The organism is Gordonia paraffinivorans, assembly GCF_900683595.1.
Lineage (GTDB): Bacteria > Actinomycetota > Actinomycetes > Mycobacteriales > Mycobacteriaceae > Gordonia > Gordonia paraffinivorans.
Genome location: NZ_CAACYD010000003.1, coordinates 173,015 through 229,011, shown reverse-complemented (window position 1 = coordinate 229,011; position 55,997 = coordinate 173,015). Strand labels below are relative to the sequence as shown.

At 69.8% G+C, this 55,997-nt stretch carries 55 protein-coding genes and 1 pseudogene (2 of these 56 running past the window's edge); 30 read left to right on the top strand and 26 right to left on the bottom strand.

The features are described from left to right. Positions 1-424, bottom strand: partial view of a hypothetical protein gene (locus E1P53_RS01860; protein ID WP_006898700.1) — the 5' portion only. Its footprint begins 386 nt before the window's first position; 424 of the gene's 810 nt are visible here — the first part of the coding sequence; its start codon is at positions 422-424; its stop codon lies beyond the left edge, outside the window. A gap of 106 nt (positions 425-530) precedes the next feature. On the opposite strand from E1P53_RS01860, the gene trhO reads away from it, so the two are divergent. From trhO to E1P53_RS01830, 6 genes are all read left to right on the top strand, one after another. Next, positions 531-1,376, top strand: a complete 846-nt coding sequence (gene trhO, locus E1P53_RS01855) for an oxygen-dependent tRNA uridine(34) hydroxylase TrhO (protein WP_131733286.1) — start codon at positions 531-533, stop codon at positions 1,374-1,376. Continuing rightward, on the top strand, positions 1,364-2,479 hold the full coding sequence (locus tag E1P53_RS01850; RefSeq protein WP_131733285.1) for a CobW family GTP-binding protein: 1,116 nt from the start codon (positions 1,364-1,366) through the stop codon (positions 2,477-2,479). Before trhO ends, E1P53_RS01850 begins: the two co-directional genes overlap by 13 nt. Before the next feature lie 153 nt (positions 2,480-2,632). Next, positions 2,633-3,658, top strand: coding sequence for an N-acetylmuramoyl-L-alanine amidase (locus E1P53_RS01845; RefSeq protein ID WP_109237468.1), 1,026 nt, complete (start codon positions 2,633-2,635; stop codon positions 3,656-3,658). A 33-nt stretch (positions 3,659-3,691) separates the two neighbouring features. After that, complete coding sequence (locus E1P53_RS01840) at positions 3,692-4,615, top strand: SDR family oxidoreductase (protein WP_040526179.1); 924 nt, start codon at positions 3,692-3,694, stop codon at positions 4,613-4,615. Continuing rightward, positions 4,612-5,394, top strand: coding sequence for a fructosamine kinase family protein (locus E1P53_RS01835; protein WP_006898695.1), 783 nt, complete (start codon positions 4,612-4,614; stop codon positions 5,392-5,394). Before E1P53_RS01840 ends, E1P53_RS01835 begins: the two co-directional genes overlap by 4 nt. A gap of 104 nt (positions 5,395-5,498) precedes the next feature. After that, a complete protein-coding gene (locus E1P53_RS01830; RefSeq protein WP_109237527.1) occupies positions 5,499-6,062 on the top strand; it encodes a nucleosidase in 564 nt (187 codons plus the stop codon). Positions 6,063-6,152: 90 nt separating this feature from the next. Here E1P53_RS01830 and E1P53_RS01825 read toward each other — a convergent pair whose 3' ends face one another. From E1P53_RS01825 to E1P53_RS01810, 4 genes are all read right to left on the bottom strand, one after another. Then, positions 6,153-7,118 carry a DUF6542 domain-containing protein gene (locus E1P53_RS01825; RefSeq protein ID WP_165484385.1) on the bottom strand — a complete coding sequence of 322 codons (966 nt, stop codon included), beginning with the start codon at positions 7,116-7,118 and terminating at the stop codon, positions 6,153-6,155. A gap of 4 nt (positions 7,119-7,122) precedes the next feature. After that, positions 7,123-8,349: a DNA recombination protein RmuC gene (locus E1P53_RS01820; RefSeq protein WP_131733284.1), complete on the bottom strand. Its 1,227-nt coding sequence runs from the start codon at positions 8,347-8,349 to the stop codon at positions 7,123-7,125. Positions 8,350-8,462: 113 nt separating this feature from the next. Beyond that, complete coding sequence (locus E1P53_RS01815) at positions 8,463-9,044, bottom strand: methylated-DNA--[protein]-cysteine S-methyltransferase (protein ID WP_131733283.1); 582 nt, start codon at positions 9,042-9,044, stop codon at positions 8,463-8,465. A gap of 155 nt (positions 9,045-9,199) precedes the next feature. After that, on the bottom strand, positions 9,200-10,753 hold the full coding sequence (locus E1P53_RS01810; RefSeq protein ID WP_131733282.1) for a DNA-3-methyladenine glycosylase 2 family protein: 1,554 nt from the start codon (positions 10,751-10,753) through the stop codon (positions 9,200-9,202). Between the two features lie 105 nt (positions 10,754-10,858). On the opposite strand from E1P53_RS01810, the gene E1P53_RS01805 reads away from it, so the two are divergent. The 3 genes from E1P53_RS01805 (at position 10,859) to ychF (ending at position 13,734) form a co-directional block, all read left to right on the top strand. Beyond that, positions 10,859-11,194 (top strand): hypothetical protein, encoded by a 336-nt coding sequence (locus tag E1P53_RS01805; RefSeq protein ID WP_006898689.1) that lies wholly within the window; start codon positions 10,859-10,861, stop codon positions 11,192-11,194. A 95-nt stretch (positions 11,195-11,289) separates the two neighbouring features. Then, positions 11,290-12,585 carry an AI-2E family transporter gene (locus E1P53_RS01800; protein ID WP_109237525.1) on the top strand — a complete coding sequence of 432 codons (1,296 nt, stop codon included), beginning with the start codon at positions 11,290-11,292 and terminating at the stop codon, positions 12,583-12,585. A gap of 69 nt (positions 12,586-12,654) precedes the next feature. Next, positions 12,655-13,734 (top strand): redox-regulated ATPase YchF, encoded by a 1,080-nt coding sequence (ychF, locus tag E1P53_RS01795; protein WP_006898687.1) that lies wholly within the window; start codon positions 12,655-12,657, stop codon positions 13,732-13,734. Between the two features lie 36 nt (positions 13,735-13,770). Here the strand turns inward: ychF and E1P53_RS01790 are convergent, their stop codons facing one another. Both E1P53_RS01790 and E1P53_RS01785 read right to left on the bottom strand, forming a co-directional pair. Beyond that, positions 13,771-14,355, bottom strand: a complete 585-nt coding sequence (locus tag E1P53_RS01790) for a hypothetical protein (RefSeq protein ID WP_016697626.1) — start codon at positions 14,353-14,355, stop codon at positions 13,771-13,773. Continuing rightward, positions 14,352-14,948, bottom strand: a complete 597-nt coding sequence (locus E1P53_RS01785) for a TetR/AcrR family transcriptional regulator (RefSeq protein ID WP_131733281.1) — start codon at positions 14,946-14,948, stop codon at positions 14,352-14,354. Before E1P53_RS01785 ends, E1P53_RS01790 begins: the two co-directional genes overlap by 4 nt. A 91-nt stretch (positions 14,949-15,039) precedes the next feature. Between E1P53_RS01785 and E1P53_RS01780 the strand changes: the two genes are divergently transcribed. The 4 genes and pseudogenes from E1P53_RS01780 to E1P53_RS01765 all read left to right on the top strand — a co-directional run bounded on the left by E1P53_RS01780 (position 15,040) and on the right by E1P53_RS01765 (position 18,070). Then, complete coding sequence (locus E1P53_RS01780; RefSeq protein WP_131733280.1) at positions 15,040-15,396, top strand: zinc ribbon domain-containing protein YjdM; 357 nt, start codon at positions 15,040-15,042, stop codon at positions 15,394-15,396. Between the two features lie 161 nt (positions 15,397-15,557). Then, positions 15,558-16,016, top strand: a complete 459-nt coding sequence (locus E1P53_RS01775) for a VOC family protein (RefSeq protein ID WP_131733279.1) — start codon at positions 15,558-15,560, stop codon at positions 16,014-16,016. Positions 16,017-16,087: 71 nt separating this feature from the next. After that, positions 16,088-16,552: an acetyltransferase gene (locus E1P53_RS01770; protein WP_131733278.1), complete on the top strand. Its 465-nt coding sequence runs from the start codon at positions 16,088-16,090 to the stop codon at positions 16,550-16,552. Positions 16,553-16,727: 175 nt separating this feature from the next. Continuing rightward, a pseudogene (locus E1P53_RS01765) lies at positions 16,728-18,070 on the top strand (amino acid permease). A 40-nt stretch (positions 18,071-18,110) separates the two neighbouring features. Here the strand turns inward: E1P53_RS01765 and E1P53_RS01760 are convergent. Further along, entirely contained in the window at positions 18,111-18,788 is a 678-nt protein-coding gene (locus E1P53_RS01760; protein WP_131733277.1) for a response regulator transcription factor, read from the bottom strand. Between the two features lie 591 nt (positions 18,789-19,379). Between E1P53_RS01760 and E1P53_RS01755 the strand changes: the two genes are divergently transcribed. Beyond that, complete coding sequence (locus E1P53_RS01755) at positions 19,380-20,711, top strand: hypothetical protein (protein ID WP_131733276.1); 1,332 nt, start codon at positions 19,380-19,382, stop codon at positions 20,709-20,711. An 18-nt stretch (positions 20,712-20,729) separates the two neighbouring features. Here the strand turns inward: E1P53_RS01755 and E1P53_RS01750 are convergent, their stop codons facing one another. The 3 genes from E1P53_RS01750 to E1P53_RS01740 all read right to left on the bottom strand — a co-directional run bounded on the left by E1P53_RS01750 (position 20,730) and on the right by E1P53_RS01740 (position 24,913). Beyond that, positions 20,730-21,224, bottom strand: a complete 495-nt coding sequence (locus tag E1P53_RS01750; RefSeq protein WP_131733275.1) for a nucleoside deaminase — start codon at positions 21,222-21,224, stop codon at positions 20,730-20,732. A 77-nt stretch (positions 21,225-21,301) separates the two neighbouring features. Next, positions 21,302-22,534, bottom strand: coding sequence for an MFS transporter (locus tag E1P53_RS01745; RefSeq protein WP_131733274.1), 1,233 nt, complete (start codon positions 22,532-22,534; stop codon positions 21,302-21,304). 141 nt (positions 22,535-22,675) lie between these two features. Beyond that, a complete protein-coding gene (locus E1P53_RS01740) occupies positions 22,676-24,913 on the bottom strand; it encodes a DUF2339 domain-containing protein (protein WP_244941090.1) in 2,238 nt (745 codons plus the stop codon). 140 nt (positions 24,914-25,053) lie between these two features. Here E1P53_RS01740 and E1P53_RS01735 point away from each other — a divergent pair, with 140 nt between their 5' ends. Further along, entirely contained in the window at positions 25,054-25,386 is a 333-nt protein-coding gene (locus tag E1P53_RS01735; protein ID WP_040526177.1) for a hypothetical protein, read from the top strand. 100 nt (positions 25,387-25,486) lie between these two features. Further along, complete coding sequence (locus E1P53_RS01730; RefSeq protein WP_131733272.1) at positions 25,487-26,764, top strand: MFS transporter; 1,278 nt, start codon at positions 25,487-25,489, stop codon at positions 26,762-26,764. A 4-nt stretch (positions 26,765-26,768) separates the two neighbouring features. Here E1P53_RS01730 and E1P53_RS01725 read toward each other — a convergent pair whose 3' ends face one another. Beyond that, positions 26,769-27,380 carry a TetR/AcrR family transcriptional regulator gene (locus E1P53_RS01725; RefSeq protein ID WP_131733271.1) on the bottom strand — a complete coding sequence of 204 codons (612 nt, stop codon included), beginning with the start codon at positions 27,378-27,380 and terminating at the stop codon, positions 26,769-26,771. Between the two features lie 154 nt (positions 27,381-27,534). On the opposite strand from E1P53_RS01725, the gene E1P53_RS01720 reads away from it, so the two are divergent. The 6 genes from E1P53_RS01720 to urtE all read left to right on the top strand — a co-directional run bounded on the left by E1P53_RS01720 (position 27,535) and on the right by urtE (position 33,849). Then, positions 27,535-28,608: an oxygenase MpaB family protein gene (locus E1P53_RS01720; RefSeq protein ID WP_006898670.1), complete on the top strand. Its 1,074-nt coding sequence runs from the start codon at positions 27,535-27,537 to the stop codon at positions 28,606-28,608. Between the two features lie 292 nt (positions 28,609-28,900). Next, positions 28,901-30,184: an urea ABC transporter substrate-binding protein gene (gene urtA, locus E1P53_RS01715; protein WP_006898669.1), complete on the top strand. Its 1,284-nt coding sequence runs from the start codon at positions 28,901-28,903 to the stop codon at positions 30,182-30,184. 98 nt (positions 30,185-30,282) lie between these two features. Continuing rightward, positions 30,283-31,170, top strand: coding sequence for an urea ABC transporter permease subunit UrtB (gene urtB / locus E1P53_RS01710; protein ID WP_006898668.1), 888 nt, complete (start codon positions 30,283-30,285; stop codon positions 31,168-31,170). Further along, positions 31,167-32,279: an urea ABC transporter permease subunit UrtC gene (gene urtC / locus E1P53_RS01705; protein ID WP_131733270.1), complete on the top strand. Its 1,113-nt coding sequence runs from the start codon at positions 31,167-31,169 to the stop codon at positions 32,277-32,279. The genes urtB and urtC overlap by 4 nt, the downstream gene beginning before the upstream one ends. Then, positions 32,276-33,151: an urea ABC transporter ATP-binding protein UrtD gene (urtD, locus tag E1P53_RS01700; RefSeq protein WP_006898666.1), complete on the top strand. Its 876-nt coding sequence runs from the start codon at positions 32,276-32,278 to the stop codon at positions 33,149-33,151. Before urtC ends, urtD begins: the two co-directional genes overlap by 4 nt. A gap of 5 nt (positions 33,152-33,156) precedes the next feature. Continuing rightward, a complete protein-coding gene (gene urtE, locus E1P53_RS01695) occupies positions 33,157-33,849 on the top strand; it encodes an urea ABC transporter ATP-binding subunit UrtE (protein ID WP_006898665.1) in 693 nt (230 codons plus the stop codon). 14 nt (positions 33,850-33,863) lie between these two features. Here the strand turns inward: urtE and E1P53_RS01690 are convergent, their stop codons facing one another. Continuing rightward, positions 33,864-35,066, bottom strand: a complete 1,203-nt coding sequence (locus tag E1P53_RS01690; RefSeq protein ID WP_131733269.1) for an RtcB family protein — start codon at positions 35,064-35,066, stop codon at positions 33,864-33,866. Between the two features lie 122 nt (positions 35,067-35,188). Beyond that, on the bottom strand, positions 35,189-35,932 hold the full coding sequence (locus E1P53_RS01685; protein WP_006898663.1) for a hypothetical protein: 744 nt from the start codon (positions 35,930-35,932) through the stop codon (positions 35,189-35,191). Between the two features lie 65 nt (positions 35,933-35,997). Here E1P53_RS01685 and E1P53_RS01680 point away from each other — a divergent pair, with 65 nt between their 5' ends. Further along, a complete protein-coding gene (locus E1P53_RS01680; RefSeq protein WP_006898662.1) occupies positions 35,998-36,177 on the top strand; it encodes a hypothetical protein in 180 nt (59 codons plus the stop codon). Between the two features lie 97 nt (positions 36,178-36,274). Then, entirely contained in the window at positions 36,275-36,712 is a 438-nt protein-coding gene (locus tag E1P53_RS01675) for an Rv0313 family protein (protein ID WP_006898661.1), read from the top strand. Between the two features lie 101 nt (positions 36,713-36,813). Here E1P53_RS01675 and E1P53_RS01670 read toward each other — a convergent pair whose 3' ends face one another. After that, positions 36,814-37,149, bottom strand: a complete 336-nt coding sequence (locus E1P53_RS01670) for a transglycosylase family protein (RefSeq protein ID WP_006898660.1) — start codon at positions 37,147-37,149, stop codon at positions 36,814-36,816. 271 nt (positions 37,150-37,420) lie between these two features. Next, positions 37,421-38,731 (bottom strand): cytochrome P450, encoded by a 1,311-nt coding sequence (locus tag E1P53_RS01665; RefSeq protein WP_131733268.1) that lies wholly within the window; start codon positions 38,729-38,731, stop codon positions 37,421-37,423. Positions 38,732-38,822: 91 nt separating this feature from the next. On the opposite strand from E1P53_RS01665, the gene E1P53_RS01660 reads away from it, so the two are divergent. Further along, complete coding sequence (locus E1P53_RS01660) at positions 38,823-39,416, top strand: TetR/AcrR family transcriptional regulator (RefSeq protein WP_244941089.1); 594 nt, start codon at positions 38,823-38,825, stop codon at positions 39,414-39,416. Positions 39,417-39,500: 84 nt separating this feature from the next. Here the strand turns inward: E1P53_RS01660 and E1P53_RS01655 are convergent, their stop codons facing one another. After that, complete coding sequence (locus E1P53_RS01655; RefSeq protein ID WP_040526200.1) at positions 39,501-40,586, bottom strand: NADH:flavin oxidoreductase/NADH oxidase; 1,086 nt, start codon at positions 40,584-40,586, stop codon at positions 39,501-39,503. 56 nt (positions 40,587-40,642) lie between these two features. Here E1P53_RS01655 and E1P53_RS01650 point away from each other — a divergent pair, with 56 nt between their 5' ends. Then, positions 40,643-41,176: a hypothetical protein gene (locus tag E1P53_RS01650; RefSeq protein ID WP_131733267.1), complete on the top strand. Its 534-nt coding sequence runs from the start codon at positions 40,643-40,645 to the stop codon at positions 41,174-41,176. A 24-nt stretch (positions 41,177-41,200) separates the two neighbouring features. Beyond that, positions 41,201-41,992 carry an enoyl-CoA hydratase gene (locus E1P53_RS01645; RefSeq protein WP_006898655.1) on the top strand — a complete coding sequence of 264 codons (792 nt, stop codon included), beginning with the start codon at positions 41,201-41,203 and terminating at the stop codon, positions 41,990-41,992. A gap of 146 nt (positions 41,993-42,138) precedes the next feature. Here E1P53_RS01645 and E1P53_RS01640 read toward each other — a convergent pair whose 3' ends face one another. The 3 genes from E1P53_RS01640 to E1P53_RS01630 all read right to left on the bottom strand — a co-directional run bounded on the left by E1P53_RS01640 (position 42,139) and on the right by E1P53_RS01630 (position 47,261). Next, on the bottom strand, positions 42,139-43,302 hold the full coding sequence (locus E1P53_RS01640) for an acyl-CoA dehydrogenase family protein (RefSeq protein ID WP_131733266.1): 1,164 nt from the start codon (positions 43,300-43,302) through the stop codon (positions 42,139-42,141). A 21-nt stretch (positions 43,303-43,323) separates the two neighbouring features. Next, positions 43,324-44,556 carry an acyl-CoA dehydrogenase family protein gene (locus tag E1P53_RS01635; RefSeq protein WP_131733265.1) on the bottom strand — a complete coding sequence of 411 codons (1,233 nt, stop codon included), beginning with the start codon at positions 44,554-44,556 and terminating at the stop codon, positions 43,324-43,326. A gap of 305 nt (positions 44,557-44,861) precedes the next feature. After that, a complete protein-coding gene (locus tag E1P53_RS01630; protein WP_131733264.1) occupies positions 44,862-47,261 on the bottom strand; it encodes an acetyl-CoA acetyltransferase in 2,400 nt (799 codons plus the stop codon). 197 nt (positions 47,262-47,458) lie between these two features. On the opposite strand from E1P53_RS01630, the gene E1P53_RS01625 reads away from it, so the two are divergent. Both E1P53_RS01625 and E1P53_RS01620 read left to right on the top strand, forming a co-directional pair. After that, the gene (locus E1P53_RS01625; RefSeq protein ID WP_131733263.1) at positions 47,459-48,673 is read left to right on the top strand and encodes an acyl-CoA dehydrogenase family protein; all 1,215 of its coding nucleotides are present in this window, start codon (positions 47,459-47,461) and stop codon (positions 48,671-48,673) included. A gap of 40 nt (positions 48,674-48,713) precedes the next feature. Then, positions 48,714-50,015 carry a WS/DGAT domain-containing protein gene (locus E1P53_RS01620; RefSeq protein ID WP_131733262.1) on the top strand — a complete coding sequence of 434 codons (1,302 nt, stop codon included), beginning with the start codon at positions 48,714-48,716 and terminating at the stop codon, positions 50,013-50,015. On the opposite strand, the gene E1P53_RS01615 is transcribed toward E1P53_RS01620, so the two are convergent. Together E1P53_RS01615 and E1P53_RS01610 are read right to left on the bottom strand one after the other, a co-directional pair. Continuing rightward, on the bottom strand, positions 49,970-50,926 hold the full coding sequence (locus tag E1P53_RS01615) for a hypothetical protein (protein ID WP_131733261.1): 957 nt from the start codon (positions 50,924-50,926) through the stop codon (positions 49,970-49,972). The genes E1P53_RS01620 and E1P53_RS01615 overlap by 46 nt on opposite strands. Positions 50,927-51,023: 97 nt before the next feature. Further along, positions 51,024-51,596, bottom strand: coding sequence for an HhH-GPD-type base excision DNA repair protein (locus tag E1P53_RS01610; RefSeq protein WP_131733260.1), 573 nt, complete (start codon positions 51,594-51,596; stop codon positions 51,024-51,026). A 148-nt stretch (positions 51,597-51,744) separates the two neighbouring features. On the opposite strand from E1P53_RS01610, the gene E1P53_RS01605 reads away from it, so the two are divergent. After that, positions 51,745-52,191: a hypothetical protein gene (locus tag E1P53_RS01605; protein WP_131733328.1), complete on the top strand. Its 447-nt coding sequence runs from the start codon at positions 51,745-51,747 to the stop codon at positions 52,189-52,191. Between the two features lie 41 nt (positions 52,192-52,232). Here E1P53_RS01605 and E1P53_RS01600 read toward each other — a convergent pair whose 3' ends face one another. The 4 genes from E1P53_RS01600 to E1P53_RS01585 form a co-directional block, all read right to left on the bottom strand. Next, positions 52,233-52,922 (bottom strand): lysoplasmalogenase, encoded by a 690-nt coding sequence (locus E1P53_RS01600; RefSeq protein ID WP_131733259.1) that lies wholly within the window; start codon positions 52,920-52,922, stop codon positions 52,233-52,235. A gap of 5 nt (positions 52,923-52,927) precedes the next feature. Beyond that, entirely contained in the window at positions 52,928-54,187 is a 1,260-nt protein-coding gene (locus E1P53_RS01595) for an alpha/beta hydrolase family protein (protein ID WP_131733258.1), read from the bottom strand. Positions 54,188-54,244: 57 nt separating this feature from the next. Continuing rightward, positions 54,245-55,120, bottom strand: coding sequence for a hypothetical protein (locus tag E1P53_RS01590; RefSeq protein ID WP_131733257.1), 876 nt, complete (start codon positions 55,118-55,120; stop codon positions 54,245-54,247). A 295-nt stretch (positions 55,121-55,415) separates the two neighbouring features. Beyond that, positions 55,416-55,997 carry the 3' portion of an Rv1157c family protein gene (locus E1P53_RS01585; protein ID WP_131733256.1) on the bottom strand. It continues 246 nt past the right edge of the window, so the window shows 582 of its 828 coding nt (coding positions 247-828); its start codon lies beyond the right edge, outside the window — the gene reads right to left on this strand; its stop codon occupies positions 55,416-55,418.

Here is a 55,997-nt window from a genome sequence, read left to right as displayed (position 1 = left end):
CCCACTCACATGCGCCGGAGGTCGCGGTGGGCCGGTTGGCCCGCGAGGAGCGGCCCGCGCCGGCGTCGTCATTGATCCGGCACGCGAGCGCGCCCGTGCCGCTGGTCCCGGTCGAGCAATTGACCGACCGGTCCGGGGTGGAGAAATGGAAGCCCGACGACTCCTGTATCGGCGAATCCGGGGTCACCGCCCCCTGGTGAAAACGGGAATTGTCCACCCGCGGGGCCAGGGCGACGACCCGCCCGATGGTCCAATCCGGGAGATTCTCGGCGCGGTCCTCGCGCGTCGTGCTGCTCGTCGCGGTCGCCGACTCCACCTCGGTGATCGTCGACAACGGGTCGGTCGTCGGGATGACGATTCGCGAAGGCGCGGTGTCGGTGGGCAGGGAACAACCCGCCACGGTCACGAGGGTCGCGGCCGCCACGGTCGCGAACCCGCCGAGAATCCGACCGAAATGGGCAGGCCGCCACGAGCCGGCGGGGAGGGGGAGGCGTACGGGTGGTCTCTGCCGATTTCCGTACCCTTGCATTGTGTCGACCCCCAAGATCGTTCTGTTCTACGTCTTCGTCCCGCTTCCCGATCCAGAAGCCATTCGATTGTGGCAGCAGTCGGTCTGCGAGTCACTAGGGCTGCGGGGCAGGATCATCGTGTCACGGCAGGGGATCAATGCCACGGTCGGCGGCGACATCAGGGACGTCAAGCGCTACGTCCGGGCCACCAAGTCGTATCCGGGCTTTGCCGACGCCGACATCAAATGGTCCGACGGCACGGGTGACGATTTCCCCCGATTGAGCGTCCGGACGCGCCCCGAGATCGTCACCTTCGGCGTCCCGGACGAGATCGAGGTCGACGAGAACGGCGTGGTCGGCGGCGGGGTGCGTCTCGCGCCCGACGACGTGCACCGGCTCGTCGAGGAGCGCGGCGACGAGGTCGTCTTCTTCGACGGCCGCAACGAGATCGAGGCCCAGGTCGGACGCTTCGAGGGTGCCGTCGTCACCAAGGCGCGGACCACGCGCGACTTCGTCCCGCTGATCGAGAGCGGGGCCTACGACCATCTCAAGGACCGTCCGGTCGTCACCTACTGCACCGGCGGGGTGCGTTGCGAGGTGCTGACCGCGGTCATGCGCAAGCGGGGTTTCAACGAGGTCTACCAGCTCGACGGCGGCATCGTCCGCTACGGAGAGCGATTCCGGGACAAGGGTCTCTGGCGCGGATCGCTCTTCGTCTTCGACAACCGGATGAGCATGACGTTCTCCGACGAGGCCGAGGACATCGGTACCTGCGTCGAGTGCGGCGCGTCCACCAGCAATGTGGCCAACCACCCCGACCGGGAGGGTCGGGACCTCGCCGTGATCTGCCCGGCATGCCTGGGCTGAGCGGAGCCCGCCCGTCCCGGCCGCCGGTGCCGGTGATCGTGGTCGCCGGCTTCCTCGGGTCGGGCAAGACGACCCTGCTCAACCATCTGCTCCGCACGGCCGGCGCATCCGGGACCCGGCTCGGCGTGCTCGTGAACGACTTCGGGGCGGTGAATATCGACGCCCTGCTGGTGTCCGCGCAGGCCGACGGCGCCGTCAGCCTCGGCAACGGGTGCATGTGCTGCACCGTCGACGCCGACGGCCTCGAGGACGCGCTGGTGTCGTTGGTGCGGCCGGGCGCGGGGATCGACGCGATCGTCATCGAGGCGAGCGGCATCGCCGAGCCGAAGGCGCTCATCCGCATGGTGGCCGCCCTCGCCGACCCCCGCCTGCGCTACGGCGGGCTGGTCTACGTCGTCGACGCCGCGAACATCGACGCCGTGCGCGCCGAACACCCCGAGATCGACTCGCACATCGCGATCGCCGACCTGATCCTCGTCAACAAGGCGGACCTGATCGCCGACGACGCGCGACGCCGCGTCGAAGCGCTTGTGGGGCAGCTCAACCCGACCGCCGCCGCGATCCCGACGACGCAGGCGCGGATCGACCCGGCGCTGCTGTTCGACGTCGACGAGGCGGCACCCGACGAACCGCGCAGCGGGCAGCTCACGCTCGACGAGCTCCTGCTCGAGGAGGCCGCCGAGTCCCATCACGAGCATCTGCACGCCGGATACGAGTCGGTGTCCTTCCACAGCGGCGAGCCGCTTCACCCGCGTCGGCTGGCGCGCTTCCTGGAGCGCCCGCCCGCAGGGTGTTTCCGGATCAAGGGCATCGTCCATTTCGACGTGCCGCGGTACCGGCAGAAGTTCGTCGTCCACGGGGTGGGCGGATTCATCCGGGTCGAACGTGAGTCCTGGGCCGGGGCGACTCCCGCCACCGAACTCGTCGCCATCGGGCGGGGGATGGATCGGGACGCCGTCCTCGCCGAACTCGAGGGCGTCGTCACGAGAACGGACGACCCGGCAGACCCCAACGGCATCCTGAGTGTGTTGCGGCACGTGCCCGAAACCCCGGATGTGTCGCAGATCACGCGACACGCCGACCCTGATGTCACACTTGGCTAACGAAATCCCGTTCTGCCTGGTCGGCCATTTCGCATTCTCTGTAACTCCTGTTTCACTGTGAAGTCTGTGACCAGTGTGACCAATGTGTCTAACGGGAGGAGTGAGGCGTACGGTCCCGGCCGGGTCGGCTGAGGCCATCGCCTTGAAACGCGGATGTTCCAGAACGTGATGAAGAAGCGCATGATGACGACCGCCCTCGTCGCGGCTGCGGTGGCGTCGACCGTGGTGGCGTCGAACCTGACCGTGGCGCCCGCGCAGGCCGAGCCTGCCCGCGGTACCGCGCTGGCCGGGAAGACGATCTTCCTCGACCCGGGTCACCAGGGGAGCTCCGCCGGGCACAACCTGAACGAGCAGGTCCCCGACGGCCGCGGCGGCAAGAAGGACTGCCAGACCACCGGCGCGACGGGCGTCAACGGAGCCAAGGAGCACACCATCAACTGGCAGATCAGCCAGCTGGTGAAGGCCGGCCTCGAGAGCCAGGGCGCACGCGTGGTGCTCAGCCGTCCCGATGACACCGGCTGGGGCGGGTGCGTCGACGAGCGTGCCGCAGCCGCGAGCCGTTCCGGGGCCTCCGTCGCGGTGAGCCTGCACGCCGACTCGACCAGTCGCGGCGCGGACGCCGGCAAGAAGGGCTTCCACATGATCGTGCCGTCGCTGCCGATCCCGGACCCGACCGTCAACCGCGTCCAATCGGAGCAGGGGCGCAAGGCGTCGGAGATCATGCGCGACGCGTTCCTCGCCGCCGGATTCCCGCCCGCCAACTACGCCGGGGTGAACAACGGCATCCAGACCCGTTCGGACATCGCCGCGGTCAACCTGACCAAGGTGCCGGCCGTCTTCATCGAGATGGGCAACCTGTCCAATCCGTCCGAGGCGGCCGCCCTGTCCGGGCGCGAGGGTCAGGTGAAGTACGCGCTGGCGATCACCGACGGAATCCTGAAGTACGTCAACGGCAATGCGGTGACCGGTACCGGACCCGCGCCGGCGCAGCCGCAATACGACGACGCGAGCGGCCTGGCGTCGGTCATCCCGTTCGTCCAGCAGTTGCTCGCCAGCCAGGACTCCGAGGACGTGCTGCAGCTGTTGTCGACACAGGGCCAGGACGTGTCCGCCCAGGTCCTCAAGGCGATGCTGACGATCCTGTACGGGCTCTTCGACGGGAAGCTGCCGATCGGCTGAGCCGGACGGTCGCGGACGGCTAACCTCGGGCTCATGGGTCTTCGAGATCTCCTGGTGATGGACACGCCCGTTCCCTCGCTGCGCGGACGCAAGGTGTTGATCACCGGCGCCGCCAGCGGTATCGGCAAGGCGACCGCCGAGGCGGCCGCGGCGCAGGGGGCCGAGCTCGTGCTCACCGACCTGCACGCGGACCGGCTCGACGCCGTGGTGGACGAGATCACACGCGCCGGCGGCACGGTGCTCTACCACGTCGCCGGCGACGTCTCCGACTATGAGTGGGTGCGCAGCTTCGGCCGCCAGGTCGACGCCGAGGTGGGCGTGATGGACGTGGTGATGAACATCGCCGGGATCTCCGCCTGGGGCACCGTCGAGAACCTCGAGCACCGGCACTGGAAGTCGATGGTCGACGTCAACCTCATGGGGCCGATCCACATCATCGAATGCTTTGTGCCGCAGATGGTGCGGCGCGGTCAGGGCGGGCACATCGTCAACGTGTCGTCGGCTGCGGGCCTGCTCGCGCTCCCGTGGCATGCCGCCTACAGCGCGAGCAAGTTCGGCTTGCGCGGGGTCTCCGAGGTGCTGCGATTCGATCTGCGTCGTCACCGCATTGGGGTGTCGCTGGTGTGTCCCGGCGGAGTGGACACGCCGCTGGTCGACACCGTGCAGATCGTCGGCGTCAACCGCGAGGACCCGCGGGTCAAGTCCGCCATCGACGGCTTCCACAAGATCGCGGTGTCGCCGGAGAAGGCGGCCGCGGCGATCCTCAAGGGCGTGCGCAAGAACCGCTTCATGGTCTACACGTCCTTCGACATCCGCTTCGGGTACTGGTGGGCGCGGAAGTTCGCCCTGCCCTACGAGATCGTGATGCGGGTGGCCAACGACCGGTTCGATCGGCTCGCACGCGTGAGCGGTCCCGCACTCGAGGCGCGCGCCCGCGACGAGCATCCCGCGCAGTGAGTCGCGTCTTCCGGAAGACGCTGCGGGACAGCGGTCCGCCCGGCGGTCATCCGGACTTCTTCGCGGCCGAGGCCGCCGGACTGCGCTGGCTCGCCGCCGCCGGGGCGCCGGTGGTGAGGGTGCTGCGGGTGGGCGTCGACGCCATCGAACTCGAGTTGCTGGACTCCGCCCGGCCCGACCGCCGTGCGGCGCGCGAGTTCGGGGCGGCGCTCGCGCGCACGCACGACGCCGGGGCGCCGCGTTTCGGCTCGCCTCCCGACGGTCATCGCGGCCAGCTGTTCATCGGGCGCCGGACGCTCAGCTCCGTCGAATACGACACCTGGGGCGAGTTCTACGCGCGTGAGCGCGTCGAGCCCTACCTGCGCCCGGCGCTGGACGCCGGGTACCTGACCGCCGCCGACCACGATGCGGTGCGGCAGGCGTGCGAACTCATCGCCTCCGGCGTCTTCGACGACGACGAACCGCCGGCCCGCATCCACGGCGACCTGTGGAACGGCAACGTGCAGTGGACATCGGGTGGAGCAGTGATGATCGATCCGGCCGCGCACGGCGGGCACCGCGAGACCGATCTCGCGATGCTCGCCCTGTTCGGCTGTCCGCTGCTCGGCGACATCCTCGCCGGCTACGAGGACGTCCATCCGCTGGTGGAGGGCTGGCAGGACCGCATCGAGGTTCATCAGCTGCATCCGCTGGCGGTGCACGCCGCCGGACACGGCCCCAGCTACGGCACGGCGCTCGGGCGCGCGGCTCGCGCGGTGCTGGCGCTCGCCCGCGGTTGAGTCGCGCACTCTCCGGTGCCGGCCGGGACCGCGCTCCGTATGGGCGGCGCCGGTGCCCGCGTGCAGCGCGGGCAGGCGATAATCAGCCGGTGACCGGTGAACTGCTGCCCGAGAATGTCCTGATCGTCTCCGCGACGCACGCCGAGGCCCGGCACGTGCCGTCCGGTGCGCGGCTGCTGGTCACCGGGATCGGCAAGGTTCGGGCCACGATGACGCTGAGCCGCGAACTGGCATCCGGGCCGCCGGTCCGGCAGGTGATCAACATCGGCACCGCGGGAGCGCTGCGCGACGAGGTCGTCGGCGACGGACGGGACCTGTTCGTGCCGTCGGCCGTGCTCGAACACGACATCAGCAGCGCCGAGCTCCGCGCGATGGGCTACGACATGACCGACCGCTGGGAGCTCCCGGACGGGGACGGCACGGTCCTCGCCTCGGGCGACACCTTTGTCGCCGACCCGGTGCGTCGTGCCGAACTGGCGCGGCACGCCCATCTCGTCGACATGGAGGGCTGCGCGGTGGCACACGTCAGCGCGGAGTTCGGGGTCACGTGCAGGCTGGTCAAGGCGGTCACCGACAACGCCGACGAGGGTGCGATGGAGTGGCCGGACCTCGTCGACGCAGCTGCCCGCCGCCTCGGCGAGTGGGTCGAGACCCACGTCTACGGCTGAGCCCGCAGACGGCGATCGCCACCCCCGCCCGGGCTCGCGCCTCGAGGCGACCGAGCCCGGGAGGGAATGGCGACAGTGGTTCGGCGGCCCCTACGAGCGGGTGTCAGCGATGTCCGTGCTCGACTCGTAGGTCGGGAACGACGGGGCCGCCGGATGGGTGGCCGCGGTCGGCGCATCCGACGGGGTCAGCTCGGGGGCGGCGAGATCGGCGACCGTGGGTCGTGCGGCCGACGCGGCCCGCTGTGCAGTCGCGGCGCGGTCCCCGCCGGCCGGACGCTCACGGTCGGCGGGACGCTCGACGGTCGAGGGGCGCGCCGACGCGGTGGGACGATCCTTGCCGCCACCGGTGCGCGGCGGGCGCGGACGTCCCGACTCCGACGCCCCGCCGGCCGCCTTCGCAGAAGCCGAACGCGCGGTGGAGGTCTTCGGCGTCGCGGTCTTGGAAGACGAGGACCTGGAGGCCGAGGACCTGGGGGTCGGGGTGGAGCCGTCCCGAGCGCGACGCGTCGTCGGACGATCCGCGGTGTCCGAGGCGTTCTTGCCCGCCCGGTCTCGGGCAGAGCGGGAGCCGGTGCGTGCGGCCGACGACCTCTGCTTGCCCGGGGTCGTCCGCATGGACGTGTCTCGGGTGAGGAACCAGCGTGCGAGAACAAGGGCCAGGGTGACCACGAAGACGGTCGCCATCCACGGGAAATCGGCGGCGACCGGGAGCAGGACCTTGAAGATGAGGCTCTTGAGGCCCGACGACGCCTGCTCGGAGTTCAGTCCGTACAGGGTCACGATGCTGACGAAGAAGGCGATCAGCGGTGGTTGCGCGCCGGCGGTGAACAGCGCCCGACGGCGTACCGCCAGCGCGGCGAGCACACATCCGACCAGGTAGAAGAACTTGTAGATCCCGCCGAGCGAGTCGTTGCTGCCGGCGTCGATCGCCGCGCCGAGGGCCGTGATCCCGGTGGCCAGGAGGACAGCGCCCCACCACGGCACACCGCGGACCGCGGGCAGCACGGACTGCTCGTCCAGCGGCACCGCGGTCTGAAGACGTTGCGGGGAAGACACATGGTCACGGTACCGGTTCGTCACCGGAAAAGGCTCCACCGCCGCTGCGTGGCGTGGACGCGCCGACCGGCGTCGTCGCAGGTGCGCCCGCCGATCCGGCCGATCGGCAGGTGTCGTGGATCACGCGGGGGCGTTCCGGCTCACCCACCTCCCCGAGCGCGTCGAGCTCCGCGAGGCGGCGCGCGGTGACGCCGAGGCGACTCTCCACCGAGCCGATGGTCGAGTTGTAGGCGTCGACGGTGCGCTGCAGCGAGGTGCCCAGGGACCCGAGATGGGAGAGGACCGCGGCCAGGCGCTGGTGCAGTTCCACGCCGAGACCGTGGATGACCGCGGCCTCGCGCGCCATCGCGTCGTGACGCCAGCCGAGGGCGACGGTGCGCAGGAGCGCGATGAGGGTCGACGGCGTCGCGATGACCACGTTCCGCGCGAACCCGTATTCCAGGACGTCGGGGTCGGTCCGCACCGCGGCCTCGAGCACCGCGTCGGCGGGCAGGAACAGGACCACCATCTCGGGGGTGTTGTCGAACGCCGACCAGTAGGCCTTCGCCGACAACCGCGCGATGTGCGCGCGAAGCGCCCGCGCGTGCTCGCCGAGGAGACGGTCACGCGTGGCCGTCTCGGTCGTCTCCGCCGACCGCAGGTAGGCGTCCAGCGGCACCTTGGCATCGACGACGATGTCGCGCCCGCCGGCGAGATGGACGACGAGATCGGGTCGCACGGTGCCGCCGGAGACCCTGTCCGCCCGCGACACCTGCGTGCTGAAGTCACAGTGCTTGGTCATCCCCGCCAGCTCGACGACGCGTTCGAGCTGCACCTCGCCCCAGCGCCCGCGCGCGTGGGAACTGTGCAGCGCATTGGCCAATTGCCGGGTCTGCTCGTTGAGGGCCGCCGAAGCGGCGTGGATGCCCCGCACCTGCTCCGTCAGCCCGGCATAGGCGCCGATCCGGTTCGACTCGACCCGGCGCAACTCCTCCGCGAGCTGCGAGAGCGTGGAGCGGAGGGGCTCGACGATGTGCTGCACCTGGTTGCCGATGGCCGTCGACTGCCGGCGTGCCGCGTCCTCGGTGGCCCACGACAGTGTCGACGCCACCTCGTTGCGGCCCTCGCGCAACATCTCGACCTCGGCACGGGCTGCGGCCACCACCGCGGAACTGCGGGCGGCGTGCGCCCACCATCCGAGTGCGATGCCGAGCACGACGCCGAGGACGAGGGACAGGGCTGCTGCGATCATGCCCCCGATGGTGTCCGACGGCACCGACAACCACGGGCGGGCCGCACCGGAACCGGGATGCCGGGGTGGGCAGGGTGCGCGGCGGGCCGGGCGCCGTGCCCCGGCGGCCCGTGTCAGTCCTGCGGTTCGGGGGCCTCGGGTTCCTCGAACTCGAGCAGCCACTGCTTGGTGTCGAGGCCGTAGCGGAACCCGCCGAGCGATCCGTCGCTGCGCCTGACCCGATGGCACGGGACGAAGAGGGCGGCGGCATTGCGGGCGCACGCGGTCGCGGCCGCCCGGACGGCGGCGGGTTCGCCGGCGAGTCGGGCGAACTGCGTGTACGTCACCGGCTTCCCGGCAGCGACGGTCCGCAGGGCGTCCCACGCCCGGGTCAGAAAGGCGCCGCCGGAGTGCTGGACGACCGGGACTCGCGCGGGTGCGTCGAGGTCTCCGGCGTAGTACGCCGTCACGGCGTCGGTGAGGTCGCCGAGCTCGTCGGACTGCTCGAGGGTCGTCGGGCGCAGCGACCGGTGGACCAACGCGGCCAGGTAGGCGGGGTCATCGGTCCAGCCGGAGGCGAGGACGCGACCTGCCTGGTCGGCGATCAGCGTGAACGGTCCGTTCGGGGTGCCGACGGTCGCGAAGCGGCCGACGCCCGAGTCGGCGGCGGGGTCGGACGGTGTGGTCGCGGAGGTGACGGCGGATGGTGCGGACATGTCGCTCCTTGCGGTGAGGTCTGGGATTCGGAGGTCTTGGGATTCGGAGGTTCTGCCGGGTCTGGTTCTGCCGCAATCTGTCCCGGTGGCCTGCATCAGGTCGGCGGGGTCGTCTCGTGTCCGGCAACGGTGGCCCTGGCGTCGATGTCTGCCCGTCATACGTGTTCGCCTGCGGCGGCGAGCGCGTGGTGCCAGAGGTGCATCGAGGCGTAGGAACGCCACGGTGCCCATCGCGCTGTGTCGCGGAGGTCGAGCCCGAGGTCGGCCGCGGCCCGTGAGACGACTAGGTCGCCGTCGAGCAACACATCGGGATCGCCGGTCACCCGCATGACGACGAGGTCGGCGGTCCAGGGGCCGATGCCGGGCAACTCGAGCAGTTGCGCACGTAACTCAGACGCGTCGACCCCCACATGCGGTTCCACCCGGTTCTCGGCAAGCGCCTCGGCGACGGCGACGACGGCCTCGACGCGTCGTCGAGGACCGCGCAGCACCTCGCGTCCGCGTGCGGCGATGGCCTCCGCGCTCGGGAAGGCGACGGGCGGCGGGGCTTCGGGCGGCGGGGTGACGGGCGAAAGGGCGTGGGGCGAGGGCGCGTCGCCGGTGTCGGCGTCGTGCAGTGGTTCGCCGAGCTCGGCGACGAGGCGTTCGACGTGGTGCCGGGCCGCGGCGAGGCTGACCTGCTGACCCAGCATGGTGCGGATGATCGTCTCGCCGGGGTCGACGCTGCCCGGCACCCGCAGGCCGGTCGCCCTCCGGACAGGTTGCGCGAGAGCCGGATCGGCGCCGAGAACGTCTTCCGCCGCCCGGATGTCGGCATCGAGGTCCAACATGCGACGCACGCGGTTCACCGCGGTTCCGAGATCGCGCATGTCGAGGTGCGACAGCAGCACCGTCGCGTGGTCGTTGCCCGGCTCGATCTCGGCGACGGCCGGGCCGTGGGGGAGCCGGACGACTCGCCGATACCGCCAGCCGAGTGGCGCCTGCGGATCGTCGACGAGGGTCTCGACGCCGGCCGCCGCGTGTGCGCCGAGGAACCACCGCATCCATTGCCAGCGATAGGGCGCCCGGAACGGCAGGCGCAGGCTCACGGCGCCGGGAACCGAAACCGGGGTCCGGCTGCGACCGCGGGGAAGCCGCCGCAACTGTGTCGGGGTGAGGCCGAAGACCTCGCGGACGGTGTCGTTGAACTGACGCACGCTGGCGAAGCCCGCGGCGAACGCGACGTCGGCCATCGGCATCGACGTGCACTGGATCAGGACGCGCGCATTCGTCGCGCGATGCGCACGGGCCAGCGCCAACGGGCCGGCCCCGAGCTGATCGGTGAGGACCCGGTTCAGGTGCCGCGGCGAGTACCGCAGCCGGGCGGCCAGGCCGGCAACCCCTTCGCGCTCGACGACGCCGTCGGCTATCAGCCGCATGGCGCGGGCCGCGACGTCGGCGTTGGCGTTCCACATGGGCGAGCCCGGCACGGAGTCGGGGGCACAGCGCCGGCACGCGCGGTAGCCCTGCTGCTGCGCCGCCGCGGCGGTGAGCACGAACGACACGTTGTGGGGCCTGGGCGTCTGGGCGGGGCAGGAGGGGCGGCAGTAGATGCCGGTGGTGCGAACCGCCACGAAGAACTGGCCGTCGAACCGGGCGTCGCGTGCCTGAAGCGCCCGGTAACAGCGGTCGAAGTCCAGGACGGCCGGTCCCGTGCTCGTGATGGTCACGGCTCCACTGTGTCACTCGGCGGGCTCCCGGTCTGGCGGAAATCGGACGTGACATCTGCGTCGAATGTTGTGACCTGGCTTACAGCGCTGTGGCACCATGTCGCCATGTCCACACGGTTCGATCGCCGGCGGGGGAGCCGGCACGACGAGCTGCCCCTCACCTCGATGCCCGACTGGGCCCTCGAGATGATGATGGGCCTCTACGGCCGCGAGACGATCAAGCGTGCGCTCAGGGAAGAGACCGAGCGGACAGTCGCGCCTGTTCCGTGGGATCGCGAACGGGTCGAGGAGCCTGTCGATCGGAGTCGGTCACACGACATCCCGGAGGTCGAGAGGCATGGCCGCGACGACGTTCCCGCGGCGTTCAACCAGGTCGACGCCGAACTCGAGGCCATCAATTCGCTCATCCGGTTCCTGGGTCGCAAGTTGCGTCGGCGGTAGCGCGCCGGACACGCGGGTGGCGTCCGGGTGAATGTTGACCTCGCCATCGCCGCGTCGAGCCGACGAAGTCACCGCGGTATGTGAGGATCGTCGGCGTGACTGACAGCACTGACGACCGGCGCGCGGACGACGCGAGCGGTTCCGAAGACTCCATCCCCGTGGGAGCCGACGCCGTGCTCGGCGGCGACGCGGTTCTCGGCGGCTCCGACGAGAAGGCCTTCCCGACCCGGGCCCAGGTGATGCTGGCCGGGCTGCGTTCCTGTGCGATCGTGTCGGCCGAGATCGTGCTCGTCGTGGCCGCGCTCTGGGTGCTCATGTGGCTGCTCGGAAAATTCTGGGTGGTCCTGCTCCCGGTGCTGTTCGCGATCATCGTGTGCACGATCCTGTGGCCGCCGGTGCGCTGGCTGCGCAACCACAACGTCCCGCCGGCCGCGGCGTCGTTGTTGATGATGCTCGTCGGCATCGGCGTGCTGGCCGGTGTGATCGCGCTGATCGTGCCGTCGGTCGTCGACCAGACGCCGGAACTGGCGTCGCGCGCGATCGAGGGCATCCGACGCCTCCAGGACTGGGTCCAGGGGCCGCCGCTGAACATCAACGACGAACAGCTCGACAACATCGTCAACACGATCACGCACAAGCTGCAGTCGAGTGCCACGACCATCGCGTCGGGCGTGTTCAGCGGGGTCGGCACCGCGACCTCGCTGCTGGTCACCCTGTTCACGACCTTCGTGCTGGTGTTCTTCTTCCTCAAGGACGGCCCCAAGTTCGTGCCGTGGCTCGACCGGTCGGTGGGCAAGCCCTCGGGCACCCACCTCGGCGAGGTGCTGCTGCGCATGTGGAACAGCCTCGGCGGCTTCATCCGGACGCAGGCGATCGTCAGCTTCGTCGACGCCGCGCTCATCGGCGTGGGCCTGTTCGTCCTGGGCGTCCCGCTCGCCGGGGTGCTGGTGGTGGTCACCTTCCTCGGCGGCTTCATCCCGATCGTCGGCGCCTTCGTGGCCGGCGCGCTCGCGGTGTTGATCGCGCTCGTCTCCAACGGCCTGACCACCGCGCTGATCCTGCTCGGCGTCATCCTGGCGGTGCAGCAGCTCGAGGGCAACGTCCTGCAGCCGTGGCTGCAGGCGAAGTCGATGGACCTGCACGCGGTCATCGTGCTGTTGTCGGTGACCCTCGGCGGCACGCTGTTCGGCATCACCGGCGCCTTCCTGGCGGTGCCCGCGGCCGCCTCGCTCGCCGTGGTGCTTCGCTACATCAACGAGCAGATCGCCGAACGCGCCGGAGAGACGCTGGCGCCCGAGGGGGCGCCGGTGAACACCGAACTCGGGGTGTCCGACGAGGACGGGTCGAAAGGCTCGAAGAACCCGTTCGACAGGTTCCGCTCCAAGGAGTGACGGCCGGCGCCGCCGCCTTGCCCGACGCAGCGTCGGGTGTCGTGGCCGGTGCCGATAGACTGGACCCCCGTGAGTCTCACCCTGGGAATCGTCGGTCTGCCCAACGTCGGTAAGTCGACCCTGTTCAACGCCCTGACCCGCAACGATGTGCTGGCGGCCAACTACCCGTTCGCCACCATCGAGCCCAACGTGGGCGTGGTCGAACTGCCGGACAAGCGGCTCAACCGCCTCGCCGAGATCTTCGGCAGCGAGCGCATCCTGCCGGCCACGGTGTCGTTCGTCGACATCGCGGGCATCGTGAAGGGCGCCTCCGAGGGTGAGGGCATGGGCAACCAGTTCCTCGCCAACATCCGCGAGGCCGACGCCATCTGTCAGGTGGTCCGCGTGTTCGCCGACGCCGACGTGGTGCACGTCGACGGTCGGGTGGACCCGCTCTCCGACATCGAGGTCATCGAGACCGAGCTGATCCTCGCCGACCTGCAGACCCTGGAGAAGGCGATCCCCCGCCTGGAGAAGGAGGCGCGCAAGAACCGCGACGTCGCCGAGACCCTCGAGGCCGCCAAGAAGGCGCAGGAGATCCTCAACGGCGGCAAGACGCTGTTCTCCCAGAAGGACTCGTTCGACCTGTCGTCGGTGCGCGAGCTGCACCTGATGACCGCCAAGCCGTTCCTCTACGTCTTCAACGCCGACGAGAGCGTCCTCACCGACGAGGACCGCAAGGCCGAACTCCGTGCCGCGGTCGCGCCTGCGGACTGCGTGTTCCTCGACGCCAAGGTCGAGAGCGAACTCCTCGAACTCGACGAGGAGGACGCGCAGGAGCTGCTCGACTCGATCGGCCAGGAGGAGCCGGGCCTGACCTCGCTCGCCCGCGCCGGCTTCCACACCCTCGGCCTGCAGACCTACCTGACCGCGGGTCCCAAGGAAGCGCGCGCCTGGACCATCCACCAGGGCGACACCGCTCCCAAGGCCGCCGGCGTCATCCACACCGACTTCGAGAAGGGCTTCATCAAGGCCGAGATCGTGTCGTTCGACGACCTCGACGAGGCCGGATCGATGGCCGCGGCCAAGGCCGCCGGCAAGGTCCGCATGGAGGGCAAGGACTACGTCATGCAGGACGGCGACGTCGTGGAGTTCCGCTTCAATGTGTGAGGCGATTGGCTGCCTATCGCGTTGACCAGCGGGGGTTCAGTCGTCCAAGAGTGGGTTGTATCTCATGCTCAGCCCTCGTTCGATCGCCGCGAGGCCTCCGGCGATGATGACGAGGAGGTTCTGCCAACCCGCGAGGCGGATCGCCGGGATCTCGAATACTGGGAGCCCGACGTACGACGTCAGCAGACCGACGAGGTTGATCAGCTGAGGAAGCTCGAGCAGAAGCACCCCCACGACGATGAGGGTGGCGACGATTCCGACTGCTCGACTGGTTGCGGGGTGCTGTCGGTCGAGGTTCGCTCGCCAAGCCTCGGCGGTGCCCGCAGCAGGGGTCAGCGGCTGGGTCTCCCGTGCCTTCGCCTCGCGGATGCGTACGTACTTCATCCCGAGCTTTGCGACAGCTGCCTCGATGTGCGCGCCGTCTTCGATGGCGAAGGAGGCCTTGCGTCGCGTTGTGTCGACGAGGCGACCGTCGCGGTACAGGGAGATGCGCTCATCGAGATCGAGGTACCCGGAGTCGACGACGTAGTGATGTCCGTTCCGGTGCACCTCGAATCTCCCCCGGATGAGGCCGGCTCCCCACCGGAGGGGCCTCAGCGTCGTTGATGATTGCGTGGTCACGATGCGACTCCTCGAAACATGTCGTCGATGGATGTCTGCAGCAGCGCGAGCGCCCGATCGGGCGAGGACTGGCCGAGGAGAACCTGCCCGCTGAGCCCTTCGGCCGTAGCAAGGAGTCCCTGAAGAGTGCCTTCGGTGTTGTTCGAGTCGAGGCGGATCCTGCTGGATTCCAGGAGGCGTTCGAGGAAGGCGAGAAGTTCGGCGTGCCCCTCGCGGATCCTCGTCGCCAGGATGTCCTCCGTGAGCGCCAGCGACTCGAACTGCGCCACCACCCGCAGTCGTCGCATCGCTGTGTCGTCGGTGGGAATCATCGCGCGCAGGACGGCGGTCAACACCTGTTCCGGCGCGGCGGCTTCCCCGACGGCCGTGGCCACCTCTGCGGCAACGGCGTGCTGTACCGAGTCGAAGGCCCCGAGCATCAGAGCAGTGCGGTCGGGGAAGTAGTGCTGAACCCGGCCGGGCGAGACCCCAGCAGCGGCAGCAACTCGTCGCACCGTCAACGCGCCGGCACCTTCCTCCGCCACCAGTACGCACGCTGCGGCAGCGATAGCGCCGCGCACTGTCTCGTGGTCCCGCCCCACACCTCGGCTCACTGGCACCTCCTAATCGATACGAGTGTATCGGATTGCGAGGCGGGTGTGCCAGATGTTCGTCCGTGCCGGAACTCGGTCGAGTTCCGGTTCAATGTCTGATCAGCTGCCGCCCTGCCCGGAGTGCTCGCAGGAGTTCACCTATGAGCAGGGTGCCCTGCTGGTGTGCCCGATGTGCGGTCACGAGTGGTCGGCGTCCGACGCGGCCGAGGCCGCTGCCGACGCGGTGGTCAAGGACTCGGTCGGCAACGTCCTCGCCGACGGTGACACCGTCACCATCGTCAAGACCGTCAAGGTCAAGGGCGGCGGTGGCGGCACCATCAAGATCGGCACGAAAGTCCGTGGCATCCGCCTGATCTCGGACGGCGTCGGTGATCACGACATCGACGCGGCGGTGCCCGGCTTCGGCAAGATGCAGCTCAAGTCGAGCGTCGTCAAGAAGGCAGTCTGAGTTCGGGCGAACCCGATCATCTGATGATCCCGTTGCGTTCCGGCCCGGTTGTCGGGCCACGACGCGACGGGATTTTCGTCGTATGGCGGACATTCGCGACAAGACCCGCGCTCTCCGCGTTGTCGGGGTGCCCAGCGGCGAACGGGTCTAGCGTGGGACCCATGGCCATCGCACTCGAGAACGTCGGCATAGCGGTCCGCGACATCGAGGAGGCGATCGCCTTCTTCACCGACCTCGGTCTCACCGTCGTGGGCAGACAGGAGGTGAGCGGTGAATGGGCCTCCATCGCAGTCGGTCTCGACGGCAACCATGCGAAGATCGCGATGCTCCAGACGCCGGACGGACATGCGCGGCTGGAGTTGTTCGAGTACATCCATCCCGACGCGATCGAGACGAATCCGACGCTGCCCAACGAGATCGGGATGCATCGCGTCGCCTTCTCCGTCGACGATCTCGACGCGGCACTGGAAATCGCCGCGCGGCACGGGTGTCATCCGTTGCGCGGGGTCGCCGAGTACGAGGACGTCTACAAGCTCACCTACCTCCGGGGTCCGAGTGGCATCATCGTGATGCTGGCGCAGGATCTGACGAAGTCGACGCCGGGTTCCCAGCCGTACTGACCACCGACGCGGCACTGGAATCGCCGCGCTCAGGCGCATCAGGGCCGTTGAGTCCTGGTAGAACCGTACCGATGGACACCTCGACCCGCCTTCGACCTTGTCTCGGACCGGCTGAATTCCCGACGCTGGTGGGGGTCTGGCGCAGCGCGGTCGACGCCACTCATGACTTTCTCGCCGAGGCTGACCGCGACGAGATCGAGGGCCGGATGGCGACGGTGTACCTCCCACAGGTCGAGCTGACCGTCGCCGACGCCGACGGCACGCCGGTCGGATTCGCAGGCGTGTCGGGGCCGCGACTGGAGATGCTGTTCGTCCGGGCCGACGTCCGCGGGGCCGGCGTCGGCACCACCCTGCTCGCGCACGCCGTGGACGCCGCGGGTATCCGCGCGGTGGACGTGAACGAGCAGAACGACCAGGCGGTGCGGTTCTATCTCCGACGCGGCTTCGAGGTGATCGGCCGCAGTGACCGCGACGAGGCCGGGCGCCCGTACCCGCTCCTGCACCTGGCCCTGGTGGCCGAGCGGCCGAGTCCATAGCCGGAGGCCGCGCTCGGCGCGATCTCGGGTCATGGAATCGAGCCCGGGTCGGGGAGGTTTCGGCCGGCATCAGCCCAGGCACCTATCCGCGGTGAGCAACTCGTCGTCACGACGGGGCGATGCGGCGCAGTCCGCGGATCGCCTCGGTTCGAGCCTCAAGCCCCGGCACATCACCATGATCTCGATCGCCGGGGTCATCGGCGCGGGCCTGTTCGTCGGATCGGCGAACGCGATCGAGAAGGCCGGTCCGGCCGTCCTCATCTCCTACGCGATGGCGGGCACTCTCGTGGTGCTGGTCATGCGGATGTTGGGGGAGATGGCGACCGCCGACCCCGACACCGGCTCGTTCTCCGTCTACGCCGACCGCGCGCTCGGGCGGTGGGCCGGCTTCTCCGTCGGCTGGTTGTACTGCTGGTTCTGGGTGCTCGTCATCCCGGTGGAGGCGACGGCGGCGGCCGCGATCCTCACCGATCTGATCGGTGGGGCCCAATGGATCTGGGTATTGGCCGTGACGATCGCACTCACAGTCACCAACCTCGTCAGCGTCGGCAACTACGGCGAGTTCGAGTTCTGGTTCGCGCTCAATCAAGGTCCTCGCCATCGTGGCGTTCATCATCGTCGGAATCCTCGCCATCTGCGGGCTGATCCCGGATTCGGGGGTGAGCGGTCTGCACCATCTGTGGGAGCCGGATGGCTTCATGCCCAACGGTTTCGGCGCGGTCATCGCCGGCCTCCTGGTGACGATGTTCTCGTTCATGGGGACCGAGATCGTGACGATCGCGGCCGCCGAATCACCGGACCCGAAGCGCGGCATCACCAAGGCCGTGAACTCCGTCATCTGGCGGATCTCCTTGTTCTATCTGGGCTCGATCTTCGTGGTGGTCGCGCTCATGCCCTACGACCGGCTCGACGACGGCTCGTACCAGTCCGTGCTCGAGGCGATCGGCCTGCCGGGGTCGGCGCTCATCATGGACCTCGTCATCCTCACGGCCGTCGCGTCGTGCCTGAACTCCGCCCTGTACACGGCCTCCCGCATGCTCTACTCGCTCGGGAGCCGTCGCGACGCGCCGCAGGCGGTCAGGTCGCTCACCGGCAACGGGGTGCCGTGGGTGGCGGTGCTCGCGTCGATGATCGTCGGATTCCTCGCGGTCATCGGCAACTACGTGTTGCCCGACAAGATCTTCGGCTATCTCCTCGCCACCAGCGGCGCCGTCGCGCTGTTCGTGTACCTGAGCGTGTCCGCGAGCCAGCTCGTGCTCGGCCGTGCCCTGCGCGCGAGGCGAGCGGCCGCCCGTGCGCATGTGGCTGTTCCCGTACCTGACAGTCGTGGTGATGGCCTTCATCGTCGGCGTCCTGGTGCTGATGGCGTTCGACGACGAGCAACGTGAGGCCATCGGTCTGTCCGTGCTGTCGGCGGTGGTCATCGTGTCGATCGGGATCGTCGTGCACCGGCGTCGACGACAACCGGACGCGGCCGATCCACGCGAGCCGGTCCACCAGGGTTCGCCGGGCAGCTGAGCGGCCTTTGCCGGCCGCGGCGCCGATGCACGTGGTCCGGTCAGAGTGGCCGGTGCGTACCGAGCAGCAGGGCCGTCGGTTCGGCCCGGCTCGACGCGCCGAACTTGTGCAGGATCGATTTCACGTGGTCGCGGACGGTGTGTGCGGAGATCCCCAGCGAATCGGCGATCGCGGACGTACCGGTTCCGGTGACGAGATGACCGATGACCTCTCGTTCGCGGACCGAGATCCCGTGTGCCGCAGCGATGACCGGCGCAATCGCCGACGGCCGGGCGGCGTCGAGCGCCACGACGACGCGGTCCGGGCGTCCGTCGGGACCGCGGGTGACCGACGCCTGGGCGAACAGCCACTGCTCGCTCATCGTGGCCGCCCGCACCCCGACGCGACCGTGGCCGCCCTCCTGCGCCGACTGCAGGGCCCGTGCTGCCGCGGCGACGACCCACATCGGGACCGGCAGGCCGAAAGCGCTCGCCACGTGGGTTTCGTCGCCGAGCGACGACAGCCACGGAGCGACGTCGTCGCCGGTCGCCACGAGGTCCAGGCGCGTGTCGAAAACGAGGAGCCCGGGATGTGCCGGCAACCGACCGTCCGGTGCGCGGCGCAGACCGGCGCGCACGAGACGTCGTACCTGTCGTCCGAGCGGCTCGCTGAGTCCCGCCACGAGTTGTTCGTCGGCCGCGGTGAAGGGGCGTTCGTCGGCTTCGCGTCGTAGCGACACCAGCGCCCAGGGCGAGTTCTCGCAGGCCAGGACTGCGCGCAGCTCTCGCGGCCGGGCACGACCGCGCCCTGGTGGAACGGGCGATCCGGCCCAGGGCCACGTAATCGCCGACCTCGACGCGAGCGACGTCCTGCCGCCACCTGCGGCGGTTCCCCGAGGTGCCGGCCTCCCAGAGTGTCGGCGAGCTGGGCAGGCCGGAATCCGGGTCCGCGGCGGTCCACACGGCACTGCTGTACGGAACGATTCCCGGCAGGCGGGTCGTCAGCAGGTCGAACACCTCGCGCACGGTGGAGGCGGACCCGGCGCGCCGCATCAACTCGTCCTTGCGCCGTCGTACGACCGCCGGCGATCTGTCCGGGCCCACGCCTCCACCGTCGCCCTCGAACCAGGTGCCGTCAACCGCCATCCCCTCATCTGGGGGATGGAAACGTGATCGGGGACCTGGAAAGAGTGGACGGGCCATCGCCCCATTCGCCGACGAGTCCTTCGCCGACGCCCCATTCGCCGACGAGCCGTTGAAGGAGACGACGTGATCCGCCGCCGCTTTCGCTCGATCATCGCCACCGGAGCCGCCGCCCTCGTCGGGGGGCCATGGTGGCACCGGGCGCGCCGAGCGCGTCGGCGGCTCCGCCGAACGCGACCACCACCGTCCGCTGCGAGTCCGACAGCAGCGGCAAGCCACCACCGGGCGGCTGGTATCACGGAGAGTCGGCGTCGTACCTGTACGACCGCCGGTTCCGTGAGGGACCGATTCTCTCCAAGGAACAGCTGGGCCGATACACCCCTCAGGCCATCGCGTACTGGAAGGACTGGGACGACAGCGGCCGGGACGCGCTCCTCATCGCCACCTACGTCTCGGGCGGCGCCGACGACCGCGCGAAGATCATCGCCGTCGACGCGAACACCCCGCACCGGCTCCTCGGCTGGGTCATGGTCGACAAACGCTCGGCCGGCGAAATGCCGACGCACGCGGGCGGAATGGCGATCGGCGGCGGGCACCTCTTCCTGGGCGGGCCGCAGGAATCGGACTCGATCCGCCACTACGCACTCGCCGACGTCCGAAACGCCTTGCAGCAGAAGGGCTCGATCAGCCCGAAGGGCGCCGACCGCAAGGTGTACGGCCAGTCGTTCATGACGGTCGACGGCAACAAGCTGTACGCGGGCAGGTTCAACCTCGGGTCCCGGGACTGGATGCACCGATACACGATCAAGGACGACGGGAGGCTGGAGACCGACCCGAAGCCCGGCGGCAACGGCAAGATGCGGTACGAGGTCCCGAAGGGAACCCAGGGAGTCGCGAAGGCCGGGAACACGATGTTCTTCAGCACTTCGCTGGGTCGCAATGTGCGGAGCAACGTCTATGCGACCGACGCAGGGGAGACGAACCTCGACAAGGCGAGGCCACGCTGCTTCCGCGGTCCCGGCATGTCCCAGGGCATCGCGATCGACGCCGCGCGAAACCGCTTGTTCCTCAACTACGAGTCGGGCTCCCACAAGTTCGACGATCGGGCAGGAGACCCGGCGCGCAACATCATCCGCGGCGCCCACATCGCCAAGCTCGAGGATGTGACCTCCGTTCCCGGCGGCACGCTGAAACTGGGCACCCTGCAGGCGAAGAAGCTGACCGACACCGACAAGGAGGACGAGATCGTCGTGAGCGTCGAGGGCGCCCCGATCTGCGTCAAGGGCAGCGACGACAAGTGCCTGAAGCATCTGAAGCTCAGGCAGGGCAAGCAGCGCGCGATCGACGCCACCGTCCAGTTCACGGGCAACGCGCTGGTCAACGTCACCGAACGCGACAACCCGCCGGACAACCCCCACGACAACCTCGGGACCGAGAAGCTGACCCCGGGAGCGAAGAAGGGAATCCTCGAGTTCGCCAAGGGCAGGGCGGTCTATCGACTGAGTTACGAGGTGAGCTGAATCGCCGGAGCGCTGCGGTTATTCGGCAGAATCCGCGTCGTCGGCCACGCCGATGTCCTCGTTCCACACCTGGGGATGGGTGGTGATGTAGTCCGACATCATCTCGACGCAGCGCTGGTCGTCGAGCACGATCACCTCGATCCCGTTCTCGCGCAGCCAGTCCTCGCCGCCGTAGAAGGTGCGGTTCTCGCCGATCACCACGGTCCCGATGCCGAACTGCCTGATCAGCCCCGAGCAGTACCAGCACGGGGAGAGCGTGGTGACCATGATCGTCGACGAGTAGTCGCGCTGGCGGCCGGCCGCCCGGAAGGCGTCGGTCTCCCCGTGGGCGGAGGGATCGTCGTCCTGGATCCGGCGGTTGTGCCCGGCTCCGAGGAGCGTGCCGTCCGCGGCGAACAGGGCGGCGCCGATCGGGATGCCGCCCTCGTCGAGTCCGATGCGTGCCTGCTCGTAGGCGACGTCGAGCAGCGTGCGGAGGTCGAGGCCGGTGCGGGGGTGCAGGTTCGGGGTCATGTGACGAGGGTGCCCCGGGATCGTCCCGACGACAACCGCCGGGCCGGGAGGCGGCCCGGCTGCGCGCGCCGATGTCCCTACGAGGCGATGGTGCCGGGGGTGTGCGTGGCGTCGACCATCCGGGTGTCGGGGCGATGGCGAGCGTTCATGATCAGCAGCGCCGCGAACGGGATCAGCGCGAGCAGGCTCGCGGCGAGACCGACGACGAGAGGCCCGCGGGCGGCCAGTTGTGACTCCAGGGCGACACCGGCGAGGAAGCTGCCCGCGGTGATCCCGACGTTGACGAACGCGATCGGCAGTGCCGCGCCGAGCAGTGGCGCCTCGCTGCCGTGATGCATCGACAGCGAGACCAGGACGGGAAAGGCCGCCATGCCGGTGAACCCGAGCAGCCCGAGCAACGCCACCGCGGCCCAGGAGTGACCGCAGAACGCGAGCAGCGAGCCGGTGACGACCGCGGTGGCGACCATGGCGATCGCGGCGGTGCGGTGCGGGCGCGCGTTGCCGAGCCGGCCGCCGGTGATCTGGCCGACGGTGGCACCGACACCGAAGACGCCCAACGCGACCGGCACGAGCGACGCGTCGAGCCCGGCGACTCCGGTCAGCATCGGCGAGGCGAAGGCGAACACCGACAGCGTCCCGCCCGCGACCGCGACGCAGGTCGCCAGCACCAGCCACAGCCGCTGTGAGCGCACACCCGAGACCTCCTGTCGCAGCGACAGTCTCGGGCGTTCGTGGCGGTCGCGCGGGACCGTCGTGACCACGACCGCCGCGGCGACCACGGCGAGGGCCGCGAGCGCCCAGAACGCGGTGCGCCAACCGAACATCTGGCCGGCGAACGACCCGAGGGGGACGCCTACGACGTTGGCCATCATCCCGCCGCCCTGCACGATCGCTATCGCGCCGGCCCGGCGCGCGGGTCCGGCCAGATCGGCCGCGACGAGGCCGCCGACCGTCCAGAACCCACTCGTCGCCACCGAGGCGACGCACCTTGCCGCGATCAGCACCCAGAAGTCGTCGGTGAGCACTGACACCAGCATGCCGCCGGAGAACACCACCAACGACGACGCCAGTGTCACCTTGCGCTGGACGCGTGCGGTCAGCAGCGCCATCAACGGTGCGCCGCCGATCATCCCGAACGCGAACACCGTGACCGTCAACCCGGCGCGGGCCTCGGAGATCCCGAAGTCGGCGGCCAGGTCGGGGAGCAGCCCGGCGATGATGAACTCGCTGGTCGACATCAGGAACGTGCAACACGCCATGATGTACACGGCCGCCGGAACCCGCTCCGCTGCACGTTGATCGCTGGTCACCCGACGAACAGTAAGGTCTGCGAACGATCGCGGCAGGGTGGCGGGCGAATGTCACAGTTGTTCGCGCGACGCTGTCTCCCACGCGCTCAGGGGATCCGAGTGGCGGATGGGAAACGGCGTCGCGGCGACTCTCCGAGACCGTCAGTGGCCGGCCGGAGTACCCGGCTGGGGCATCGGGGCCGGGGGCATGGGCGCCGGGGGATTCGGCTGCTGCTGCCCCGGGTCGCCGTCGTCGTGCAGGGCCCGCGCGTACCAGGCGCCGAGCCCGAGCAGGAGCAGGCCGGTCACCATGAACACGATCACGCGGAAGATGCCGTCGAGCGTGGCGAGATCGAAGAGGAACAGCTTGGCCATCGCCGCGGCCACCAGCACCAGCCCTCCGGTGACGGCTGCGGTCCGCCGGCCGCCACGGCGCCGGCGCGCGTGGGCGAGCAACCCGCCGGCCATGACGACCCAGCAGGTGGTGGCGGCGACCTGACCGCCGAGGAATCCGTCCGCGCCGGCCAGCAACACGCCGGAGGTCACGCAGATCGCGGTGGCCGTGTACACGGCGACGACGCCGAGCACGGTGTAGGCGAGGCCGACGACGTCGCGGTCGGTCAGGCGAATCCAGTTGTCGGCGAGGATGATCGCGCCCGCCACCGCCAGCAGCGCGGCGAACACGACCGCGAGCGACGCGTGGGTCTCCATGCGTGCGGCGTCGGCCAGCACGTAGGGCGCCAGATCGGAGAGGAGCATCCCGAAGCCGATCGTCCAGACGATGGTGCCGCCCACCAGCAGGACGACCGACGTCGACGACCAGGCGCGGGCGACAAGGGCCGTGACGAGGGCCAGGCCGAGGATCGCCGACACCGTGACGCTGCCGTCGAAGGAGACGAGGAGCGCGACGAACGTGATGACCAGTGCGGTCGCCGACCAGATCTGGGCGACCACGTCGGGCAGCGGCCCGAACCGCGCGGACCTGACCAGCGAGCAGACGACGGTCGTGCCGATCACGAGGACTGCGGTGGCCGCCTGCAGCGACACCGCGCCCACGGTGTCCATCACCGCGCCGGCGAACAGGACCGGGAACGTCGTCGCGGCCGCGAGTCCGGCAGTGACCTCGCGGAACCGGGTCGTCGGCATGGCGACCAGCGCACCGGCCAGACCGAGGACGACGACGATCAGCGTCGCGGCGGAGAACTCGAGGCCGAGGCCGGCCAGGTCGCCGCTCGGGCCGCTCAGAGCAGACGCGCCCACCAAGGTCAGCGGGATCGTCGGGGCGGCGAGTCGCAGCGCGTGCAGCCAGATCCAGTCGTGGCCGACCTGGACCCACGACGACGCGATCGCGAGCATCACCATGAACGCGATGAGCGTCATGTCGAGGCCGCCGGTCAGCACCGGTGCCAGCGCGATGAGGGGAACGACCACGAGAATCCCGAGATGTTCACTGTCCCACCGGTATGCGAGGACAAGTCCGGCCGCGGCGATCACGCCTGCGGTGGTCAGTCCCGCGGCGACCGGCAGCCACTCGTAGATCTTGGTCGCGGCCAGGACGTCCAGGTAGCCGGCGGCGAGCCCGGTCGCGGCCAGGGCGATCGCCCCGATGCGGCCATCTCGCTTGCGCTGCAGCCAGATCCCCGCGCCGACGAGCGCTGCGGAGAGGACCGCGCCACCGGCCACCCGGAATTCGGGACGCAGGATGCCCGCCTGCGCGGCCAGAACCAGCAGCAGGACGACGCCGACGAGGGTCACGCCGACGCCGGCGACCGCGAGGACCTTGCCGATGAGGCCGCGCTCGACGGCGTCGGAGATGCGGTCGGAAACCGGGGGAGCGGGCGGGCGTCCGGGTTGCGGGGTGAACGGGTGCTGCGGGATGAACGGAGGCTGTGGGCTGAACGGTGCCTGCGGGGTGAACGGACGCTGCGGGGGCGGCGCGTAGGCCGGATGCGGCGGCTGCTGTCGGCCGATGGCGGCCCAGTCGGGCGTCCACGGGCCCTTGGGCGACCGAGACGACGGTTGCGGCGACGCCGCTAGCTGTGGCGGGGATGGCTGCGGAACCGCGGAGGTCGGAGGCCTTTGATCAGGGCGGGCGGCGGTCGTCGGCGGGATGAGCCGGGGCGTCGGCTGGTGCCCGGGCGCCGGCGCGACGTCCGGGGTCTCGGCCCGCTGGGCGATCGGTGGCGACGCGGCGTCCCCGGGCTCGACGGTCGGCGAGGGGACGGGCGTCGCGCCGGGTTCCGCGACGGGGGTCTCGGAGCGTTCGACCAGGCGTTTGAGCTCGTCGAAGTCGGCGGACACGGAGGACATCTGCTGGGCGATGGCGTCGAACTCGGCGGAGATCCGGGCAAGCGTCGCGGCGCCCGGTGCACCGCCGAACATGCTGCTGGGTGTGGTCATGTACCGACCATGGTCCCCGGGGCGCGCCGGGGTCATGAGTAGTCCTACCCAGAGCGGGTGGGGACTTCCCGGCCGTGCCGCTGTCGGGGGTGGTCGCGGTCATGGTTTCAGGGGTCGCCCCATGCGGGTACGCCCTGGTCATGACTGATGCACACAATCCCATCGATCGCGGACGTGCCGATGTGGAGAAGCGCTGGCAGGACCCGGCTGCGTATCGCTCCGCGGTGCTCTACGTGCTGGCGGTCGTCGTCGTGGCCGCCGTCGTGTGCGCGATCTTCCTCGCGACCGCGCGTGACAGCATGGTCGTCGGTTCGCTGGTTCCGGCGGCCTTCTTCCTCGGTGGCGTCGGCGCGCTGGTCAACGGGTACCGGGTCTACCGCCGCGGCGGTACCTGGCCGACGTGGCAGGGTGCGGGGATCTTCCTGCTCGCCCTCATGCTGGTGTCCCTGGCGTTCCCGGCGATGGCGGCCTGACCGCCGATCCCACCATGGCGGCTCGCCCGGTGCCGCATGTGTTCGCGCACGCGGAACTCGACCGCTGAGCGCCCACCCCGGCTGAGGCATGATGTCTGCCATGTCGACTCCGTCGCGCACGGGCGCGCTGGCCGGCAGCACCTTGCTGCTGCTCACCGCCCTCTACTTCGCGCAGGGTCTGCCCTACGGATTCTTCAGCCAGGCCGTCCCGGTCATCCTCCGCGAGGAGGGCTACTCGCTCACCCAGATCAGCGTGTACGGACTCCTGTTCGCTCCGTGGGGACTGAAGTTCCTGTGGGCGCCGTACGTCGACCGGTACGCCACGCGACGACGCTGGCTGCTGGCGACGCAGCTCACCTCGGCTGCCGTCGCGCTCGTTCTCGCATGTCTGGACCTGTCCGGAACCCTCGTCTGGATGCTCATCGGCATCGCGGTGATCAACCTGGCGTCCGCGACGCAGGACATCGCGACCGACGGCCTCGCCGTCGCGACGCTCGGACCGCGACAACGCGGTCTCGGCAACGGAATCCAGGTCGGCGCCTACCGGATCGGCATGATCGTCGGTGGCGGCGGGTTGCTCTGGCTCTTCTCGATCGCGGGGTGGCGCACGCTCTTCGTGGCCATGTCGGTCATGTTGTTCGCGGTGACCGTGCCCGTCTGGTTCCTCGTCGGACGCTCGCGACCCGGCCGAGACGCCGACGCCGTCGCCCGCGAACGCCGTCCGTCACCGGCGCTGTTGGTCACCGGATGGCTCCAGCGGCTCCGGCGCCCCGGGGTCATCGTGTTCATCGTGGTCGTCGGGGCGTACAAGTTCGGGAACTCGATGGGCTCGGCGCTCGTCGGGCCGTTCATGTCCGACATCGGGCTCTCGCTCGGACAGATCGCCCTCATCGAGGGGGCGCTGTCCTCGGCGGGGGCGCTGGCCGGTGCGGCGCTCGGCGGCTGGCTGGCGTTCCGGTTCGGGCGGCGCTCGGCGCTTCTCTTCGGCGGCGTCACCCAGACCCTGAGCCTGGCCTTCTACCTCGTCGCCGCGCTCGGCGCCGGCGGCTTCTGGATCGTGGTGACCGCGAGTCTCGCCGAACACGTCCTCGGCGGCGCCGCGACGGTGGCCGTGTTCACGCTCATGATGGACGCCTGCGAAAAGGGGCACGAGGGAAGCGATTACACGCTCTACGCATGCGCGGTGGTCGGCGTCCAGGGGGCGGCCGGATTCTCCGCGGGCATCATCGGCGACCTGTTCGGGTTCCCGACCCTCTTCGGCACGTCGTTGATCCTGTCGGGGATCGGCGTCGTGATGATGATCGCGGCGCTCGACCGGGGCATGGGGCCGGCGCCGGTGCGGGCCCTGGCTCGGACGGGGTCGCGGCCGGCGGGGTGAGGCCTCATGCAGAAGCGCGGCGCGAGGGAAGCAGCGTCTCCACCACCTCGTCGACGACCCGGTCCAGGTCGTCGCCCAGGTTGCAGGCCAGGTACTGCTGGGCCAGTTCGGCCATCGCGCCGGTGAACATCGCCGCCCGGACCTTGGCGGGCAGGGGATCGGGCTCTCGGGGATCCGACTCGGCGAACGCGAGTTGGAACAACATGTCCTGCGTGGCGGCCCGTCGCTCGACGAGGACCGGGTTGCTGCGGCCCTCGGTGAAGAGGATGCGGCCGCGTCGTGGGTCCTGCGACGCGTGCCCGAGGACCGCCCGGATACCGGCACGCGTGCGTGCCCGCACCGACGGCCCGGCGGCCGCCATCGCGTCCGCGACCACCTCGGCGAGCTCGGCGGCCGTGGCGTCGTAGACAGCGCCGAGGAGTTCGTCGGTGTCGGTGAAGCTCTCGTAGAAGTAGCGCGTGTTGAAGCCGCAGTGACGGCAGACGGACCGCACCGAGAGCTCCGCCTCGGGGCCGGTTCCGCCGAAGATGTCGAAGGCCGCGGAGATCAGGCTCGCACGGCGCTCGGCGCGGCGATCCGCGAGCGGGACGCCGGCCCATCGGGTCGGACTCGACATCGTTCCACCATAGACGGCGGGAGGCCGTCGCCGGCAAGGTCTGGTCACGGGTGTGCCCAAAGGGTTAATCTGGGTACAGCCGTGACCACAATGTGTCGCCGATGGGTTCGGGACGTGCTCGGACGGGGATCGGCGCACACGGAGAGGACGACCCATGAACGCGCCCGCGACGGCAGATCTGCCGCAGGTGAGAATCCCGTCGGTCAAGCTCCCCTCGCCCGGGCGGGTGCCGCTCGCGCTGCCGCACGAGGTCGTCGGTTCGTGGCTGAACGGGAAGTTCGACGAGAACGTCCGCGCGAAGTTCTTCCGGGGCATGGACTTCGAGAATCCGACGGGCGACCCCGGATGGTTCGGGCCCGACAGCGCCACCTGGTACGTCCACTCGCACACCCCGGCGCTGATCTTCGGCCTGCAGGCCGCGTCATACATCGAACGACTCGACCCGTCCATCTACTGGATGGGCATGCATCATTCGCGCCTGGTCCGGCGCAAGGAGGACGGGACGCCCACGACGTCCATCGACCCCGACGGCGCGACGACCCGACTCGGGCACTCGCTGGCCTTCTTCATGGGCACGGCATACGGATCGACCGAGACCGCCGAACGACTCGCCCGAACGGTCCGGGCGATGCACCACACCATCAAGGGGGTGCGGCCCGACGGCGCGGTCTACGACGCCGACGACCCGGAGTGGCTGCGGTGGAACTACGCGACGGTCGTCTGGGGCATCGCGACGGCCCACGAGATCTACCATCCGCGTCCCCTGCGCGGCGCCGAGATCGACCGGTACTACGGCGAATTCGTGCGAGTCGGGCATGCGCTCGGAGGAACGGATCTGCCGGCGACCAAGGCGGAGACCCTCGAATGCCTCCGGTCGTACCTCCCGCGCCTCGCGTTGACACACGGCAACGCGATGGCGACGGGGGTGAATCTGCGCAACCGCGCGCAGGCGGCGGTGGATTGGGCGATCCGCGACATCCAGCCCCGCTGGGCGCAGCAGCTCATCTCCTACCGGCCGCCGAACCCGGTGGAGCGTCGGGCCCGACGCGCTCTGGTCTGGAGCATCATCAACACCGCCCACCTGACGATGGGGGAGGTTCCGGAGTTCCGGGCCGCGAAGCGCCGCGTCGCCGGCGGCACCGATGTGCCGCACACCCTTCCGCGATACGAGCTCGGGACCGACCCCGAGATGAGTCGCGACGAGGTCGAGGCGGCCTTCTCCCACTGAGCGTCCACGGCGGGGCATCCTGATCGTCCCGTGGGAGATCTGTCCGAAATGCCCCTGACCACAACAAGATTCGATGGCGTGAATCCGACGTGAGGCCCCGTGAAGCGGAAACGGGGAATTCACCTCGGGTCATCGCGGCGTAACAAACCATCAATACGTTTACCTCCCATACGCGACTTCGCCGGGTTCGTGGCATCGCGTATCCGATCGGGGGGTCGTTCGGTGCGAAGGTGCACCGGTCTCTCTGGGCCCGACCGAGCCGATTCCGAGACGTATTGAGAAAGGCCACCGGATGCCGTTCAGTTCCTTGCCGTCCGCCGTCACCCCCACACGCCGTCGGCGGTACGGCATCATGATCCCCGCAGCACTGTCCGCAGTGGCCCTCGCGCTGAGCGCGTGCGGCAGTTCCGCGAGCGACGAATCGGCCTCGGGCGGGACCTCGTGCGTCAAGACCGACGGGGACACCATCAAGGTCGGTTCGCTGAACTCGCTGTCGGGCACGATGGCGATCTCCGAGGTCACGGTGCGTGACTCGATCAAACTCGCGGTCGAGCAGATCAACGACAACGGCGGCGTCCTCGGCAAGCAGATCCAGCTGATCGGCGAGGACGGCGCGTCGGAGCCGACGGTGTTCGCGGAGAAGGCCGAGAAGCTCATCTCCAGCGACTGCGTCGCCGCGGTGTTCGGCGGCTGGACGTCGTCGAGCCGCAAGGCGATGCTGCCGGTCTTCGAGGACAACAACGCCCTGCTCTACTACCCGGTGCAGTACGAGGGTCTCGAGTCCTCGCCCAACATCTTCTACACGGGCGCCACCACCAACCAGCAGATCGTCCCGGCCCTGGAGTACCTGAAGGAGAAGGGCGTCAAGTCCCTCTACCTGGTCGGCAGCGATTATGTCTTCCCGCAGACCGCCAACCGCATCATCAGGGCCTACGCGGACGCCAACGGCATCGAGATCAAGGGCGAAGACTACACCCCGCTCGGCTCGACGGACTTCTCGACCATCGTCAACAAGGTCCGCGCCGCCGACGCCGACGCCGTGTTCAACACCCTCAACGGCGACTCCAACGTCGCCTTCTTCCGCGAGTACAAGAACGTCGGCCTGACCCCGCAGCAGATGCCGGTCGTGTCGGTGTCGATCGCGGAGGAGGAGGTCGGCGGCATCGGGGTGGAGAACATCGCCGGACAGCTGGTCGCGTGGAACTACTACCAGACCGTCGACAACCCGCAGAACAAGTCCTTCGTCCAGGACTACAAGGACGCCTACGGCGCCAACAAGCCCACCTCGGACCCGATGGAGGCGGCCTACACGTCGGTGTACCTGTGGAAGAACACCGTGGAGAAGGCCAAGTCGTTCGACGTCGAAGAGGTCAAGAAGGCTTCCGGCGGAGTCACTTTCGACGCTCCTGAGGGCACGGTCACCCTCGACGGCGACAACCATCACATCACGAAGACCGCACGCATCGGCGAGATCCGTCCCGACGGCCTGATCTACACGGTGTGGGATTCGGGCCAGCCGATCGAGCCGGACCCGTACCTCGAGAACTACCCGTGGGCGAAGGGCCTGGGCAACTGATCATCCGGTGACCCGTCTCGCGCTCGCGCGGGGCGGGTCACCTGCGTGTCCCGGTGCCGGCGCCCGGCGACGCACACCCACAGCGAACGGATGGTGACGTGGAAACCGTTATCGGACAGCTCTTCACGGGATTGAGTCTCGGCTCGATCCTGTTGCTCGCAGCGCTCGGCCTGTCGTTGACCTTCGGTCAGATGGGCGTGATCAACATGGCCCACGGCGCATTCATCATGGCCGGCTCCTACACCGCGTACTCGGTGCAGGAGTACCTGGTCTCGAATGCCGATGTGTCCCTCCTCGTCTCGCTGGTCATCGGGTTCCTCGTCGGCGGCCTGATGGGGGTGATCCTCGAGGTCGCCCTGATCAAACGGATGTACGACCGTCCGCTCGACACCCTGCTGGTGACGTTCGGCGTCGGCCTCATCCTGCAGCAGCTCGCGCGTGACATCTTCGGTGCGCCCGCCGTCGACGTCACCGCCCCGTCGTGGCTGTCGGGCGGCGTCGACGTCCTCGGCGCGGTGGTGCCCAAGACCCGGCTGTTCATCATGCTGCTGGCCGTCATCGCGGTCGTGGCGATCTCGGTGGTCATGAGGTACACCCCGATGGGCCGCCGCATCCGCGCCGTCGTGCAGCACCGCGACCTTGCCGAGACGAGCGGAATCGACAGCCGGGCAACCGACATCACGACCTTCTTCATCGGGTCCGGCCTCGCCGGCGTCGCCGGCGTGGCGTTGACCCTCATCGGCTCGACCAGCTCCAACACCGGCATGACCTACCTGATCGACGCGTTCCTGGTCGTCGTCATCGGCGGTCTCGGTCAGATCAAGGGTGCGGTCATCGCCGCGATCGCCCTCGGCATCCTCAATTCCTTCATCGAATACAGCACGACCGCTTCGGTGGCGAAGGTCGCCGTCTTCGTGATCATCGTGATCTTCCTGCAGATCCGCCCCCAGGGCCTGTTCACGGTCCAGACGAGGAGTCTCGTGTGAAGGACCATCCCTCCGACCACTGGAAGGTGTACGCCGGCTTCGCCGTCGCGGCGGCACTCCTGTTCGGCGTCGCGCCCGCGATGCTCTCGGACTTCCGCCTCAACCTGCTCGGCAAGTTCCTCTGCTTCGGCATCGTCGCCGTCGGCATCGGCCTGGCGTGGGGCCGAGGCGGCATGCTCACCCTCGGGCAGGGCGTCTACTTCGGTCTCGGCGCCTACATCATGGCGATGCACCTGAAGATCTCCGACGCCGAACTCCGCGGCGACGACGTCCCCGACTTCATGCAGATCGCCGGCATCCGCGAACTGCCGGGCTACTGGAGGCCGTTCGCCTCGCCGGTGGTGACGATCCTCGGAATCCTGTTCGTGCCCACCCTGATCGCGGTCCTGCTCGGCTTCGGCGTGTTCAAGCGCAAGGTCAAGGGCGCCTACTTCGCGATCCTGTCGCAGGCGCTGGCCGCCGCCTTCGCGATCCTGCTGATCGGTCAGCAGACCACCGGCGGCAGCAACGGGCTCAACCGTTTCCGCAGCTTCTTCGGGCTCGCGCTCAACGACCCGGTGAACCGGCACCTGCTGTTCTACATCGCCGCCGCGACGCTGCTGATCGTGGTCGCCCTCACCCGGCAGTTGATGTACAGCCGTTACGGCGAACTCCTGGTCGCCGTCCGCGACCAGGAGGAGCGGGTCCGCTTCCTCGGCTACGACCCGGCCAACGTGAAGGTCGTCGCCTACGCGGTCGCAGCCCTCTTCGCGAGCATCGCCGGCGCGCTGTTCGTGCCGATCGTGGGCATCATCTCGCCCGCCGACGTCGGCATCGTCCCGTCGATCGCGTTCCTGATCGGCGTCGCGATCGGCGGTCGCACCACGCTGCTCGGTCCGGTGCTGGGCGCGATCGCGGTCGCATGGGCGCAGACGAGCCTGTCGGAGAACTTCCCGTCCGGATGGACCTATGCGCAGGGCATCCTGTTCATCGTCGTGGTCGGCTTCTTCCCGGCCGGCCTTGCCGGACTCGGGGCGCTGTTCAGGTGGCGCCGCCGGAAACCGTCCGATCCGGCACCCACGGGTGACATCGACGAGGTGTCCACGACCAAGGTAGGAGCGTCCTCGTGAGCGGAACCGAGACGACCGGCGTCGTCGAACCCGTCGCCGGCGGAAATGCCGGAATGGACAGCGACTACCTGCAGGTGCGTGATCTCACCATCGAGTTCGACGGGTTCAAGGCCGTGTCCGGGGTGGACCTGACGCTGATGCAGGGCGACCTGCGGTTCCTGATCGGCCCGAACGGCGCCGGCAAGACCACCATCATCGACGCGATCACCGGTCTGGTGAAGGCGACCGGCTCGATCCAGAAGTCCGGTGTCGAGCTCATCGGCAAGAAGGTCCACCAGATCGCCCGACTCGGCGTGGGCCGGACCTTCCAGACCGCCAGCGTCTTCGAAGAGCTCAGCGTCCTGCAGAACCTCGACATCGCCGCCGGCGCCGGGCGATCGGTGTGGACCATGCTCCGTCGACGGCCGTCGCAGATCCCGGACTCCATCGCCGAGGCGCTCGAGACGATCGGCCTGCAGGACCTGCGGGACGCCCCGGCCGGCGTCCTCGCGCACGGACAGAAGCAGTGGCTGGAGATCGGCATGCTGCTCGTGCAGAACGCCTCGGTGCTGCTGCTCGACGAGCCGGTCGCCGGCATGAGCCACGAGGAGCGGGAGGAGACCGGGAACCTGCTGCGCCGCATCGGCGGTGAGCGGACCGTGGTCGTCGTCGAACACGACATGGACTTCATGCGGGCGTTCGCGACGTCGGTGACCGTGCTCGCCCGCGGCCAGGTGATCGCCGAGGGCACGGTCGCTCAGGTGCAGGCCAACCCGAAGGTCCAGGAGGTCTACCTCGGAACCGCCGCCGGCGGCGAGGAACTCGAGGAGATCGCCGCCGAGACCGAGGACGCCGCGGGCGTCGAATCGGCGTCGATCGAGAAGAAGGGCTGACGGCGATGCTGAAACTGTCGGGGGTCTGCGCCGGGTACGGCCGGACCGAGGTCATCCACGGCGTGGACATCGAGGTCCCGGCCGACGGCGTCGTCGCGGTCATGGGCCACAACGGCGCCGGCAAGACCACGCTGCTCCGTGCGGTGGTCGGGCTCGTCAAGACCACCAGGGGCGCGGTCACCTTCGACGGCGTCGACATCACCAGGGCACGGCCGAGCGCGCGGGTGAAACAGGGCATCGCCTATGTCCCACAGGGCCAACAGAGCTTTCCGCACCTCACGACCGCGGAGAACCTGCAGGTCGTCGCGGACGGCCGGAAGCGCGGCAAGGAACTGATCGAGGAGATGCTGGAGATGTTCCCGGCGCTGAAGGAGCTGCTGGGACGACGCGCCGGCCTGCTGTCGGGCGGCCAGCGCCAGCAGCTCGCCATCGCGCGGGCGCTCATCACCGAACCGCGCATGCTGATCCTCGACGAACCCACCGAGGGCATCCAGCCCTCGGTGGTCGCCGAGATCGAGCAGACCATCACCGCGCTCACCCGGCGCGGAGGCCTCGGCGTGCTGCTCGTGGAGCAGCACATCGGCTTCGCCCTCCAAGCGGCGCAACAGTATTACGTGCTCGAGAGCGGCCGTGTCACCTCGTCGGGTGCCGGTGGTGCCGGCGCCGAGGCCGCCGTCCGGGAGACGATGACGATCTAGGCGCGCCGCCGGCCTCACACGCCCTTCACGTTCATCAGCTGACGCAACACCGCCTCGACCTCGACGAGCTCGGCGGCGTCGGCCATGATCTGGTCGATCGGCTTGTAGGCCGCCGGGATCTCGTCGATCCACTCCTCGCCGTGCCGGTACTCGATGCCGATCATCGCCTCGGCGAGATCGTCGAGCGTGAACCTCTTGCGCGCGGCGGACCGCGAGAAGGCACGGCCCGCACCATGCGGTGCGGAGAACAGCCCCGACTCGTTGCCCTTGCCGCGCACGACGTAGGACGCCGTGCCCATCGATCCCGGGATGAGACCGTGGGTGCCGACGCTCGCGTCGATCGCGCCCTTGCGGGTCAGCCACACCTTCGCGCCGGCGATCTCGACCTTCTCGGTGTAGTTGTGGTGGCAGTTGATGCGGCGCTCCTCGAGCCTCTTTCGAGGCCGGAACGAGTTGTCGGCCAACCACTCGCCGAACACGGTGACGAACCGGTCCATCATCTCGGCGCGGTTCTCGTAGGCGAAGGCCTGCGCCCAGCGCAACTCGCGGATATAGGCGCCGAACTCGTCCGTGCCCGAGGCCAGGTACGCGAGATCGGGATGAGCCAGGGGGATGTGCCACCGGCGGCACAGCTTCTGCGCGATCCGGATGTGCTTCTGCGCGATCTTGTTTCCCACACCGCGGCTGCCGGAGTGGAGGAACAGCCAGACGCTGCCCGTGCCGTCGCCGGATACCTGCTCGCACAACTCGATGAAGTGGTTGCCGCCCCCGAGCGAACCCAACTGCTCTCGCCACTTCGGCGAATGCGACAGGTCGACGCCCTCGGCCGACGCCATCTCCTCGAGCGAGTCGATGCGGGCCCGCGTGTGCGAGTACCGCAGCGTCGTGTTGTAGTTGCCCGGTGACAACGGGATCGTCGCCTCGACCCGGTGCCGCAGATCGGCGAGGTCGAAGCCGGCGATGTCCTCGGCGGCGACAGACGTCTGCACGCCGATCATCCCGCAACCGATGTCGACGCCGACCGCGGCCGGGATCACGGCGTCGACGGTCGGGATGACCGTGCCGACCGCCGATCCCTTGCCGGCGTGGGCGTCGGGCATCAGCGCGACGTGCGGGTGGATGAACGGAAGCGACGAGATCTCCTGTGCCTGAGCCCTTGTCGTGTCGTCGAGGATCGACGCGAAGTTGAGTACCCTCGGTGCGATCATCTCGGGCATGGTGTTCCCCCTCGGATGACGGATCTGATCGGTGCCGGTTCGTGGCCCGCACCGGCCGGTCAGTTCATCGCACCGCCGGCGGCGGCGTCAATCGTTTTTATGCGCAGCGGCATCTCGGCTGTTCATCGATCGAGGTGCACGGCGACCTCCTCGCCCAGCGAGTACGGCGGATGCAACGGGAGCCGGTCCCCGCTCCAGAATCGTCCCGGGTCGAACCAGTTGGCATCCTTGGTGGTGTCGAGAATCCCCATGTCGCGGTAGGTGATACCGACGACCTCGGCGCAGTAGGCGGTCTCCAGGCCGGTCCGCTCGGCGGCGGGATCGCCATCCCGCCGGGACCGCCGCCGGCCGACCTTGCGTTCGAGGTAGGGGATTCCGCGGACGAGGTCGGCCGAGTTCGGGACGCGTCCGCGGAACCACCGGCCGGCGAGGCGGGCGGTGGTGGGGAAGGGCGTGCCGTCCAGCCGGGCGATCACCTGCAGGAGTCTGTCCTCGTGGGGACGGGTGACCTCCGGGGTGAGCTGGCGGAGCCAGCACGCCTGCTCGTAGCGCACCATCCACTGTTCGACGGCCTCGCGCGCGTCGTGCAGCTGGACCCCGCGGTGCCGCGAGCCGGTCCACACGTCGGCCAGTGTGTCGCCGAGCTCGGCGTGCCAGAGCAGGGGCGGCAGGTCGTCGATGCAGACGGCCATGGCGACGTGGTTCACCGGCGCATTGGTCAGGGTGCGGATGGCGCGGTCGGGTCCGGAGTGTCCGCGGAACAGCCAGATGTCCCCGGTTCTCGTCGCGTCGAGCGCGGACGTCAGAGAGACCCCGCCCGGGCGCCCGGAGAAATCGGTGGGCGGGCGTCGGTGGCTGCGGGGCATGTCCGAAGACTAGAGCCCGGGACGGGCGTCGGCCACCGGGCCGCCGACGGGCCTAAGCTGCCCGCATGGGGAGTGTGTGGAAGTGGTTCGGTCTGGCGGGTGCGGTGGGCGTCGCGACCGGCGGCGTGCTGGTGGCGAGGGATCAGCGCCGGCGGAGGGCGTACACCGCCGACGACGTCCGCGAGCGTCTGCATCGGCGGCTGGAGGAGGCCGAGAGGTCGGAGTCGAGCGGCGCTTCGGGCTGACGCCCGACCTCGTGGTGGCGCGTCACGCGGAATCTGAGGAGACTGGAAGCGGCGCCGGCCGCACGGTCGGCCGCACAGCTCGCCAGATGGGAACGCCATGTCCGACAACAGTGGATTCGGGGGCGGAGCCTTCAACTTCGGCCCCGAGGACTTCGACCGATTCGCGCGTGAGGCCGGAGACGGACTCCGCGAGGTGTTCGGCAAGCTCTTCGAGGGCCAGCCGGGCGCCGGGGCCTTCTCGATGTTCTTCGACGACGCGGCGCGGGGCCGCACCAGGACCCAGCCGCGCCCGGAGACCACCGGCGAGGCGGGTGCCGGCGTGTGGGCGGTCTTCTACGTCGACGACGACGGCGGTGCACGCGTGGAGCAGGTCTTCGCGACCGAGCTCGACGCCCTGCGCGCCAACAAGAACAACACCGACCCGCGGCGCAAGGTCCGGTTCCTGCCCTACGGGATCGCGGTCAGCGCACTCGACGAGTCCTCCGACGGCGATCCCGGCGCCGAGGAGAAGGGTGCCGAGGAGAAGAGCGACTGAGTCCGGCCACACGGCCGGACACGACAGAGGCCGGTGAGTCCGTCGACGGACTCACCGGCCTCGTGTGCATCTGGCTCACGGCACGCGGGGCGCCGGAAAGATCAGAGGTAGGCGCCGCAGGTCGGCCAGGCGCCCGGGCCCTGGGTGGCCAGCACGTTCTCGGCGACGCGGATCTGCTCCTCGCGCGAGGCGTTGGCCGGGTTGCCCGAGCCGCCGTTGGCCTCCCAGGTGCTCTGGGAGAACTGCAGGCCGCCGTAGTAGCCGTTGCCGGTGTCGATGGCCCAGTTGCCACCGCTCTCGCACTGGGCGACGGCGTCCCAGTTGCCCGAGTCGGCCGAGGCGTTGGACGCCAGCATGGTCAGCGGGGCGGCGGTCAGGGCGCCGACGACTGCGGCACGGGTGACGAGCTTGGTCATGTGGGTCTTGGTCATACGCATGGTCTTTGTTCCTCCTTCACCACCCGGGGTCGGAAAGGTGGTTGATCTGGACCGTGGCCGACCATACGGGTTGGTAACGGTCAGGTCACGTCGACGCCGTGACCTGCGGAGTTACGATCACGCCGTGATAACGGCGTTAGCTTTGCGGTGAATGCCCAGCGCATGGCGCAATTCCGGGACAACCGGCGTCGCGGCATGTTCGAGCGCGTTCGATGACCAAGGTCACACGCAGGCAGTGCGGTGGATCACGCTCTCCGGGTTGCGATAGGCGCTAGGCGCGCCGACGCACGGCGAGGCGCCCGCCGCGGGACGGGGCGTAGGCGACCCCGCGGGAGAAGAAGCGCTCCGGGCGGGCGTCGGTGGGGAGCACCTCGAACTCGCTCAGCACGGTCCGCAGCACCACGTCCATCTCCATCGTCGCGAACGCGGCCCCGATGCAGCGCCGGGTGCCGCCGCCGAAGGGGAGCCACGCCGGCGACGGGGTGGTGCCGAGGAACCGGCCCGGGTCGAAGCGGTCCGGGTCGGCGAATTCGCGGCTGTCGTCATGGAGCAGCGCGATCGAGACCATGACGTTGTATCCGCGCGGAATCCGCCACGGGCCGAGCTCGAGGTGTTCGGCGACCACGTGGCGCGCGGCGAAGTCGATCACCGGCCGGCTGCGCTGCGTCTCCAGGATGGTCGCGTGCCGGTACTCGCTGCCGCCCTCGTCGACCTCGGCGACCAGGCGGGCGAGGATGTCGGGGTGGCGACGGATGCGCTCGAACGCCCACGCGAGGGTTGTCCCCGTCGTCTCGTGCCCGGCGGCGAGCATGGTCACCAGCTCGTCGGCGATCTCGGCGTCGCTCATCGGGGTTCCGTCGTCGTAGCGACTGCGCAGCATCAGTGCGAGGATGTCGTCGCGCTCCTCGAGCACGGGATCGTTGCGAGACCTGGTGATCAGGTCGGCGAGGTACTCCATGCACTCGGCGTGCAGGCGTGCGTATCGCCGGTTGGGGTCGACCCTGCCCAGCACGCGGGGGAGTTCGGGGACGGTCGCCGCGCGTGAGCCGGCGACGACGGTGGGCGGGATCAGGCGGTGCAGGTGGTCGAGGTCCTTGCCGACGGCGCCGAACACGGCGCGCAGGATCACGTTGAGCGTGATCCGCATCATCGGCTCCATGGAGGCGAACTCGGTCTCCGTCGGCCAGGTGGAGGTCTCGGCCCGGACCTCTTCCTCCACGATCTGCTCGTAGGTCTTCATCCGTTTCCCGTGCAGCGGCGGGGTCAGCAGCTTGCGGCGCGCCCGGTGCTCGCGTCCCTCGAGCGAGAAGATCGAACCGGCCCCGAGGATGCGGCCCAGGTTCGGCTGGACGTTGATGACCTTGTCGCCGGCGGTGAACAGCTCGCGCGCCAGCGTGGCGTCGGAGATGACCACGGACGGTCCGAAGACCGGCAGGTCGACGGTGAACGCCGAGCCGAAGCGGTCGTGGAGGCGTCCGAAGAACAGGCGGCGGGAGGTCACCGCGGCCAGTCCCTGCACCGCCGACGGCAGGCGCGTCGCGGGTGGCAGGGCCGTCTCGTCGTCCAGGACCGGTGCACTCATCGCGTCGTCGCCTCCCATGTCGTGGTACGCGTGCGTACCACGACGGTACTCATGCGTACCGCGCGAGCACAAGGGGCATATCCTCACTGCTGTGGAACTGTGGTCGAGCGACGCGTCGTCGACGAGGGGACGTCTCCTCGCCGCGATGCTGCGGTGCGTGACCGAGTCGGGATACCGGGAGACCACGATCGCCGACATCGTGCGCGTGGCACAGATGTCGCGCCGTACCTTCTATCAGGAATTCGCCGACAAGCAGGACTGCTTCTTCGCGCTGCTGCGCGAGACCAACAGGTTCATGATCTCCGAGATCGCGGCGAGCGTGGACGGCGAGGCGTCACCGGAAGAGCAGGTGCGCCAGGCGGTGACGGCCTACGTCGCGACCAGCGAGCGGTATCCGGGGCTGATGCTCTCGTGGATCCGCGAGCTGCCCGCGCTCGGCGGTGCCGCGGCGAGGGTCAAGAACGAGGCCATGCAGGACTGGATCGACCTGTTCGTCGGACTGACCTCGACGCCGACGCTCGCCGCCGCCGGGGTGAAGCCGATGAGCCCGCAGCGTGCGGTGTTCCTGTGGGGCGGGGTCCGCGAACTGACGGCGAGCGCGGTCGAGTCCGGATCGCCGCTCACCGAGATCATCGAACCCGCCACCGCGGCCTGCCTGGCGCTGATGGGGCCGGGAGCCGACTGAGTCGTGGGTCGTGGACGCGTCACCGGCGTGCCGGCGGCCCCCGTCACGGTCGATCGACGGGACCCGAGTGCGAGGGGCCTGCGGTCAGCGCCAGGCGCCCCGCAGGTATTGCGGCGGGTACGGAGCCTCGTCGCGGCTCAGGCCCAACTCGTGCGCGGCGCGCTGCGGCCACGACGGCTCGCGCAGCGCGACCCTCCCGAAGAAGACGGCGGTCACGTCGTCGTCCCCGGCGATCTTCTCGGCCTGATCCGGTTCGGTGATGAGGCCGACGGCCGCGGTCGGCATCCCGGACTCGCGGTGGACGGCGCGTGCCAGGTCGACCTGGTACCCCGGGCCGACCGGGACCTCGGCGATCACGTTGCCGCCGGAGGAGACGTCGATCAGATCCACACCGCGGGCACCGAGTATCTCCGACAAGCGGGCCGTGTCGTCGACGCCCCAGCCGCCGTCGCGCCATTCGGTGGCGGACAAGCGGACGAACAGCGGCTTCGACTCGGGCCATGCCGCACGGACCGCCTCGGCGACCTCGATGACCAGACGGGTGCGGCCGGCGAAATCGCCGCCGTATTCGTCGGTTCGGGTGTTGGAGAACGGCGACAGGAACTCGTGCAGCAGGTATCCGTGTGCCGCATGGATCTCCACGACGTCGAAACCCGCGGCGTCGGCGCGGCGGGCTGCCTGCGCGAACGCCTCGACGACCTCGGCGATCTGATCGGTCGTGAGGGCGGCCGGGGCGGCCAGCCCCTCGAAGGGCACCTCGGAGGGCCCGACGGTGACCCAGCCGCCGTCCTCGGGCCCGATGGTGCCGGAGCGGTCCGCGAACGGGGAGTGGGTCGACGCCTTGCGGCCGGCATGGGCCAGCTGGGTGCCGATGACCGCGCCCTGTGAATGCGCGAAGTCGACGACGCGCGACCAGGCGCGGGCCTGGTCGTCGTTCCACAGCCCGGCGTCATGGGGAGTGATGCGGCCCTCCGGGACGACGGCGACGGCCTCGGTGAGCAACAGTCCGAAGCCGCCCGTCGCACGCGCCCCGAGGTGCACGAGGTGCCAGTCGGTGGGGATGCCGTCACCGGCGAAGCAGCTGTACTGGCACATCGGTGCCAGCCAGACCCGGTTGGGGACGGTGACGTCGCGGAGCGTGATCGGTTCGAAGAGAGCGGTGTTGGTCACGAACACCGTCAACACGGGGTGAGGCGGCGCTGTTCCCGGGCGGTAGGTTGTGATCCATGACGCATCCCGTCTCGAATCCGCAGGATGGCGGATGGCGCCGGTTCGCCCTGTGGCCGTCGGCGGCCGTGTTCGTTCTGGTGTGGGCCGCGGTGGCGGTGGCCGGGCCGGAGACGGTCGCCGGTCACGTCGGGCCCGACGGCGAGGTCACCCGCTGGGATTCCAAGCGGGAGCTGCTGACGGTGTTCGGCCTGACGGCGGCGGGGATCGTGATCGCCTTCGGCGGCATGGGATGGCTGCTCGCCCGGATCCCGGCGAGCGCCGTGAACCTGCCGAACCGCCGGCGCAAGGAGTACTGGACACGACCGGAGAACCGCGACCGGCTCAACCGCATGCTGTCGGAGGACATGGGCCTGATCGGCGCGGCGACCCTTCTGTTGATGGCCTGGCTCCTCGTCGTCCTCACCCGCGCCGGCGACCACGGAACCGACACCTGGGCGCTGCTCGTCCCGGTACTGGTCTTTCTGGCGGCTGTGATCGCCTACACCATCCACCTCGCCGTCGGCTCGCGCTACGCGATCCCGGGGGAGTGACCCGCCGAAGAAAGGAACCCATCGATGACCGAGACCGCCACAGGCACGCAGTCGGTGACCGTGGAGGTGCAGGCCCCGCTCGGGGTCATCACCCTGAGCAACCCTCGCCGCCGGAATCCGCTGTCCACCACCACGATGCAGGCGATCACCGCCGGCCTCCGCGGCTTCGACGCCGATCCCGCGGTGCGTGTCGTGGTGATCCGGGCGCTCGGACCCGCGTTCTCCGCGGGGCACGACCTGGGCGAACTCGTCGACCGGACCCTCGACGACGAGCGCGCCGTCTTCGAGACCTGCACCGAGTTGATGCGCACGGTCCACGAGATCCGCCAGCCGGTCATCGCCGAGGTCGCCGGGATGGCCTTCGCCGCCGGGTGCCAGCTCGTCGCGACGTGCGACCTCGCGGTCGCCGGACGCAGCGCGACGTTCTCGACACCGGGGGTGCGGATCGGACTGTTCTGCTCGACGCCGATGGTCGCGCTGAGCCGTGCCGTGGGTCGCAAGCGGGCGATGCACATGCTGCTGACCGGCGATCCGATCGACGCCGAGACCGCCTTCGACTGGGGGTTGCTCAGCGGGGTCGTCGACGACGACGAGCTCGAGAGCACCGTACGCGAGCTGGCGCGCAAGATCGCCGGGTCGAGCGCGCGGACCGTGTCGATCGGCAAGCAGGCCTTCTACACCCAGATCGAGCTCGACGAGGCGTCGGCGTACGCGGAGATGTCGGAGACGATGGCGGCCAACGCGATGACCTGTGATGCGCAGGAGGGGATCTCGGCGTTCCTCGCCAAGCGCGAACCGGTGTGGACCGACAGCTGAGGAACGCAACGACCTGAGCGGCGGCCTCGGGCGCACCCGGGGTGGCGGTCGCGGCGTGTGTGCGGCCGCATCTGCGTGGACCGACATGCCAGACGCCACCGTCGGTCACCCCGGGCGGGACGACCGACGGTGGCGTCGGGACGGGCTCAGGCTCCGGCGGCCTCCGTGGCGGCCTCCGCGGTCGCCTTCGCAAAGCGTGCGAGATGTGCGTCGGCGGTGCCGAATTCGTACTCGATCGCGGTCAGGCGCTTGAAGTAGTGGCCGATCGCCAGTTCCTCGGTCATGCCCATGCCGCCGTGCAGCTGCACGGCGTTCTGGCCGATGAAACGTGCGGCCTTGCTGATCGTGGCCTTGGCGGCCGAGACCGCGGCGGCACGCTCGGCCGGGGACTTGTCGAGGGAGAGGATCGCCAGGTACTGAGCGGCGACCGACTGCTCGAGCTGCAGGTGCATGTCCACCATGCGGTGCTGCAGGACCTGGAAGCTGCCGATCGGCACGCCGAACTGCTCGCGCTGCTTGGAGTACTCGACGGTGTCGGTGAACACCTTGCGCATCAGGCCCACGGCCTCGGACACGACCGCGGCGGTGGCGGTGTCCCAGGCCTTCTCGAGGATGTCGATGGCGTCCTCGGCGATGAGGGCGTCGGCCGGCAGGCGCACGTCGCCGAAGGTGATGTCGGCGGCCTGACGGTCGTCGATGGTGCGCAGGCGGTGCATCTCGAGGCCGGCCGGAGCGCCGTCGGAGAGGTCGATGAGGAACAGCGACACCCCGGCGCGGTCGTTCGCGACACCGGACGTGCGGGCGGTGACGAGCAGATAGTCGGCCAGCGGCGCGGTGGTGACCACGATCTTCGCGCCGTCGAGAACCCAGACGTCGCCGTCGCGGGTGGCGGTGGTCTCGATGTGCGAGAGCACTCCGCCCGAGCCGTCCTCGAGTGCGGCGAGCGCGCTGAGCGCCTCGCCCTCGGCGATCCGGGTGGCGGCCGCGCGTGCCGCGTCGTTGCCGGTGGCACCGAGCAGGCCGGCTCCGAGGACGACGGTGTCGACGAAGGGCTCGATGACCAGCGCGTGCCCGAGGGCCTCGGTGACGACCATCAATTCCTCTGCGCCACCGCCGAATCCGCCGACCTCCTCGGGCAGGCAGGCGCCGACGACGCCGAGGTCCTCGACGAAGGCCTTCCAGATCGCGGGTTGCCAGCCCTCGCCGACCTTCGCGGCCTCGCGGCTGGTCTGCAGGTCGTAGCGCGCCTCGAGGAACTTGGCGAGGCCGTCGGCGAGCAGCTGCTGTTCGGGGGTGAGTGTGAAGTCCATCAGTTTTCTCCTGTGACCCGCTTAGAGACCCAGAGCCGCTTTGGCCAGGATGTTGCGTTGGATTTCGTTGCTGCCCGCGTAGATCGAACCGGCGCGGTCGTTGAAGTAGTGCAGCGGGGCGACGGCCTGCCAGTCCGCGCCGCTGACGTAGCCGTCGGTGGGCGGCGTGTACTGGAAGATCGGACCGCCCGGGCGGGTGGCGTGCGGCTGGAAGACGCGGCCGTGCGGTCCGGCCGCCTCCAGGGCCAGGGTGGTGATCTCCTGGCTGAGCTCGGTGCCGAGGATCTTCAGCATCGACGCGATCGAGCCGGGGTCCTTGCCGGCGCTCATCGCGGCCAGGGCGCGGTATTCGAGGACCTCGAGGATCTTGGCGCGGACCTGGATGTCGTTGAGCTTGTGGGCGAATGCCGGATCCTCCGACAGCGGGCGGCCGTCCGGGCCGGTGACCGTGGCGGCGTCGCGCCCGAGGTTCTCGGCCATGACCTGCAGGGCCGGTGCGGCCGCGCCGCCGCCGCGCTCGAACACCAGGAGGTACTTCGCGACGGTCCAGCCGTCGTCGATCTTGCCGAGGACGTTCTTCTTGGGGACGCGGACGCCGTCGAAGAACACCTGTGCCTGGACCTGCTCGCCCGAGGCGAAGACCAGCGGCTGGACCTCGATGCCCGGCGAGGTCATGTCGATCAGCAGGAAGGTGATCCCCTTCTGCTTCTTGTCCTGGCGCGAGGTGCGGACGAGGCAGAAGATCCAGTTGGCCTCCGCCGCGTGGGTGGTCCAGATCTTGGAACCGGTGACGACGAGGTCGTCGCCGTCGTCGACCGCGGCCATCGACAGCGATGCGAGGTCGGAACCGGCCTCCGGCTCGGAGTAGCCCTGGCAGAAGAACACGCTGCCGTCGAGGATGCCGGGGAGGAAGAAGTCCTTTTGTTCCTGGGTGCCGAAGGCCATGATCGCGTGCGAGACCATGCGGATGCCCATCGGCGACAGCGCGGGTGCGCCGGCCAGGATCGACTCACGGCTGAAGATGTAGTGCTGGGTCAGGGTCCAGTCGCAACCGCCGTACTCGACCGGCCACGCCGGCGCGGCCCAGCCGCGCTCGTGGAGGATGGCCTGCCACTTCATGGCGGCCTCGTGATCGGCGTAGACCGACGTCCGCAGGGTGCCCGCGGCGCGCAGGTCGGGAGTCAGTTTCTCGTCGAGGAACGCCCGTACCTCGTCGCGGAACGCGATGTCCTCGGGGGACCAGTTCATGTCCATGAGCGGTGCGCAACCTATCTGTAAACGGTCGTGGTCAGATTTGGGTCGGCTAGCAATCTACCGAATGTTCGCTCCGGAGCGTAGCCCGGATCACCATTCTGCCCCGGGTGTGACGAGCGGCGGGTCGTCCGCGGGATCCGCTCGTCGGAGTCCGCCGTCGCCGGCGTCTTCGGGACAGAGGACGACACCAGGGTGTCGGCCCAGCGTGTCGAGGGTCGTCACACGACGACGCCCGGCCCGGCGGCACATGCCACCGGGCCGGGCGTCGTGTCAGCTGAATCCCGTTGCGACGCGCGGGAAGAGCGTCAGCGGCCCTTCCACTCCGGCTTGCGCTTCATCACGAAGGCCATGATGCCCTCGAGGGTGTCGCCGCTGACGATCAGCGAGTCGAGCACGTTGGTGCTCGCGCGGACGGCCTCGATGGTGTCGGTGATGCCGTCGGACTGCTCCATCGTCGCGATCGACGCCCGCACTGCGGTGGGCGAGGCGGACAGGATCTCCTCGGCGACCTCGCGCGCGAGGTCCATCACCTTGCCGGCCGGGGCGACTCGGCTGACCAGGCCCGCGGCGGCGGCCTCGGAGGCCGAGATGCGGCGGCCGGTCAGGATCAGGTCGCGGGCCAGCGCCGGCGGGATCATGCGCGGCAGCCGCACGAGACCGCCTGCGGCGGCGGCCAATCCGACCTTCACCTCGGGCAGGCCGAACGAGGCGTTCTCGTCGGCGACGATGATGTGGCAGGCCATGGCGATCTCGCAGCCGCCGCCGAGCGCAAAGCCGTTGACCGCGGCGATGACCGGCTTGGGCAGGTGCTCACGCGCGGTGAGACCGGCGAAACCGTTCTTCGGCACCGACAGCGCGGCCGGGCTGGTGGTCGCGGCGAGGTCGTTGCCGGCGGAGAAGGCCTTGTCGCCCGCACCGGTCAGGATCGCAACCCACAGGTCGTCGTCGGCGAAATAGGCGTCGAAGATCGAGTCGAGCTCGGCGTTCGCGGCCGGGTTGAGCGCGTTGCGCGCGTCGGGCCGGTTGATGATCACCTCGAGCAGGTGGCCGTCGCGGCGGATCTCGACGTGCTCGTAGCTGTCCTTGAACGCCGGGGCGACGGCCGGGTACTTCGCGCGCATCGCCTCCTCGCTGAGCTTGACGCGGTTGCCCTTGTCGAACGAACGCACGAAGATCTTCGTGCCCACCGGGTCGTCGGAGTTCAGCAGCAGGTCGAAGAACTCGTCGTCGTCGGAGTCCAGGTTCGCCAGGAACCGCGCGCCGAGACCGTTCGGGGCGGAGTCGTCGACGAGGCGGCCGACCACGACGCCGGTCCGCTTGCCGCTCTTGGACGGGACCACCGTGTAGGACTCGAGGATCGCCGGACCGTCGGCGTCGCCGATCGTGGGGACCGTCGGCACCGCGTCGAGGGCGGCCTGCACCGGCTCGCTGGTGTCGGGGCGCCACGGGGCGGGGGTCGTCGAGTAGACGCCGGCCGCATGCTTGCTGAGCACACCGCCGTTGGCGATGACCAGGCCGAACTCGCCCGGCGACCTACGGGCGCGATCGACCACCTCGGCGATCGCGTGCAGCGAGTAGTTGTTGCCGGGGCCGCCGAAGAACGGCAGGCCGCCGGTCAGGGTCAGGCCGCGCGGGTCGTCGGGGGCGATGCCCAGGGCGTCGAGGATGTTGAAGACGGCGATCGGGAAACAGCTGTAGATGTCCATGAACGCCACGTCGTCGAGGCCGATGCCGGCGACCTCGAGGGCGTGGCGGACCGCGGCCGGGGCGGCGGGCGCGGAACCGAGGTCGGGGCGCGCGAGCGCGGTGCGCTCGACGGTCTTGGCGTGGCCGTGCAGGAACACCCACTTCGACGGGTCGATGCCGGCGGCCTGCGCGGCGCGGACCGACATCACCAGCACGGCCGCGGCCTGGTTCACCTGGTCGCGGGCGACGATGTAGCGGGTGAACGGGTCGGCGATGAGACGGTTCTCGGGGGTGACCGTCACCAGCTCCTCGGCGGTGCGCTCGGTGGGGGCGGCCGAGTGCGGGTTGGCGGCGGCGACCTTGGTGAACGGGGCGAACAGCTCGCCCATCGCCTTGGCGTAGTCGGCGCGCGACAGGCCGGTGTTGTGGCGGCGCGCGTTCTCCAGCAGTGCGTACTGCGGGATCACCGTGGTGAGGCCGTGCCGCATCTCGGCGACGGTGACGATGCCCTTCAGGTCGTAGCCGCGGTCATCGAGCTGGCCGCCGACCTCCTCGGCGAAGCTCGGGCGCTCGCCGTCGGGCTTGGACTGCAGGTGACGCACGGTCGAGATGGCCTCGGCACCGGTGATGATGGCGGCCGCCGACCGGCCGGCCGCGATGTCATCGGCCAGCTCGGACAGCACCGTCTGCGGGGTCTGGCCGCCGGTGCCCGGCTGGATGGCGCGGCGGGGGTCGATCCCGACGCGCTTGCCGATGGCGCGCGGCATGTTGTCGGGGCGGCCGAGGGGAGCGGCGGACAGGGGGGTCGAGATCTCGAACGACCGGATTGCGGCGATGGTGTCGACCGCGGAGGGCAGGTCGGCGCCGTCGGCGTCGGCGAGGGCTGCGGTGACGGCGCGGGCCGCGAGGTCGGCCTCGCCGAGCGCTTCGTAGCCCGGATCGGTCAGGCGCTCGGACGCCTGACCCACGCCGACGATGACGGGGGTGTTCGGATCGAGATCAGCGATCGAGAGAGACATGCCCCATAGATTGACACAAACGTGTACCGACATCTCATTGCGGTCCGGTCTCGGCACGCGATGGCGGTCCCCGCACGGAGTCTGACGTGAATCCGCGCAGTTTGCGAACGTTGCGTTCAGCGCGGTTTCAATCGTGGCCCTCGCCGGTGGGTGCCGACGACACTGTCGGCCGACAAGTTCGTAGGAAAGGACCATTGATGACCGCAACCGTGCCCGCAGGCACCACCTCCGCCGGTACCACCGACGAGCGGCTCGACGAGATCTTCGCCCCGATCTTCGCGCGTATCGCCGAGGGCGCGGTGGCGCGCGAGGAGGACCGCCGTCTCGCATACGACGAGGTGTCGTGGCTGCGCGAGGCGAGGTTCGGCGCGCTGCGCGTCCCCGTGGAGTACGGCGGCTACGGTGCGACCGTTCGCCAGCTGTTCCGTCTGCTCATCGACCTGGCCACCGCCGAGTCGAACCTGCCGCAGGCCCTGCGCGTGCACTGGTCGTTCGTCGAGGACCAGATCTCCGCCCTGCCCGCCCCCGAGGCGCAGGACTGGCTCCGCAAGATCGCCGAGGGCACGTTGGTGGGCAACGCGATCACCGAGCCGGGCGTCGGCGCGATCGACCGCTACCAGACCCGCGTCACCGCCGAGGGCGACGGCTATCGCCTCGACGGCACCAAGTACTACAGCACCGGCAGCCTGTACTCCGACCACATCCTCGTCGCCGCCGACAAGGACGGCGAGCGCGTGTCGGTGCTCGTCGACGCCACTGCCGAGGGGGTCACCCAGCGCGACGACTGGGACGGCTTCGGACAGCGCCTGACCGCCAGCGGCACCACCGAGTTCAACGGCGTCCAGGTCACCGAGGACCGCATCCTCGGCCCCGGCTACGGGACCGCCGGACGCACCTACGCCACCTCGTACCTGCAGCTCGTGCAGCTGTCGGTGCTCGCGGGCATCGCCCAGCGCGCCACCGACGACGTCTCCGAGTGGGTCCGGGAGCGCAAGCGCACGTTCACCCACTCGGCCGCCGACCTGCCGCGGCACGATCCGCTGGTGCAGCAGGTCATCGGCCGGCTCACCTCGGCCGCCTACACGGCGCGGACCCTCGTCCTCGACATCGCCGATCAGCTCGACCGCCTCGCCGAGACCGGCTGGCAGGACGAGCAACTGCTCGACAAGGTCGAGTTCGACGTCGCGCGCGCCCAGGCGACGCTGATCCCGCTCGTCCTCGACGCCACCACCCAGCTGTTCGAGGTCGGCGGGGCGTCGATCACCTCCGAGCGCCTGCGCCTCGACCGCCACTGGCGCAACGCCCGGGTGATCTCGGCGCACAACCCGCTCATCTTCAAGCTGCAGGCACTCGGCGACCACGTGCTCAACGGCACCGACCTGCCCTACGCCTGGAGCGCCGGCCAGAAGTAGGGGAGCGGCCGCCTGCAGGCGGTACGGCTAGGCTCGCCCCATGCAGCGCATGGCGGCGGCCGACGCCGCGTCGTACTGGATGTCCGAGCGCATCCCGAACGACCAGTTCCTCCTGTACTGCTTTGCGGCGCCGTCGATTCCGACGGAAGAGACCGCGCGGCGACTGGTCGCCCGTGCCGGCGGCGTCGAGGACCTCTGCCTTCGCGTCCACGACGTCCCGGCGGGCGCCGATCGCCCGTACTGGGTGAGGGCTGCACCCACCGAGGACCAGGTCCGCGTCGACACCACGACGCGGACCTGGTCGTCGTTGCTGGAGACGGTCGCCGGACTCGTCGGCGACCCGCTCGTGCCGACCGACGCCGCATGGCGACTCCACCTCTTCGGATCGGTGACCGGGGTGCCGACGGCCGGTGCCGACGAGGTGAACACCGTTGTGGTGCTGCAGATCTCACACGCGCTGGGCGACGGGCGCCGGGTGTCGCAGGCGGCGCGCGACCTGTTCGACGCCCCGCCGGTGCGGCGCGACGGCCGGCGGGATGACCCGGTGCCGGGCCCGATCCGCGACGCGGCGACCGTCGCGCTCGGCCTCGCGCGACTGCCCATTGAGTTCCTCGACACGATGCGCCGCGGAGTCGAGGCGGCCCGCCTCGCCGGACGGGCGACTCCGGGACCCGGATACCCGCTCACCCACCTGAACACCGACCCCGGGCCGAAACGGGCGTTACGGGTCCTGGTGCTCGACCGGCATCGTCTCACCGCCGCCGGACACCCGGTGACCACCGCGGTGCTGACGGCGATCTCGCGTGCGCTGCCCGAGTACCTCGGCGAACACGCCGTCCGGCTCGGCGTCGAACTCACCGTAGGGAGAACGGGAGAACCCGACGCGCGCAACCACTTCCGGAACGTCGGCATCGACCTGCACCTCGACGTCGACGACCTCGACGAACGCGCGCGTCTCATCCGCGAGGAGATCGTCGCGGCCCGGGACGCAGACACCGATCCCGCGCGTGTGGCCCAGCGCCGCGCGACGCAGGCCACCCCGGCGATCCTGGCCCGGTGGGGCGTCCGGGGATTCGACCTGCAGGCCAGGCCCGCGACGGTCACCGGCGTCACCGTGGTGTCGTCGGTTCACCGGGGCGCCGCCGACCTCGAGCTCGACGGCGGGAAGGTGCTGTTCACCACCGGGTTCCCCGCGCTCTCACCCGTACAGGGACTCACGCACGGGGTTCACGGCCTCGGTGACCGCGTCGCGGTGTCGGTGACCACGAGTCCCGACGTCATGCCCGACGTGGACCGCTACGTGGCGCTGCTGGACGGGGCGCTCGGGCGGGGACGCGAGTAACCGTTGGCGTCGGCCGGGGCCGGGTTCGGGGTGCCGTTGCCGCCGGAGTTCTTGGAGCCCCGGGTCAGCCGCTTCGGGAGCTTGTCCGCGAGTCCGCCGAGCGGCGCCACGGACTGGTTGAGCACGTCCACGGTCTCGGCGAGCTCGTGCACGGTGTCCTGGATGGTGAGCAGGTTGGGTGCGAGTTCGCTGATCGTCTCGGCGAGCTCGGCGATGCGGTCGAGGGGACCGCCCGGGGCGATCGCGCGCTCGATGGCGCCGCCCTCACCCAGGAGCTGATCGAGGATCCCCTCTTCCTCGGCCAGGCGGTCGAGGAAGCCGCCGGGCTGGGTGGCTCGTTCCAGGACGCCGTCGGGTGCGGTGAGCTTGTCGACGATGCCGCCCTCGGAGGTGAGGCGTTCGAGGATGCCCTCGTTCTCGGTGAACTGGTCGACGACGCCGCCCGGGCGGGTGAGGCGGTCGAGCGGGCCGTCCTCGGCGGTCAGACGCATGAGGATGCCGCGTTCGTCGGCCATCTGGTCGAGGAGGCCGCCCTTTGCGGTGAGCTTCTCCAAGGGGCCGTCGGGCGCGGTGAGCCGGTCGATGACGCCGCCCGGCGTCAAGAGGCGGTCGAGTGGACCGCCGGTGGCGAGAATCCGCCCGAACGGGCGGTCGGGACCGAGCAGGTCCGACAACTGGCCCAACAGCGCCAGCGGCGTGCGTGCCGTGCCGACGCTGTCGTCGTCGAGGCCCATGGCCTGGGCGATCTCGTGCTGGACGCTGCCCGCGGTGGCGCGCGCGATGGTGACCGCGGATTCCGCCGCGGCCAGTACGACCCCCGTGACTGCGAATCCGACCCGGAACGGCATCTCCACGAGCGCACGTCCCGGGTCGGTCCCGCGGGAAGCTCCTCGTTCGGGAACTGACTCCATTAACCCGACACTAGGCCACCGCGACTTGATTCGGCACCAGGCTCGGTGATTCGTGCGGGACTGCGTCGCGATCAGGCCGGGTGGGCCCGGGACGCGGTCAGCCCTTGGCGGCCTTCGCGGCGGCCTTGGCGGCCTTCTTGAAGTCGCGGACCTTCTGCAGGGAATCGGGGTCGACGACGTCGGCGACCGACCGGAACCCCTCCTTGCCGTAGTCGCCCGCGGCCTTCTCCCACCCGTCGGGGGCCACCCCGAGCTGCTTGGCGACGAGCGCGATGAAGATCTTCGCCTTCTGCTCGCCGAAGCCGGGCAGTGCGCGCAGCCGCTTCATCAGGTCGGCCCCGCTGGTCGCCTCGGTCCAGATGCGGGAGGCGTCGCCGCCGTACTCCTCGGCCACCACCTTGGCGAGGTCCTGGATGCGGCCGGCCATCGACCGTCCGTAGCGGTGGATCGCCGGGGGAGTCGAGCACAGGTCGGCGAACGCCTCCGGATCGGCGTGGGCGATCTCGACCGGGTCCATCGTGCCGAAGCGGTCCTTGATCTTGGCCGGGCCGGCAAAGGCGCGCTCCATCGGGAACTGCTGATCGAGCAGCATCCCGACGAGGAGCGCGAACGAGTCGGTCGAGAGGAGCTCGTCGGCCGCGGGGTCCTGGGCGATCTGGATCTTCGGCATGGGTCCGATTCTGGCAGACGCGGCCGATGCGCCGCTCTAGACTGCCCTCATGGTCAGCGGGGAGAACATGTCGGGGCGGAAGGTCTCACGCACGGTGTCGCGGGTGGTGATCGGGGTCGTCACCGGCCTGGTCGCGACGCTGCTCGGCATGGTGGGGCAAGGGGTCGCGGGGCAGGGGAGCGCCACGGCGATCCCCGCGAACGCCGAGGCGAACTATGTGACCACTCTGAACTGCACCTCGACCAACCCGTGGCCCGCCGGTCCGGTGAAGGTGCGCGTCGACGTGTTCAACAACATCCGCTTCCCGGCCGACGGCCTGCCCGGCCCGGTCATCGCCCTCATCGGCTCGGATCGGGCGAAACCGGTTGCGCTGGAGTACACCTACGACGTCACGGTGCGCTGGAAGAACCTGCGGACCGGCAGGACCGGCAAGGTCTTCGTCCCCGGCCGCGGATTCACCGTCAAGTGGCAGGTCGACATCCATCCCGGTCACGGCCCGGTCGCGTTCACCATCCACCAGAAGCTCGGCGCCCTCGCGTTCAACCCGATGGTCAACCCGCAGTACTCGTCGTGCAGCGGCCGGGCCACCGCCTGAGCGCAGACCATCGTCGACCGACGCGTTTGCTCGACGGGCGGTCAGCTGTGGCGTGACCGCTCGGCGAGCCCGCCGATCAGCAGGTACTGAGCGGTGAAATAGCTCGCCAGGACCCAGGCCTCGCCCGCGATTCGCAATCGGCGGTCGGTTACCAGGTGTCGGCGGTTGATGATCGCCAGGTCCGACAGCAGGAACGCGAGCCCGCCGATGCGCAGCCGCGGCTGGGGGTCGGGCATGGCGCTCGCCATCGCCGACATCGTCGCCAGGGTGTTGCCGTAGGTCCCGAGAACCGGGAGAAGCGCCGGACGGTGACGTGCGAGGACCGCCGCCGACTCGGCGAGCAGCCCGACGCGGGGAAGCAGTTGCCTCGCCGACGGCCGGGCGCCCGCCCGCCACATCGTGGCGATGTAGCAGAGTTGGGCGCCGGCGAACAGGCTCGCCCCGCGTTGCAGCCACCGGTCCTTGGCCGCCGGTTCGGTCTCGAACTCCTCGAGGAACATCGCCACGTCACCGGCCATCGAGAAGGCGAGTGCCCCGGCCAGGCCCGCGTTGTCGGCGCCACCGCGCCCGCGTGCCCCGGCTGCCGTCTCGGCCGCCAGGAGCAGCATCGGCAGCGGCTTGGTCAGGCCCGCGGCCTTCCGGTGCCCGAGGGCGCCGGAGACCGTGGCTGCGGCCACCGTCGCCGCGAAGGCGAGATCGCGGGTGCGCCGGCTCGGCAGTCGGAGGCCCATGACGCCTACTTGAGGACCTTGGCGATGAAACCGCGGATGTCGTCGTCCGACAGCTTCTTCGACTGTGCCGCGTCGAGCACCAGGTAGGTGCGCGGGGTGGCCTTGCGGTCGGCGCGGGCCTCGTTCAGGTACTTGAGCGTGAGCGGCACGACCACCGAGGTGTCCTGCAGCGACTGGGTCATCATGACCGGGGCCGCGAAGCCGCGGGAGGGCAGTTCGGTCGCCTTCGTGAGCAGATTGGTCAGCTCGGTGTTCGACGACACCGGCTTGGCGAAGAGCGAGCCGATCTTGAGTCCGTCGACCTCCTTGCGGAACGAGGTGATGCACTCGTTGGCGGCCTTGGCCATCCAGCGCTTGCCGGTGTCGGTCAGCAGCGCATCGACGTCGAGGTTCGGGCGGGCGTTGCGGATCGCGCTCAGCGTGTACAGCGCGTCGGCGGCGATACCCGAGGGCATGGTCGCCGTCGACGGACCGACGTTGGCGAGCAGCGCGCCGAACTCGGCGGGGATCGACGTCGCGGCCGCCCCCTTGAAATCGAGGGCGTTGCGCTGCAGCTGCGGACCGAGTTTGGCCAGGGTGATGGCGGCGGCGGCACCCTGTCCCTCGCCGACGACGGCCCACGAGGTGGACAGCTTGTCGGAGACGTCGCGCGCCGCGCTGACCGCGTCGACGATGTTGCGCGCGGTCGCCTCGAGGTCGTAGTACTGCGGCGTGCCCGGGGTGCCGACCCCGGCGTAGTCGGTGCTGACCACGGCGTATCCCCGCGACAGCCACGTGCTCAGCTCGGTGGTGTCCTCCTTGGTGGGGCGTTCCGACGGGGCGCACTTGTCGGCGATGCCCCGCGACCCGTGGGCCCAGGCGACGATGGGCCAGCCGCCCGCGGGAGCCTGGCCGCGCGGCACCATCACGAGGGCCGAGGACAGGTGGGCCTTCCCGTCGGCGCCGGTGCTCCAATAGGTGTAGTCGTTGCCGCTCGCCGCGCCGGCGACCATCCGGGCGCGCGGCAGATCACGGTTGGCGAACACCGCTCCCGGCGTCTGACCGGGTCCTCTGGCGTCGACGGTGCCCGCGTTCTCGTCGGCCGGCGCGCCTGCCCCGGCGTCTCCGGACTCCGGTGCCGGGGTGGTCGTCGACGGCGAGGTCGTCAGTGGTTCGGCGACCGCCTCCGAGGTCAGGCCGAAGCCGGTCAGGCCCATCGTGAGGGCGGCGGCGAGGGCGACGGTGCGGGCGATGGGGGTGGTCCGTCTGGAGCCGTGCGTGATCATGTCTCGTTCAGTTCGTTCCGTGAGATGGGGTGGTGTCGTGGACGGGCGGGGAGGCGGTCACACCTCGACGATGCCGACCGCGGGCAGGAACCAGCAGTTTTGGGAGCCGTTCTGGGCGCTGCCGAAGACGGCCGACAGGACGGTGCCCTCTCCGGTCTTGACCGGGGCGAGGCGCACGCCGTTGAGCAGCGGGAGTGCGGCGGCGACGGGAGCCTGGTCGCTGACCGGCTTCAGATCGGCGAAGCCGCCCTGCAGGGTGCTCGTGTTGAACCAGGCGACCTGCATCTGACCGCTGGCGCCCGACTTGGCCGAGGCGGGGACGAAGGCGTAGGCGGTCTCGCCCTTCTCGACGAGGTTCAGCTTCTTCGGGACGTTCGCGATGGGGATCAGGTCGAGCAGCGGCTTGAGCTCGGCCGCCGGGTCGTTCGCCATCGGCCACGGGCCCGCGACGGCACCCGCCCCCGCGGTGACCAGGCCGAGCGGGTTGTCCGGGGTCGGTTCGGTGCAGAACGGCGCGACCGACGGCGTCAGCGCCTGGATGCCGAGCTTCTTCAGGATCGACATCGGATCGGTGTCGGCGACCTTCTGCGGGGACGCCGCGTTGTAGGGGAGCGCACCCGCGCGGCCGACGACGTCCTCCACGGACAGCTGGCCGGAGCTGCTCAGGATCGCCTGCGCGGCCTGCAGGGCCATCTGGTCCACGCCGGCGGCCTTCAGCATGCGGATACCGGCGGCGAGCTCGGTGTCGAACGGGATCGCGTACTGGCTGAGCATGTTCGGCTCCAGCAGCGGGAGCGACGGTGCTGCCGCAGTGGGAGAGGCGGTCGAGGTGACCGCGGCGGCGGCCACGGCGACCCCGGCGAGCCCCACACCGCAGCGTCGGAGTCCGCGTCGTCCGAAGAGCGGACGTGTGAACCGAGACCTGATGGACATGGCACTCCTTCGAACAGGCCGACACCCCGCCATCGTGTGGCGGGTGTGACAGGTGAGACTTGAGTTAAACAAGAGCATGGCCGAGCTCGACCGAGCAAGCCGCGAGTCCGACTCGTGACATCCGCGCGACCGGTGAGATACCGAACCGGGGCCGACCTGCGGATACGTGTCCGCGCGGGATGTGGTGCACATCACGCGGTCCTTTGGGGTCGGCGGGTCGGCGGGTCTCGCCGACCTGTGAAACGACGAAAACCCCGGCCGCAGCCGGGGTTTTCGTCCTCGAGAGTGTCTGGCGTCAGATGATCGCGAGACCGATCACCGGGACGATCGTGCAGGACACGACCTTGCCCTTGGTCTTGGTGGTCACGTTGCCGTGGATCGCCGAGATCACGCGTCCCTTGCCGGTCCGGGCGATGCCGGTGAAGGTGCCCGGCCCGTCCTGGGCGTTGATCCGCTCGTTCTTCTTGAGTGTCAGTTCGCCGGAACGGCCGGTGTCGACGTTGAGCCAGCTCACCACGAGGGGCTGCGCCTTGTTGTCGACGGCCGGGCCGGTGCCGAGTGCGGTGTAGACGTAGCCGCCCTCGCCGCGCTGCGGGCCGGGCCAGGGGGCCTCCTGCGGGCCGGCGGTCACGAGCGCGCGACCCAGCGAACCGCCGCCGGGGATGCACCCGAGGCCGAAGGTCGGGTAGAGGAACTCCTGGATCTTCGGGGCGTTGGGGCCCGTCGGGATCTCCGGATCGCCCTTCTTCTGCTCCGCGGCCAGCTGCTTGGCGGCCTGCCGGCGGCCGGGCTCGCCCAGGAAGTCGGCGACCGAACGCCAGATCTTGCTGACCTCGGCGGGCATCCCCGGGGTGTTGGCGAACTTCTCGGCCTGATT

Excerpts from the sequence above, each read along its gene's own strand:
- E1P53_RS01850 (WP_131733285.1), top strand. The coding sequence starts at position 1,364 with ATGCCTGGGCTGAGCGGAGCCCGCCCGTCCCGGCCGCCGGTGCCGGTG.
- E1P53_RS01845 (WP_109237468.1), top strand. The coding sequence starts at position 2,633 with ATGTTCCAGAACGTGATGAAGAAGCGCATGATGACGACCGCCCTCGTC.
- E1P53_RS01840 (WP_040526179.1), top strand. The coding sequence starts at position 3,692 with ATGGGTCTTCGAGATCTCCTGGTGATGGACACGCCCGTTCCCTCGCTG.
- E1P53_RS01820 (WP_131733284.1), bottom strand. The coding sequence starts at position 8,349 with ATGATCGCAGCAGCCCTGTCCCTCGTCCTCGGCGTCGTGCTCGGCATC.
- E1P53_RS01815 (WP_131733283.1), bottom strand. The coding sequence starts at position 9,044 with ATGTCCGCACCATCCGCCGTCACCTCCGCGACCACACCGTCCGACCCC.
- E1P53_RS01805 (WP_006898689.1), top strand. The coding sequence starts at position 10,859 with ATGTCCACACGGTTCGATCGCCGGCGGGGGAGCCGGCACGACGAGCTG.
- E1P53_RS01780 (WP_131733280.1), top strand. The coding sequence starts at position 15,040 with ATGTCTGATCAGCTGCCGCCCTGCCCGGAGTGCTCGCAGGAGTTCACC.
- E1P53_RS01775 (WP_131733279.1), top strand. The coding sequence starts at position 15,558 with ATGGCCATCGCACTCGAGAACGTCGGCATAGCGGTCCGCGACATCGAG.
- E1P53_RS01770 (WP_131733278.1), top strand. The coding sequence starts at position 16,088 with ATGGACACCTCGACCCGCCTTCGACCTTGTCTCGGACCGGCTGAATTC.
- E1P53_RS01755 (WP_131733276.1), top strand. The coding sequence starts at position 19,380 with ATGGTGGCACCGGGCGCGCCGAGCGCGTCGGCGGCTCCGCCGAACGCG.
- E1P53_RS01750 (WP_131733275.1), bottom strand. The coding sequence starts at position 21,224 with ATGACCCCGAACCTGCACCCCCGCACCGGCCTCGACCTCCGCACGCTG.
- E1P53_RS01740 (WP_244941090.1), bottom strand. The coding sequence starts at position 24,913 with ATGACCACACCCAGCAGCATGTTCGGCGGTGCACCGGGCGCCGCGACG.
- E1P53_RS01735 (WP_040526177.1), top strand. The coding sequence starts at position 25,054 with ATGACTGATGCACACAATCCCATCGATCGCGGACGTGCCGATGTGGAG.
- E1P53_RS01730 (WP_131733272.1), top strand. The coding sequence starts at position 25,487 with ATGTCGACTCCGTCGCGCACGGGCGCGCTGGCCGGCAGCACCTTGCTG.
- E1P53_RS01725 (WP_131733271.1), bottom strand. The coding sequence starts at position 27,380 with ATGTCGAGTCCGACCCGATGGGCCGGCGTCCCGCTCGCGGATCGCCGC.
- E1P53_RS01720 (WP_006898670.1), top strand. The coding sequence starts at position 27,535 with ATGAACGCGCCCGCGACGGCAGATCTGCCGCAGGTGAGAATCCCGTCG.
- urtA (WP_006898669.1), top strand. The coding sequence starts at position 28,901 with ATGCCGTTCAGTTCCTTGCCGTCCGCCGTCACCCCCACACGCCGTCGG.
- urtE (WP_006898665.1), top strand. The coding sequence starts at position 33,157 with ATGCTGAAACTGTCGGGGGTCTGCGCCGGGTACGGCCGGACCGAGGTC.
- E1P53_RS01690 (WP_131733269.1), bottom strand. The coding sequence starts at position 35,066 with ATGCCCGAGATGATCGCACCGAGGGTACTCAACTTCGCGTCGATCCTC.
- E1P53_RS01685 (WP_006898663.1), bottom strand. The coding sequence starts at position 35,932 with ATGCCCCGCAGCCACCGACGCCCGCCCACCGATTTCTCCGGGCGCCCG.
- E1P53_RS01680 (WP_006898662.1), top strand. The coding sequence starts at position 35,998 with ATGGGGAGTGTGTGGAAGTGGTTCGGTCTGGCGGGTGCGGTGGGCGTC.
- E1P53_RS01675 (WP_006898661.1), top strand. The coding sequence starts at position 36,275 with ATGTCCGACAACAGTGGATTCGGGGGCGGAGCCTTCAACTTCGGCCCC.
- E1P53_RS01670 (WP_006898660.1), bottom strand. The coding sequence starts at position 37,149 with ATGCGTATGACCAAGACCCACATGACCAAGCTCGTCACCCGTGCCGCA.
- E1P53_RS01665 (WP_131733268.1), bottom strand. The coding sequence starts at position 38,731 with ATGAGTGCACCGGTCCTGGACGACGAGACGGCCCTGCCACCCGCGACG.
- E1P53_RS01650 (WP_131733267.1), top strand. The coding sequence starts at position 40,643 with ATGACGCATCCCGTCTCGAATCCGCAGGATGGCGGATGGCGCCGGTTC.
- E1P53_RS01645 (WP_006898655.1), top strand. The coding sequence starts at position 41,201 with ATGACCGAGACCGCCACAGGCACGCAGTCGGTGACCGTGGAGGTGCAG.
- E1P53_RS01640 (WP_131733266.1), bottom strand. The coding sequence starts at position 43,302 with ATGGACTTCACACTCACCCCCGAACAGCAGCTGCTCGCCGACGGCCTC.
- E1P53_RS01635 (WP_131733265.1), bottom strand. The coding sequence starts at position 44,556 with ATGGACATGAACTGGTCCCCCGAGGACATCGCGTTCCGCGACGAGGTA.
- E1P53_RS01630 (WP_131733264.1), bottom strand. The coding sequence starts at position 47,261 with ATGTCTCTCTCGATCGCTGATCTCGATCCGAACACCCCCGTCATCGTC.
- E1P53_RS01625 (WP_131733263.1), top strand. The coding sequence starts at position 47,459 with ATGACCGCAACCGTGCCCGCAGGCACCACCTCCGCCGGTACCACCGAC.
- E1P53_RS01620 (WP_131733262.1), top strand. The coding sequence starts at position 48,714 with ATGCAGCGCATGGCGGCGGCCGACGCCGCGTCGTACTGGATGTCCGAG.
- E1P53_RS01615 (WP_131733261.1), bottom strand. The coding sequence starts at position 50,926 with ATGGAGTCAGTTCCCGAACGAGGAGCTTCCCGCGGGACCGACCCGGGA.
- E1P53_RS01610 (WP_131733260.1), bottom strand. The coding sequence starts at position 51,596 with ATGCCGAAGATCCAGATCGCCCAGGACCCCGCGGCCGACGAGCTCCTC.
- E1P53_RS01605 (WP_131733328.1), top strand. The coding sequence starts at position 51,745 with ATGGTGGGGCAAGGGGTCGCGGGGCAGGGGAGCGCCACGGCGATCCCC.
- E1P53_RS01600 (WP_131733259.1), bottom strand. The coding sequence starts at position 52,922 with ATGGGCCTCCGACTGCCGAGCCGGCGCACCCGCGATCTCGCCTTCGCG.
- E1P53_RS01595 (WP_131733258.1), bottom strand. The coding sequence starts at position 54,187 with ATGATCACGCACGGCTCCAGACGGACCACCCCCATCGCCCGCACCGTC.
- E1P53_RS01590 (WP_131733257.1), bottom strand. The coding sequence starts at position 55,120 with ATGTCCATCAGGTCTCGGTTCACACGTCCGCTCTTCGGACGACGCGGA.